Annotated in this window: 36 protein-coding genes; 22 read left to right on the forward strand and 14 right to left on the reverse strand. The window is 40.8% G+C overall.

Going from position 1 to position 44530, the window contains the following annotated elements; all coding sequences use genetic code 11:
* The first annotated feature begins 220 nt into the window (after positions 1–220).
* Complete coding sequence (locus ABJF11_RS00060) at positions 221–607, forward strand: DUF302 domain-containing protein (RefSeq protein ID WP_348117035.1); 387 nt, start codon at positions 221–223, stop codon at positions 605–607.
* A 66-nt stretch (positions 608–673) separates the two neighbouring features.
* Here the strand turns inward: ABJF11_RS00060 and ABJF11_RS00065 are convergent, their stop codons facing one another.
* On the reverse strand, positions 674–1075 hold the full coding sequence (locus tag ABJF11_RS00065) for a DUF6799 domain-containing protein (protein WP_348117036.1): 402 nt from the start codon (positions 1073–1075) through the stop codon (positions 674–676).
* Between the two features lie 197 nt (positions 1076–1272).
* Here ABJF11_RS00065 and ABJF11_RS00070 point away from each other — a divergent pair, with 197 nt between their 5' ends.
* The 5 genes from ABJF11_RS00070 to ABJF11_RS00090 all read left to right on the forward strand — a co-directional run bounded on the left by ABJF11_RS00070 (position 1273) and on the right by ABJF11_RS00090 (position 5268).
* Entirely contained in the window at positions 1273–2445 is a 1173-nt protein-coding gene (locus ABJF11_RS00070; RefSeq protein WP_348117037.1) for a PAS domain-containing sensor histidine kinase, read from the forward strand.
* Between the two features lie 84 nt (positions 2446–2529).
* On the forward strand, positions 2530–2889 hold the full coding sequence (locus ABJF11_RS00075) for a hypothetical protein (RefSeq protein WP_348117038.1): 360 nt from the start codon (positions 2530–2532) through the stop codon (positions 2887–2889).
* A 100-nt stretch (positions 2890–2989) separates the two neighbouring features.
* Entirely contained in the window at positions 2990–3430 is a 441-nt protein-coding gene (locus ABJF11_RS00080; protein WP_348117040.1) for an OsmC family protein, read from the forward strand.
* Complete coding sequence (locus tag ABJF11_RS00085) at positions 3399–4175, forward strand: hypothetical protein (protein ID WP_348117042.1); 777 nt, start codon at positions 3399–3401, stop codon at positions 4173–4175. The genes ABJF11_RS00080 and ABJF11_RS00085 overlap by 32 nt, the downstream gene beginning before the upstream one ends.
* A gap of 43 nt (positions 4176–4218) precedes the next feature.
* Positions 4219–5268 (forward strand): response regulator, encoded by a 1050-nt coding sequence (locus ABJF11_RS00090; protein WP_348117043.1) that lies wholly within the window; start codon positions 4219–4221, stop codon positions 5266–5268.
* 240 nt (positions 5269–5508) lie between these two features.
* Here ABJF11_RS00090 and ABJF11_RS00095 read toward each other — a convergent pair whose 3' ends face one another.
* The 5 genes from ABJF11_RS00095 to ABJF11_RS00115 all read right to left on the reverse strand — a co-directional run bounded on the left by ABJF11_RS00095 (position 5509) and on the right by ABJF11_RS00115 (position 9655).
* On the reverse strand, positions 5509–5712 hold the full coding sequence (locus tag ABJF11_RS00095) for a PLD nuclease N-terminal domain-containing protein (RefSeq protein WP_348117045.1): 204 nt from the start codon (positions 5710–5712) through the stop codon (positions 5509–5511).
* Positions 5713–6045: 333 nt separating this feature from the next.
* Positions 6046–7359: an outer membrane protein transport protein gene (locus ABJF11_RS00100; RefSeq protein WP_348117047.1), complete on the reverse strand. Its 1314-nt coding sequence runs from the start codon at positions 7357–7359 to the stop codon at positions 6046–6048.
* A 163-nt stretch (positions 7360–7522) separates the two neighbouring features.
* Positions 7523–8050, reverse strand: coding sequence for a DsrE/DsrF/DrsH-like family protein (locus ABJF11_RS00105; RefSeq protein ID WP_348117048.1), 528 nt, complete (start codon positions 8048–8050; stop codon positions 7523–7525).
* 26 nt (positions 8051–8076) lie between these two features.
* Entirely contained in the window at positions 8077–8388 is a 312-nt protein-coding gene (locus ABJF11_RS00110) for a TusE/DsrC/DsvC family sulfur relay protein (protein ID WP_348117049.1), read from the reverse strand.
* Between the two features lie 25 nt (positions 8389–8413).
* The gene (locus ABJF11_RS00115; RefSeq protein WP_348117051.1) at positions 8414–9655 is read right to left on the reverse strand and encodes an FAD/NAD(P)-binding oxidoreductase; all 1242 of its coding nucleotides are present in this window, start codon (positions 9653–9655) and stop codon (positions 8414–8416) included.
* Positions 9656–9932: 277 nt separating this feature from the next.
* On the opposite strand from ABJF11_RS00115, the gene ABJF11_RS00120 reads away from it, so the two are divergent.
* The 10 genes from ABJF11_RS00120 to trxA all read left to right on the forward strand — a co-directional run bounded on the left by ABJF11_RS00120 (position 9933) and on the right by trxA (position 17998).
* Positions 9933–11000 carry a response regulator gene (locus ABJF11_RS00120; RefSeq protein ID WP_348117052.1) on the forward strand — a complete coding sequence of 356 codons (1068 nt, stop codon included), beginning with the start codon at positions 9933–9935 and terminating at the stop codon, positions 10998–11000.
* Positions 11001–11323: 323 nt separating this feature from the next.
* Positions 11324–11776, forward strand: coding sequence for a KTSC domain-containing protein (locus ABJF11_RS00125; RefSeq protein ID WP_348117053.1), 453 nt, complete (start codon positions 11324–11326; stop codon positions 11774–11776).
* A 143-nt stretch (positions 11777–11919) separates the two neighbouring features.
* Positions 11920–12504: a hypothetical protein gene (locus ABJF11_RS00130; RefSeq protein ID WP_348117054.1), complete on the forward strand. Its 585-nt coding sequence runs from the start codon at positions 11920–11922 to the stop codon at positions 12502–12504.
* A gap of 11 nt (positions 12505–12515) precedes the next feature.
* A complete protein-coding gene (locus tag ABJF11_RS00135; protein WP_348117055.1) occupies positions 12516–12884 on the forward strand; it encodes a hypothetical protein in 369 nt (122 codons plus the stop codon).
* Positions 12884–13582 (forward strand): glycosyltransferase family 2 protein, encoded by a 699-nt coding sequence (locus tag ABJF11_RS00140; protein ID WP_348117056.1) that lies wholly within the window; start codon positions 12884–12886, stop codon positions 13580–13582. Before ABJF11_RS00135 ends, ABJF11_RS00140 begins: the two co-directional genes overlap by 1 nt.
* Positions 13583–15037: a cellulose synthase family protein gene (locus tag ABJF11_RS00145; RefSeq protein ID WP_348117058.1), complete on the forward strand. Its 1455-nt coding sequence runs from the start codon at positions 13583–13585 to the stop codon at positions 15035–15037.
* Positions 15030–16328, forward strand: coding sequence for a glycosyltransferase 87 family protein (locus tag ABJF11_RS00150; protein ID WP_348117059.1), 1299 nt, complete (start codon positions 15030–15032; stop codon positions 16326–16328). Before ABJF11_RS00145 ends, ABJF11_RS00150 begins: the two co-directional genes overlap by 8 nt.
* Positions 16321–16911 (forward strand): TIGR04282 family arsenosugar biosynthesis glycosyltransferase, encoded by a 591-nt coding sequence (locus tag ABJF11_RS00155; protein WP_348117060.1) that lies wholly within the window; start codon positions 16321–16323, stop codon positions 16909–16911. The genes ABJF11_RS00150 and ABJF11_RS00155 overlap by 8 nt, the downstream gene beginning before the upstream one ends.
* A gap of 40 nt (positions 16912–16951) precedes the next feature.
* Positions 16952–17533 carry a toxin-antitoxin system YwqK family antitoxin gene (locus tag ABJF11_RS00160; RefSeq protein WP_348117061.1) on the forward strand — a complete coding sequence of 194 codons (582 nt, stop codon included), beginning with the start codon at positions 16952–16954 and terminating at the stop codon, positions 17531–17533.
* 141 nt (positions 17534–17674) lie between these two features.
* Positions 17675–17998 (forward strand): thioredoxin, encoded by a 324-nt coding sequence (gene trxA, locus ABJF11_RS00165; RefSeq protein ID WP_348117062.1) that lies wholly within the window; start codon positions 17675–17677, stop codon positions 17996–17998.
* 121 nt (positions 17999–18119) lie between these two features.
* Here the strand turns inward: trxA and ABJF11_RS00170 are convergent, their stop codons facing one another.
* From ABJF11_RS00170 to ABJF11_RS00195, 6 genes are all read right to left on the reverse strand, one after another.
* Entirely contained in the window at positions 18120–18659 is a 540-nt protein-coding gene (locus tag ABJF11_RS00170) for a DUF2911 domain-containing protein (RefSeq protein ID WP_348117064.1), read from the reverse strand.
* A 77-nt stretch (positions 18660–18736) separates the two neighbouring features.
* Positions 18737–21571, reverse strand: coding sequence for a PD-(D/E)XK nuclease family protein (locus ABJF11_RS00175; protein WP_348117065.1), 2835 nt, complete (start codon positions 21569–21571; stop codon positions 18737–18739).
* 49 nt (positions 21572–21620) lie between these two features.
* Positions 21621–23213: a T9SS type A sorting domain-containing protein gene (locus ABJF11_RS00180; RefSeq protein ID WP_348117067.1), complete on the reverse strand. Its 1593-nt coding sequence runs from the start codon at positions 23211–23213 to the stop codon at positions 21621–21623.
* A gap of 2 nt (positions 23214–23215) precedes the next feature.
* Entirely contained in the window at positions 23216–26275 is a 3060-nt protein-coding gene (locus ABJF11_RS00185) for a PKD domain-containing protein (protein ID WP_348117068.1), read from the reverse strand.
* The gene (locus ABJF11_RS00190; protein ID WP_348117069.1) at positions 26272–27378 is read right to left on the reverse strand and encodes a hypothetical protein; all 1107 of its coding nucleotides are present in this window, start codon (positions 27376–27378) and stop codon (positions 26272–26274) included. Before ABJF11_RS00190 ends, ABJF11_RS00185 begins: the two co-directional genes overlap by 4 nt.
* On the reverse strand, positions 27378–30686 hold the full coding sequence (locus tag ABJF11_RS00195; protein WP_348117070.1) for a hypothetical protein: 3309 nt from the start codon (positions 30684–30686) through the stop codon (positions 27378–27380). The genes ABJF11_RS00190 and ABJF11_RS00195 overlap by 1 nt, the downstream gene beginning before the upstream one ends.
* Positions 30687–31860: 1174 nt before the next feature.
* Between ABJF11_RS00195 and ABJF11_RS00200 the strand changes: the two genes are divergently transcribed.
* The 5 genes from ABJF11_RS00200 (at position 31861) to ABJF11_RS00220 (ending at position 39610) form a co-directional block, all read left to right on the forward strand.
* A complete protein-coding gene (locus ABJF11_RS00200; RefSeq protein WP_348117072.1) occupies positions 31861–32394 on the forward strand; it encodes a lipocalin family protein in 534 nt (177 codons plus the stop codon).
* A 36-nt stretch (positions 32395–32430) separates the two neighbouring features.
* On the forward strand, positions 32431–35748 hold the full coding sequence (locus tag ABJF11_RS00205) for a SusC/RagA family TonB-linked outer membrane protein (protein WP_348117073.1): 3318 nt from the start codon (positions 32431–32433) through the stop codon (positions 35746–35748).
* Positions 35749–35878: 130 nt separating this feature from the next.
* Positions 35879–37297 (forward strand): RagB/SusD family nutrient uptake outer membrane protein, encoded by a 1419-nt coding sequence (locus ABJF11_RS00210; protein ID WP_348117074.1) that lies wholly within the window; start codon positions 35879–35881, stop codon positions 37295–37297.
* Position 37298: 1 nt separating this feature from the next.
* Positions 37299–38198, forward strand: coding sequence for a putative zinc-binding metallopeptidase (locus ABJF11_RS00215; RefSeq protein WP_348117076.1), 900 nt, complete (start codon positions 37299–37301; stop codon positions 38196–38198).
* Positions 38195–39610: a DUF4302 domain-containing protein gene (locus ABJF11_RS00220; protein WP_348117077.1), complete on the forward strand. Its 1416-nt coding sequence runs from the start codon at positions 38195–38197 to the stop codon at positions 39608–39610. The genes ABJF11_RS00215 and ABJF11_RS00220 overlap by 4 nt, the downstream gene beginning before the upstream one ends.
* A gap of 30 nt (positions 39611–39640) precedes the next feature.
* Here ABJF11_RS00220 and ABJF11_RS00225 read toward each other — a convergent pair whose 3' ends face one another.
* Entirely contained in the window at positions 39641–41560 is a 1920-nt protein-coding gene (locus ABJF11_RS00225; protein WP_348117078.1) for an ATP-binding protein, read from the reverse strand.
* A gap of 169 nt (positions 41561–41729) precedes the next feature.
* On the opposite strand from ABJF11_RS00225, the gene ABJF11_RS00230 reads away from it, so the two are divergent.
* Positions 41730–43175: an aminotransferase class V-fold PLP-dependent enzyme gene (locus ABJF11_RS00230; RefSeq protein WP_348117079.1), complete on the forward strand. Its 1446-nt coding sequence runs from the start codon at positions 41730–41732 to the stop codon at positions 43173–43175.
* A 142-nt stretch (positions 43176–43317) separates the two neighbouring features.
* Here the strand turns inward: ABJF11_RS00230 and ABJF11_RS00235 are convergent, their stop codons facing one another.
* Positions 43318–44235: a hypothetical protein gene (locus tag ABJF11_RS00235; RefSeq protein ID WP_348117081.1), complete on the reverse strand. Its 918-nt coding sequence runs from the start codon at positions 44233–44235 to the stop codon at positions 43318–43320.
* Positions 44236–44530 lie beyond the last annotated feature (295 nt).

The following is a 44530-nucleotide window of genomic DNA, read 5'->3' on the forward strand; positions in this document are numbered from 1 at the left end:
AATCATAAAGCACTTTGAAATAGACACTTAACATATATTTATTGAATCACCATAGCGGTGCTATGCCTCTTCAATATAAGTGCCTCTTTCTTTGCGCTTTATAGCTTTCATCACGATTCCTAATGCATAATCCAGGTTAAATCATCGTGATAGCTGTCATAAGTCATTTCAAATTGAGCGAAGTGGTCATAGCTTGCCATGCAAACAAACAATATCAGTTATGGCTTATTATATGAATAAAACAATCATTGGTAAATATGATGCTGTCGTCACCAGAACGACCGAGTTACTCAAGGAGGAGGGGTTTGGAGTCCTTACGGAAATAGATGTGCAATCGGTTCTCAAAAACAAAATTGATGTGGATTTCAGGAAGTACAAGATATTGGGTGCATGCAATCCGCATTATGCTCATAAGGCGCTACAATCGGAGGATAAGATTGGCACCATGCTACCATGCAATGTGATCGTTCAGGAAATGGAAGGAGGAGAAGTAGAAGTAGCAGCAGTGGACCCCATCGCATCAATGATGGCAGTAGGAAATCCTGCATTGGAAGCAATGGCCCAAGAAGTAAGAGGAAAGCTCCAGCACGTCATAGAAGCTCTATAAGCAGTAATATAATTTAGTAGTAACCATGGTAGTAGCTACGCATGGATACTACTTCAATCAATCAATTCATCGATTTCTGCGTGACCTTCTTGATTTCCCTTTCGGAAACCCTGGATTTTGCTTATTCATATTCCGCTGGTTCATTCGGGGTTGAGATTTGTTCATCATTTTTTGCTGAGAGCGAAACCTGACCCCATCGTTGTTAATGCATTCTCCATTTCTCAACTTTTTGGTCTTGCCGTTCTTAAGTCGATAAGTTCCATCTGGATTGACAATTGTTCCGTTCTGAAAAGTGTAAGATTCTTGCATTTGCGTGGTTACACCTGCCTTCATTTGCATCATTTTTCCATCTTGATATAGAATATGATCTTGCTGATGAATACGTTTTCTGGCTTGCTGTTGATCTTGTGCTATAAGCGCACCGATCCCCAAGAATAAGCCGATAATTACTAAAACCATCTTTTTCATGATACATCACATTTACTAGTTAATAATACTCAAGCTAGGCAGTTCGCAGTACGCAGTCAATGACAGAAATCAAAGGGAGTAACGATTTGTGTCAGCAGCTAGGCAGGAGGCTCAGTTAATATACCGTTACGTGTGATAATTAGATGGTTAGCTCGATTTTTTGTACTTTTATACAACTAACTTTAATCTATACAGCTATGGACATCATTAAATCCCAGGCAACTCTCGAAAGTGAATCAGTCTTCAATGCTCTTTTTTATTATGCGACTATAGGTATTGTGGCTGTCAACAGAAATGGAGAAATCGAGATGATCAACAAGAATGGCGCCGAGCTATTTGGATATGATCAAGTCGATTTGATTGGAAAAAAAGTGGAAACACTAATTCGAGCGTCTGAGCCTGGCTTTGAAATTCACCCCCATGTCCAACATCTTGACAAACCGGATATTCGCCCTATTGGAGCTGAGCTGGATCTGTGCGCTATCAGAAAGGATGGCTTGGAACTACCTATAGAAATTAGTTTGGGAAACTTCGTGGTTCAAGGTGAGACACTGGCTGTAGCCTTTATTTGTGACATTTCTATACGCAAAGTATTTGAAAAGCAGAAGGAAGAATATCAGGAAGGATTAAAAAAAGCCGAAGAGCATGCAAAGGAGCTGGAAAAGGCATACAAGCATGAACAAGAACTCAACAATTTAAAGTCTGTATTTGTATCACTGGCCTCTCATGAATTTAGGACCCCACTGAGCACCATTATGTCTTCTGCAGACTTGCTCGCCAAGTACGATCGCGAAAAATTTGCTGAACGAAAAGATAAGCACATTGGGAGGATTAAATCATCGGTAAAAAATCTGGTTAACATTTTAGATGACTTTCTGTCCCTCGATCGGCTTGAGCAAGGAAAAATTGAACCCGTTCTAGAAGATTTCAACCTTGTGGAAATAATTAACACGCTGATTGATAATTTTCAACCCATTTTGAAGAAAGGTCAATCCATTCGTATGGGCTCGTGCGAAGACACCATGATTTATTCAGATCAAAAAATGGTGAAAAACATCATTACAAATTTGATCTCTAATGCCAGTAAATATTCTCTTGAAAACGACCCGATAGACATCAATTGTGTTGTGGATAAAGACCAAATCGTAGTAAGTGTAAGAGATCATGGGATTGGTATTCCCGAAGAGGATCAAGTAGGGCTATTTGGTTCATTTTTCAGAGCGTCCAACGTCGGCAACATCCAGGGTACTGGCTTGGGTCTCAATATTATCAAACGATACATTGAATTGCTGGGTGGTAGAATCACTTTTAGCAGCCACCTGGGAGAAGGCACGAAATTTTCGGTTTACTTACCTCGCAAAGCGCAATAAACCTTTTGCCAAAGAATGATAAAAGTTCTGTGGAGGACTAACTGGTGTCATTGTCATAAAAATGCAAAGCATATAATTTGCAGTATGATGAAGCAAAAAGTCCTACTGCTTGAGCCTCATGAGGGACTCAGAGAGAATATCAAAGAATTACTGGAACTGGAAGGTTACATCGTAAAAATTCTTAACACGGATGCTATCAAAGGTGATTTCACAAAAACTGAAACCGCTGCAGTCCTGTTGATAAGCGGACTTTTTTTGAGTGAGAATAATAGAGGACTTGTATTTCCCACTCAAGATATTCCTATCATCGTATTCAGTGCTGATTCTGATGACCTGTCATACGTGCCTTTCGGAAGATGGATGCCGCTACCATTTCAAACTGAAAAACTTCTCGATACGGTACGTACGTCCTTTGATTCGATGCTGATTCTCCACAATAATTGATGCCATGTATTGACTATAATCATATCTGGTCTTGACTAGCCTCATTTGTAGCCTACCAGCATTTCTCTACTATTGGGTAAGAATTTAACCACCGAATAGAATGAACGAGATCAAAACAAAATGGATTGGAAATATGGCCTTTGAGGCTGATGTAGATGGTCACAGAATAGTGATGGACGCGGGGGAAGAAGTGGGTGGACAAAATAAGGGGCCAAAACCAAAACCTTTGCTGCTAGTAGCTCTAGCCGGTTGTACCGGAATGGATGTAATATCCCTGCTCAAAAAAATGAGAGTCGCAGTTGAGGATTTGCAGATCTCTGTAAGTGGCGATACCTCAGAAGAGCATCCCATTTATTATAAGAATATCAAACTGACCTATCTGGTCAAGGGGCAAGGACTTGATAAGGAAAAAATAGAAAAGGCGGTCAAACTTTCACAAGAGAGATATTGCGGTGTCAGCTTTACACTTCAGCAAGTAGCTGAGTTGGATTACGAAATCATATATAGTGATGAAGAGATTTCGACTCCAACGGTCCACTAATCAGAGCGGAAACTCACTGCCTGGCTGTATCATTGTGGTATTAATCATGCTGGTGCTCGGTGGTATAGCTGTCATTCTGACCCTCACCTCCTTTGGACAAAATGGCTCAGATGAGATTCAAATTGCAAAAGTTGGTAAATGGGAAGACAATGGTATTACACTCAACCCATATCAGTCTTGGTACGGATTATTCCAAAATCCAGAAGGTGCATTTTCAGTGAAAGCGACACAAATCAAGATCAAAGAAATATATGATTACTCGGACGATGGTCCAAGAGAGCGGGCACTCATACAAATCACAATTGATTCCAAAAAGGACCCCATATTACTAGTGGGAGGCCTGGGTGGCCTTGAAGAAGGCGACGTAGATGGCATAGGCCATAATAATACGCTGCTCACACCCGATCGTTCTTATGAAATCAATCATCCCTGGGGCCGCTATGAATTGAGGCCGTTTGGTGCTCAGGACTATCTTGTCGAGGAGGACACCGAGCAGCAATATTCCGGTTATGGAATAGTGCTGACGCATGACGGCAGAGAGCAAACAATCCTCGAAGACCATTACTTTTTTGGGAATGGTCCGGGTCTGATTTGGTCAGGCGATTTGGATGGAGATAGAAAATTGGATTTGATTATCGACTGTATCTGTGAGGATACATCGACGAATATGGCACTGTTTCTTTCGTCCAGAGCGGACGGAAGCGAAATGGTGAAGTTGGTGGCTGTATGGCAATCGGAAGAATAGTCACTTTTTGATAATTGAGTAGTGGACATCAGGTAGGACGGTTATGAAAAAGATATTGTTGATAGAAGATAACCCGGAAGTCAGGGAAAACACCAGAGAGATTTTAGAGCTTGAAGGATATACAGTACTTATCGCAGAAGACGGAAAGACGGGCGTAAAACTGGCTCAAAAAAACCTGCCTGATCTCATTGTTTGTGATATTATGATGTCTGGACTAGACGGATACGGGGTTTTACACATATTAAATAAAAACCCTCTTACTTCAGTCATTCCCTTTATTTTTCTAACAGCCAAAGCGGATAGAATCGACATCCGAAAGGGTATGGGGCTGGGAGCCGATGACTATCTCACAAAACCATTCGATAGCAATGAATTGTTGACCGCTATTGAGACACGATTGAATAGGCATAATGAAGCCAGTCAAGAGGAGTTTTATATCAAAGACCTAGATCCATCTGATCAGAATAAAAGAGCAATCGCCAGCTTGAATGCGATTGCCGCAGAAGGACGAATTCAGCACTTCAGAGCTGGAGAAGGTATCTATTGGGAGGGAGACGAGGCAAGTGCACTCATACTTGTAAACTCTGGTAAGATAAAGACCTACAAGACCAACCAGGAAAAAAAGAAGCTGATTACAGGAATTTATTGTTCCGGGAAATACATTGGCTTCAATGCCTTGATTACCAATTCGAATTATTCAGAATCTGCCGTAGCCCTTGAGGACTCTGAGCTTTATTTTATCTCCAGGCACAAATTTTTCAAACTCCTTTATGAAAATCGAGATGTGGCTAACAAGTTTATCCGCATCATTTCTAACAACCTTAAAGAAAAAGAGGAGCAAATGCTGCATTTGGCTTACAACTCTGTAAAGCAAAGAGCTGCAGAAGCCTTGGTATCTCTTCAAAAGAAAAGTAAAAAATGCGGTGAAATATTTATCTCAAGAGAGGACTTAGCAAACATGGTGGGAACGGCTCCTGAATCGGTCATTCGTGCGCTTTCTGACTTTCGAGAAGCTCGTTTGATCAATGTAAGCCCTCATCATATCGACGTGTTCAATTTAAAAGAGTTGAAAAAAATAGCAGCAATTGATTGACCACTTGCGAGAGCAATGTAATTTTCGATCATAGTATATTGGTATGGTTGGTCAGAAGAGTCAGCCACAAATTGGCATTCCACATACTAGCCTGATATTTCCATCGAGACCCTCTGACGGGGAATTGCTCTACTCATCCAGGTAATCGTAAAACACGTGTCTCAGTAGGCATATAACCATACGACTACAAGTACAATGATTACTACGAAGACTAGGACAAATGCTCTTGTGTCTTTAGAATTATTGATCTGACTCATAACTTTGGTTTTTACTTATGCGATTAGTTTTTATCCAGTAGTAAAAGATTGGCCCGGCTAGTGGGATAAGAATTACTACTGCAAACCAGATGACTTTGTACTGATTTTTCATCTGATTTTGTGCAACGTCGACCATGGCCCAAATGGCAAATGTGACGACAATAAGTGCAAAAATCATCTCTAACATAATCTTGATCTTTTGTTTTCAATTTAGAATAAATGCTCTGATTAGCCTATGACTGGAGTTGCCCTCGAACATGATGTAAATCAATCAACCGCTCATTGAGCTTTATGATTGGAATAGATTATCTAATACATATTTCAGGTTAAACTGATACAAATAGTTCATATAAAAAGAGGCTGCCTCAAAAGTGACCTGTCATGGCAAGTGGGGTAAGACTTGGAGTCTGAAGCCATCTTATCCAATTTTATTAAAAAGGCATTAAGATCGCTTTGCTATACTCGCGATGACGAATTTTTCGAGACAGCCTCATCACATCGATTTGTGATCAGTACTGTGTTAAAATGAGAAGCCAAGCTCAAACTCCCATTGATTCATATTGAGCTCAATAGACTGCTGATCAGGGGCTTCGAATCTATTGGACCCAGATATTGTATTTGAGAATCCATGCATCATTGCAAAACTAATTTCCCGATCATTACCCAGAATTTTGGATACACCCAGCGTTGCATGTTTTTCTATTACACCAGGGGCAAGTATGTTGAAGAGCATTTCACTGTCCGGAATAGGCTGCTCGCCATAGGAGAAGCCACCTCTAAACACCCAGGATTCTACCCCGCTGTACATAGTACCCAGTTTGAAAACCGTCACATTGTTCCACCCAAAACCTGAGCCACCATCTTCACCTAAAGCCACCTGATTAGGATTAGGAATAAATCCACCAGAGCCATCCGGAAATGCAGGAGGAAGAGCAGTAGGGTCTATCGGGTTAGCGATAGATTTCACATCTTCGTATAGGATTTGTTGTACATCAAAGGCTACGATCCAGTCATTAAGCACCTCATAAGATACCCCGGCAGTCCAGGTAGCAGGGATATTGAAGCCTCCCTTTTCAGCATACAATCCGGCATAATCATCAAACTCACTCATGATCATCTGAGTTTGATAGGAGGCACCTAGTCTTAGCCCTTCGGCAATTGCCCCCATGTAGCCCACCTTGAAGCCAAGCCCATAAGAGTTGTCGTGTCCGTTGCCGGTAAGTTTGGTAGGATCACTAGAAAATGCACCAAAGGCCTCCAGTCCTGTCGCCTCAAACCTCTGATAAGCAAGTATGGCAGAGACACCGACACTGTGATTTTCACCCAACTTTCTAGAATAAGAAGTGTTTAGAAACATCTGAGAAAGATCTACTCCAGTGGGTTGGGCTCCCCCGAAAATGGCGGCGGGATACGCTGTGTTCATCCCTCCGTTCCCATAAAAGGATACCCCAATAGAGCTCTTATCATTTAGAGACCAGTTGGCACCTATTGATGGGATGAAGAAGACTTTGTTGTCGCTTGTCACCGTACCAGGAGCAAGACCAAAAGTGCCTGGAAAGCCAGACGGATTGCCGATCACGGTAAATTCCCTATTGGGATTGAATACGGCCAGGTTGAAGTCATACCTGGTACCTAGAAATACCAATCCAGCTGGATTGGTCGCTGATCCCAATGCGCTCTGTGATAGCGAGACGCCAGCACCTGCCATGCCCTTGTACCGGATACCATACCCATGACTGTAATAACCATTGGTGGCATAAAGATTTGCTTGAAAAGCAATCAGCAAGGACAATACTGCAAACGCCAATAATGAAATATTGATGTTCCGTTTCATAATTTTATATGTTTTAATGATACACGTAATCTACCAATTGAAATGGTAATCAGTAATGACCTATGTCATTGATAATTAGGTATTTAATCATTAAAATCAGTCATAAAAAAACCGCTAAATGATATAGCGGTTTAGTCATTTTTCTGTTTTAGAAGAAGGGGTATTATACGTATATAATTTGTACGCCATCACCTTCGGCAAGGTCATACATTTGACCCACTGTTATGATGTCTTTTACCTCGTCTACCAAATCCTCTTTTTTAATATGAAACATATCAGCCGCCAGTTTGCAGGCATATATTTCGCCGCCCCCCGCTTCGATCATTTCCAAAAACTCTGTTACAGGAGGAATGTCTAGTTTGTCCATTTCCTGTTTCATCATATGAGAGGCCAGCGCTTCAAAGCCTGGTAACCCACCTACCATGGTTGGGAGGCTTCTCATAAACGCGGGATTTCCGACAGTCGCAGTGTGGAGGTGATCTGCTTTTGCTTTCGTGATTGCATCCAACCCAAAAAAGGTAAAAAACATTTTGGCTTCCTTGCCCTCACTGAGTGCTCCGTTTGCCATGATTAGTGCAGCGTACACATCTTCAAGCGTACCTCTGGCACAGATGACAAGCACCTTTTTTAAGGGTTTCTTTTCTTCTATATTTTTTTTGACATCAGCGGTCATTTCTTTTACATCTTCCATGATTTCTTTTTTTAATAGTTCTCACTTTACACACAGCTTACTGGTTTTGGGATGCCAGCTATTTTGCTGGATACTTTTAGTGGCCCACCGGGAAACAAGGCATAAAATTGCTTGATATCGACAATGCCAGATTTACCTACTTTCCGAATACTTAATGGTACTCCTTCATGGTGTTTGGCTCGTAAAAACTCCAGCACCTCGTAGTGCTTATCCGTAAGGGAAATGCCTTCACGATCGGCGAGTTCTTTTGCTATCTCAGAAGTCCATTGACTGGGGTCTGTAAAATAACCTTCGTCGTTGACGTCTATCATAAATGTGTTTACTTCTAATTGTGCCATTATCTTTTTGCTTTGGTTTGAAATGTTAATTCACTAATTCTTTTCCAGCCATGGACATATGTGTACTTACCGGTAGCGTCTTGCCTGTCAGTAGCATATGCCAATAGATCCACTTAAACATGAGCTTCCCATAATGATTGACCCTTGTGACTTTCAAGAGGCCCATAGGGCCAATGAAAGGAACTGGAAATTTGCCTGGTAGGGGTTCAGTATCGTAGTTGAAATCAATCAAAGTAGCCTTACCAAAACCAGTTTCGATAAAACAGTTGGCATGACCATCGAACTTAGCCGTAAGTGGTTTGCCTTTGATATAACTCAGTATGTTTTCTTCCAGAATTTCTGCTTCGAAATGGGCAACTGCACCAGCTTTGGAAGTTGGTACGTTGGTAGCATCCCCAATCACGAATATGTTGTCATACGCTTTGGATTGAAGGGTTTCTTTGTCGGTGGGAATAAAATTGAGATCATCTTCATCACCCATGTTGCTATTTTCTACCATTTCAGAGCCCATATTGACAGGTATAGATACCAAAAGATCAAAAGGAACCTCTTTAGCATCGTATGAAATAATTTTCTTTTCTTGATTGTCAACTCTTTCTATGTAAAAATCAGGGATGACGGTAATACCTTTTTCCTTTAAAAGGTTGCTAAGCATAGCCGTGGCCTTCGGTTTTGTAAATGCTCCCGCCATAGGAGTGACATAAGAGATGTCGACTTTGTCTCGGATTCCTTTTTCGGTGAAGTAGGCGTCGGCGAGAAAAGCAAACTCTAGTGGCGCCACAGGACATTTGATAATACTCTCGCTGATATTGATCACTAGTTTACCGCCTTCCCAGTTTTTAAGTTTGTGGAAAAGAGCTGTAGAGCCTTCGAAAGTATAAAAATCAAAAATGTCCTTATACCACAGTTCGTCTTTCAAACCTGGCGTTTCTTCGGGGACCGGTACTGTACCTGTTGCTATGATCAGCAAATCGTAGGTAATGACGTCACCATTGGACAGTTTTACTCGATTATGCTCACCATCAATCATTTCTACTTCATCGACGATAAACTTCACATCTGATGGGATAAAGTTTCTTTTAGGCTTCACCACATCTTCTGGAGCATATACTCCAAAAGGTATAAACAGGAAACCAGGTTGATAATAGTGAAGTTCATCCTTGTCAACAATGGTGAATTCCCATTCCTTTCTGCTCATTTTTTTGTAGAGCTTATTCAGCATCATTGTGCCGGCTGTTCCGGCACCTATTATTAGTAGCTTTTTCATAACCTTACTATTTTGATAGGCATAAAATAAGCGTATCGATAGGAGTATTACGATGATCACGGCTAGTCCAAAGTATGATTATTGTCACTCACAGCTGTGAAATTATATAGTGTAAGAGTTCAAAATAAAATGCCTTTATTGGCCATAGGGCTATATTGCTGGTGCAGTTCATTTGGGCGAATGCCAACCAAAGGATCCGCAGTTGTGCCGAATCAATTCTTTATATTTGATGACAGGAATTGAACTTGAATGATCTCTGAATACCAAACCTAACACGATGAAGAAAATTCTAATAATTGAGGATAACACAGAGGTGAGAGAGAATACCTGTGAGATTCTTGAGTTAGCCGGTTACCAGGTGATGACTGTAGTAAATGGCAAAGAAGGAGTAGAAGTGGCTCAGAAGGATCGACCAGATCTGATCATATGTGATATCATGATGCCAGAACTTGATGGATATGGAGTTTTGCATATTCTTAGCAAGAATCCGGATACATCTGATGTACCATTTATATTTTTAACCGCAAAGGCTGAAAAGGCAGATTTTAGAAAGGGCATGAGCCTGGGCGCAGATGATTATCTAACCAAACCTTTTGAAGAAAGTGAGCTGCTGGATGCAATTGACATCAGAATCAAAAAGAGTGAAATCATAAAAAAAGACTACACTCCAGATTTATCTGGGTTGAATCAGTTCATTACTGAGGTGAAGGATCTTGAAGAGCTGCGAAGCCTTTCGGCAGATCGCAAAGTGAAGAAATACAAGAAGAAAAGCATCATCTATTGGGAAAAGGACTACAACAACTATTTGATCTATATCGTGTCAGGTAAGGTTAAGACCTATAAAACTAATCACGACGGTAAACAATTGATCACAGGCATGTATGGGGAAGGTGACTTTATTGGTTATCGGGCGCTCCTGGCCGGCTCTGAATACACCGAATCGGCAATGACGATAGACGATGTTGAAATATGTAAAATACCTAAAGAAGACTTTTTCAACCTACTCTATGCCAACAGACAGGTGGCCAACAAATTTATCCAGATTTTATCTAACAATCTGGCTGAGCGAGAAGAACAACTGTTGCATTTGGCCTATAACAGTGTACGGCAAAAAGTAGCTGAGAAGCTTTTGGAGGTGAATAATCAGTTTAACTCCACAGGCGCACTAAACTGGTTTACCATCCCCAGAGAAGATCTTGCTAGTATGGCTGGTACAGCCCAAGAATCTGTGATCAGAACTTTATCCGATTTCAAAGATGAATCGTTAGTAGAAATTGAATCAGGAAAGATTCGAATTCTCAATATTAATAATTTGGAACGTCTCATAATACAGGGCCATTACTAGATCTGAATTAAGGCATTTCTAATGTAAGCTACAATTCATTTAATTGGTTCTTTTAGAGTTTGAATATCCGAATGCTGCTTTGATCCGTTCTGTTTCTCTACAAAAATTACGAGTTCAGTAAAGCCAACAGGGTATGCTGAGAAGAATGCTTTATGTTTAGCAGACCTGTTATTCAGAAAACTATGTTTTGTTCGACCTGAGGCAATAAACAAGGGGATGTATATTAGAAACACTCATTGAAATTTCTACAACAACATTTTGTATTTACTAGAACAATCAAGTGATTAAAGTTCTAGCTTTGCGTTTTATAAAAAAATAGCCATATGAAGCGAATTAATCAGTACAAAAAGCTTTTCAATGTTGAGACAGATACAGATCTCAAACAACTCAAGAGCACCTATCGAAATTTGGTCAAGGAATGGCATCCGGATAAATTTCAGGACGAGGAAAAAAAATCTATAGCAGAGCTGAAAAGCCAGGAGATCATCGATGGTTATCACTTTCTGATTAGCATAGCTCCTGAAACCATAGAAGCCAACGTTGCTGCATATGAAGAAACCACTACAACCTCTGGCATCGAGGATTTCAAACACAAAGGTCTGCTACTCGAAGTGAGCTTCAAAGATGGTACGACTTATGAATATTTCGGAGTAACCAAAAACATGTATCTAAAGTTGATTAATGCCGAAAAACAGTGGCGTTTTGCTAAGCGAAATATCTTCCATTCGTTCACCTACAGAAAATCAAAAAGAGACGCGCTTGTGGCTACCAGCTAGGAGAATGGTAACTCTTCTACTCATTTACCATATCGCACAACTGGATAGAAAATTTTAAATTACGCTAATGGATACTACCTTTTATTATGAAGAGCACATCTTGTAATACGAATGACCGGGTAGACCAAAAATTCAATAAATATATGGTAATAAGAAAAGCACTAATAGTCATTCTTACCACTCTGATCTCCTTTCAGACTAAGGCTCTAATGCCAGTCGGAAATTATTTTGATAAGGATAGTATTACTCAAGCATTTATCAAAAACGGAGAAAATAAGGTTTATTTAAATAGTCCCCATTTTGATCTCAATCACGAGTGGCTACAAAAAAAACTCAGCGATCATTTTAAATATATCAATTTTAATGAAGCCATCGAGGATGATGTTCAAGGCTTATTGATGGTTGCAATTACTCTTGATGAAAAAGGTTATTTGACAAACTATAAGCTGCTAAACAGTTTGCACTTTGAGATAGATTCAGAGGTTTTTACTTTTTTTATGGGAAAAACCGTAATTGGCGGAAGTCCTCGATTGAAGTTGAAACCAGCCAAACTGGGTAAGGAGAAAGTAAGCATGCAAGTCGTAGTTCCCATTGCTTTTAACATTGAAAGGCCTTACCGAGCAACCAACTATTACTATTATGATTCTCATTTTATACATCAGCAGATTATGTATGATCAGTATATTAGATATATGGATGTCCCCACACCACCTGCAAATTTTTATTAAACACACGAATAATGAATAACGATCCGGAACTAAGCGGTAAATATCTGGGTACGATCACTCAGGATTTTATTAAGATTTCAGACAATCTGAAGGAGGCTTCATATCAGATCAGAAGTAGAGGTTTTTCCAAATACCCTATCTTTCCCATTTCGAAAAAGGAAGTCGGAATCGGTCAGATATTGATCAAACAAAAGGAACTAGATGTAGAGTGGAACTACTCAGCGTCATATCTGGATGAGTTTGTACAACTCGACCTGGTCAAGGAAAAAAATGTAGATATATTCAAAGAAGCCTATAAAGACCCAGATGAATTCTGCTGCCTCTTTGTAGTTGACGAGGAGTTCACCAACTTCATATTTATCCCGTATCCAGAGGATTGATGGCGGTACAACAGATTGTAGATGTCATTATTCCAGTCCTTAATGAACAAAATGCTGTAGGTCTCGTCATCGACGAAATTCCAAGAGAAAGAGTCAGACATATTATTGTGGTGGACAATGGCTCTACAGATGACTCGATGCAAGTCGCAAAGGAAAGGGGAGCAGTCGTGCTGGAAGAAGCCGCCCGAGGCTATGGCAACGCCTGCTTAAAAGGTATGAAGTATATCGCTGAGCAGACTGACCCCAAACCCGATGTAGTGGTATTTTTGGACGGTGATCATTCCGATTTTCCAGAGCACATACACGCCCTTCTCGAGCCGATAAGGTTGGGAAATGCCGAGCTGGTCATCGGCTCGCGAGCACTTGGGCGTAGAGAATCAGGCGCTATGACTCCACAACAGGTTTTCGGCAACTGGCTGGCTACCTATCTCTTGCGAAAACTGTATGGCGTGAGATATACAGATCTTGGCCCATTTCGGGCTGTTGATTACCCGAGCCTGCTACAAATGGATATGCAAGACAAAACCTACGGCTGGACCGTTGAGATGCAGCTCAAAGCTGCAAAGCAGAAAATGCAGATTGCTGAGGTCCCCGTGAACTATCGCAACAGAATCGGTGTATCTAAGATATCTGGAACCGTCAAAGGAACAATTCTGGCCGGATACAAAATCATTCAAACGATATTTAGATATTTGTAAATGGAATGGATCGTAGTTATTGTGTACTGCATGGCTTTATCAGCCATATTTCTGTTCAGTCTGGGACAACTGCACCTGACATGGATCTACACCCGACCCAAATCACAAGAGCCTTCTACTTTCGAAAAAAATTATGAACCGATCATCACCATTCAGCTCCCTGTATATAATGAAAAATACGTAGCGGACCGACTGATAGATGGCATCGTACAACTAGATTATCCTAAATCCAAATTGGAAATTCAGGTGCTGGACGACTCCACAGACGAGACTGTAGAAATCATAGCCGGAAAGATCGCAACGTATCAGGCCGAAGGATTTGACATCAAGCAGATCAGAAGAGCTGATAGAAAAGGATTTAAAGCGGGTGCTTTGGCTTTTGGGATGGATACTTGCAAGGGTGAATTCATTGCCATATTCGACTCAGATTTTTTGCCTACACCGGATTTTCTCAGACGTACCGTAGGATACTTTGCAGATGCTAAAATAGGTATGGTGCAAACTCGCTGGGGGCATGTCAATAGAGACTATTCTATGCTCACAGAAATGCAGGCTTTTGGGCTCGATGCGCATTTTACGGTAGAGCAAGGTGGACGCAATCGCTCAGGCAGCTTCATGAATTTCAACGGTACAGCGGGTATCTGGAGAAAAACTTGTGTGCAAGAAGCCGGTGGCTGGTCGGCAGACACACTCACAGAAGATTTGGATTTGAGCTATAGGGCTCAGCTCAAAGGTTGGAAATTTCAATTTGACGAGAGCGTAGAGTCGCCGGCTGAGTTGCCAGTCATTATGTCTGCTATCAAATCACAGCAGTTTCGATGGAACAAAGGCGCAGCTGAAACAGCCAGAAAAAATCTCTTCAACGTTTTTAGATCCGATCTAAACCTAAAAACGAAAATTCATGCAGCTATGCACCTACTGAATAGTAGTGTTTTTGTATTGCTCCTGACTGCCGCGGTGCTCAGTATCCCTATGTTGTATATCAAGGATGCTAATGCTAGCCTGAAGTGGCTTTTCAACCTGGGCAGCTTTTTTCTACTTGGATTTTTCTCCATTGCTGCTTTCTACTATGTAGGGCTCAAGCAGATTGTAAAAGTCAAGACAAGAAGAATTTTTCTCAAAAAATTCCCACTCTTTCTATCCTTTTCTATGGGGCTGGCCTTGCACAACGCAACGGCTGTAATGGAGGGTTTGCTCGGATTTAAGACACCATTTATCCGAACACCTAAGTTCAATATCACCAAGAAAAGCGAGGGCTGGGTTAGCAATCAGTATGTCAAGCCAAAACTAACCTGGGGAACGATGTTTGAAGGACTGCTCTGCATCTATTTTATTATTGGAATAGTATCAGCCTGGTGGCTCAACGATTTCGGTCTTATCATATTCCATATCATGTTGGCTACAGGTTTTGGAATCATATTTTTCCATTCTCTTAAAAGTGTAAGAAATGCCTAAAGGAGAATTGAGCCTTAGAACCGCACTGCTCTTTTTAGGTCTTTTGCTACCCATTCTGTCCATACACTATGGACTCTCCAGAGACAGTGTCTGGTTGGTACCAGTCTATGCCTTTTCTTTCACGTTTTATTTACTGCTGTATAAATATGTAGAATTGAGCAAAATGCAGCTGGTGGTACTCGCTGTCATTCTACGAGTCAGTTTGTTTTTTGGTATGCCATCCTTGTCAGATGACTACTATCGCTTTGTTTGGGATGGACAGATTTGGATCGAAGGGATCAATCCATATATCTCCACTCCAGAACAGTTGATCACTGACTTGCCAGCCAATTATCAATCATTATACTCAGCATTAAATTCGCCTACTTATCATACCACTTACCCACCATTGAGTCAGTATATTTTTGCACTACCAGCAGCAGTTGGCATTAGAGATATCCATGGAGCCGTGGCTTTGTTGCGTGGGGTGTTACTGATTTTTGAAATCGGTGTATTGTTATTATTGGTTCAGCTCAACTCTGAAAATAAAAAGACAATACTCTATGCATTCAACCCATTGGTTGTGCTCGAGCTTGTAGGCAATATACACCTTGAAGGGATCGTCATACTTTCTCTACTCCTAGCCATTTGGCTTTATAGAAAAAATAAGTGGCTTCATGCTGCAATTGCCCTTGCATTTGGTATTCTCGCTAAGCTGACCCCATTGATGTTTCTACCTATTTTATTCAGAAAAATCAATGGCTTGAAAACCGCAGGGAGCTATCTTTTGATCGGTACAGTGCTGGTGGTCTGCGCTCTGCCTATACTCAATCTGGAAATCATCCAGGGAATGATGAGCGGCCTCGATCTATTCTTTCGAAAGTTCGAATTCAACGCTGGCTTATTTTTTCTAATTCGAGAAATCGGCTTTTTGCTAGTAGGATACGACATTGTTCAGACGGCTGGACCTTTGATGTCCTATACAGCCTTTTTTCTAATTCTGCTGTACAGTTTTTTTTATGTAAATAAGGAGACTAAATGGGCACAGGCCTTCACCGTGATCTTGTTGATACAGCTACTTTTGGCTACTACAGTCCATCCCTGGTACATCATTACTCTAGTTGCTCTTTGTGGGATGACTGGTTATGCTTTTCCTGTATTGTGGTCACTCATGGCCTTCTTTTCTTATCTTGGCTATAGCCAAAATGGATATACTCACCCGGTGGCGATGATAGCACTAGAGTATGTCGCCGTACTCGGAGTGGCCGGATATGAAATAATCAGGCAAAGACCCCTTATGAAATATGTCTAAGCGCGCACTTATAATACTTGTAAAAAATCCTGAACCAGGGAAAGTCAAGACCCGACTGGCTAAGACTGTAGGAGACTTAGAAGCTATGTCTATCTATCAGCAACTGGTAGCTTTGACTCAGCGCGAATCCGAAAAATCTGGGGCGAAATGTGTTGTGTACTATTCCTCGCAGATTGTAGCGGAAGACCTTTGGGGAGGCGCAGAAAAGAAGCTCCAATCAGACGGCGATTTAGGTCAGAAAATATCCTCAGCATTCAAAGCAGAATTCTCAGCTCATGATCAGGTCTGCATCATAGGAACAGATTGTGCCAACCTAACAGCTGACATAATAAATCAGGCCTTTGACGCTTTAGATTGCACTGATTTTGTCATTGGTCCTGCCAACGATGGTGGATATTACCTGCTTGGTATGAATGCTCATCACTCTGAGCTGTTTGATCAGATCGAGTGGAGTACCGATCAGGTAATGGCACAGACGATAAGCAAAATAAATGCAATCGAATCGAGCTACTCTTTACTTCCTGAGTTAATCGATGTGGACACTATAGATGATTGGAATTTGGTAAGTGGAAATTTTAAATAATCATTTTAAATTTGAGTTAGACAATCAAAATTTTAATACTATGAAAAACAGTTTTTCTATTCTATTTGTATCAATCATAATGTTAAGTGCTTGCCAATCAGGCGGTCAGCTTAGCACTGGTGGAGCAGAGAGTCTGGATAAGCTACCAGAATATGCTCAGACAGCCACCTTCGATTATTTACCCGGATTGACCAAAGCCACCACCTTGTTTGGTGAGAAACTGGAGCAGCAAGGGGACTATTTCAACGGATATAGAAACGGCGCCTGGACTACCTATCATCCAAACGAAGTAGTCAAATCGATAACTACGTATATCAATGGATTCAAGCATGGTACTCATCTGGAAATGGATAAGAATGGTAATCTAACTCTAAAGGCCTATTATGTGAATGGGATAGAGGATGGAGAATTTATCTACTATAATGGCGGGAAAATAGCCGAAAGAAAAACTTACTATGAAGGGCAGCTGGAAGGTAAGCGGTCAAAATTCTATGACAATGGAAAAATCATGGAAGAAAGTAATTGGCAAAACGGTAAAATGCATGGCACTGCGAAGTGGTATGACCAGAATGGAAATGTAACCTTGGAATACGAATATGTGAATGGAGAATTGCAAAAGTAAAGAGTAGAGAGGAAGGATTTATTCCAGACTTAAGGCATAAGTTTTCTTTATGTAGTCATCATAAAAATCAATCCATCGACATGAACAATTTCTTTTATATTTGCGTTTTTCGAGCATAACAATATTTAAAATTATAAAGACATGAATAAGGCAGTAGAAATTACAGACAGCAACTTCGATGACGTATTGGCAACAGATCAGCCAGTATTGGTGGATTTTTGGGCAGAATGGTGCGGACCTTGTAAGATGATTGGGCCTGTAGTGGAAGAACTTGCTGGAGACTACGAAGGTAAAGCAGTGGTAGGAAAAGTAGACGTAGACTCAAATCCGGAAGTATCTGCCAAATTTGGTGTGAGAAGTATCCCTACTTTACTAGTATTCAAAAACGGTGAAGTAGTAGACAAGCAAGTAGGTGCAGTTCCGAAAGGAGTGTTGGCCGGAAAACTTGACGCTCAATTGGCTTAATAAATCAGACAGTACTTGAAAAAATAAAACCCATACCGGAAGGTGTGGGTTTTTTTATGCTTTCTGATTTCTTCTGCTATTTTAGTCATTGCCGAAGACATCTAGCCGACCGGTACGATTTTTATTGCGCTACTATCGGAATAGATACTCTTGTCTTATCCCACATCATATGCATCTGTGTAGCTGTAGAGTCATTAGTAAACTGAATCGTAAACTGCTCCATTTCTTCAGCATTTTTGCTAACAGGCACATCGACTTTTAACACATCAAGACTATAATCTGGTTCGAAATAGCCAAACTCACCTAGCTCACTATTCAGTGATACTTGCCAGCTTTTGGCATTAGGCACGGCATATAGGCGATAGCTACCTGCAGCCAGATTTTGTCCTGCAAAAGTGACATCCTGGCTCAGTGTAATCTCCGAAGCCTCATTAGCTCCGAGTCTCCAGTATTTACCATAGGGGACAAGCGCTTCTTCACTTTCTTCGCCAAATATGAGTCTTCCTTTTTTGAACGGTTGACAGTAAACCACGCTGACCGAGAGATCACCGATCGTAGTGGTAGCAGTATCCTGAGGGCTGTGGCTTCGAGTGGTTAGTATCCCATATACAAAGTATATGACTACGCCTAGCACCACACCAATTATTATTTTCTTAATCATAGTATAGTTTGTTTGTTGCTGAAAGCTACTAAATTATTTAATAAGAAAATCATTAATAAGGTTCTCAATAGCCTTTATTATCCCTTTTTACAGATCTGTTTGTAGGTGCAATAGCTGCATTTTTTTTCGTCTTCTGTCTGAGTGAAAGCCACTTCTGAATTGAATAAATCGGTAAGCAGATAAAGAAGTACTTCTTTAAACTCTTCTTCAAAGTCTGCATAGCTTGTTACCTTCTTACTTTTACGATTCTCGGTCTGAGTCAGGACGGTGTCAAATTTACTGTCAAATAGATCTTTGCTATTAAACAGTCCTGGTTGGATAGGATGCTTTAGGTCGGGGTGATTATCCTTGTACAGCATGCAATAGTAAAATAGTTGAAAAACGGCTTTATTGCGTTTTGTCGAACTTCCATCAATCAGCTCAGACATTTGACCAAATTTCCGATCATCCCTACCAGATTTATAGTCGAGAACTCTTACTGTTTCACCGTATTGGTCGATTCTGTCTATGATTCCCTTTAGTCCGACCTTAGCACTGCCACTCAGGGTTTCTATAGGGAAGTCCACAAAATAATCAGTGGCTTCCAGACCAATAATTTGAAAGGGCGCATGATGGTAATCATAGTCGATAATGCGGAGCATGTATTGTTTGATTACCTCAAAGGCTATAAGCTGACGACCGGTTTGATCCACACCACGAGTGATTTTTTGCTCCTGGAAGGATTGGCCTACCGCTTCGTCCAACTGTTCCTTTATGGTTAGGACTTCTTCAGCCTCCCAATGTTCCTTTTCTTTGTACAAATGTTCCATCGCACCATGCAGCAAATTTCCAAATAGGGAAGGATCCATATCCTCCTTCAACTCGTCAGGCTCTTTGATTTTCTCAATATGCTGAAAGTAAAACTTGAGCTTACAGTCAATGTAGGTGTTAAGTGCAGAAGGTGAGAGCCTCTTGGAGGAGTCGTTATCGGATATCAGGTATTCCTTGAGCTTTTGCATGACCGATTCTGACTTTTCTACGACAATTTCGGGTTCATTTTCAGCCACAATTGGGTGAATCAGTACAGATTCTTCGAATTTGAGATTTGATTCGTATTGTAGTTGCCGGATGTAGCGACTAGGCTCACCGTTGTGATTAAATTCTGATATGTTGTTGTAAGACATCCATAATTGCTCTGCGCTGTGCAGTAATCGGTAGAAAAGATAGGACTGCATAGCGTCCTGATGCTCCACCGTAGGCAAGTCGAAAGCCTTTCTGATATTATATGGAATGAATGACGTGTTAGAATTGTCCTTTGGCCAGTGTCCTTCATTCATGCCAATGATCAGTACATTTTCGAAAGACAGGTTTCTGGTTTCCAGGATACCCATCACTTGTATACCCTGTTTAGGGTCACCCGAAAGAGGTAATTTGAGCGTTGTCCCTAGCTTCAGAAACAACTTGTGAAAAGAGTTCAGATTCAGTTGTACATGATGCACATCCAAAGCCGTCGCAATTCTTTTTAGTGTGCTATGAATCAATACAATAGCTGACTGTTCCACCTCTCTTAGCCCTTTTATATCCAGACCCGCGATAAAATGAATGAGCTGATCCAACAATTCATTTACTTGTGTGGTTGATTCTAGCAGCAATTTAAGCTCGGGAAAAGCACGGCGCACGTCCTCGAGTGGATGATAGATTTTGTTGATGGCTATGGCGCCGGCTTCGAAAGCCTGCACGCTTTCTTTTTTTATACCCAATAGGTCATTGAATTCCATAAGACCAAGAACCTCCTTGAGATGAATTCCACTTTTTGGACTGGTCTGATGTAAATCTTTTAAGGCAATAATTTTACTAAGGAAAATGTAAATTCTGGACTGAGATACACCCCATCCCATGGTGACATTGACGTGCTCTACTTCTGCTGGGATCGCATTTAGGAGACTTTGCAATAGCGATTCATCAGTTAGAATGACCAACAATTTAGATTGATCAGCAGTAGTCAGGGCCAGGTCTTTTATTTTTTGAGCGCCAGCCTTGATCTGCCCCATACTGAATGGGGCGGACAGGATATTTACTTTTAGCTCTGCCTTGCTGATCTGGTTTTTAACATCTCTTGTGATTGAGGATTTAAAATGATCATCCGCAGCATATTCTCGAAAGAACGTGCCAGACTCCTGGGCTTCATCTTCATAATAGTAGGTGTCAAGATCCCAGAAGATATCTGATTGCCCTTGATCCATATAGGCCTTGATGATTTTTTCCTCTGCACGAGTTAGCGCATTAAATCCCGCAAACCAAATGGATTCTGTTTCTCTGGTTGGCAGTTCATTTTCAGCGTATGCTCTGAACATCCGACCCTTATAGGTCAGTCCACTCTCGTCCAACAATTGATTGAATTGAGTGTGCAGCTCTGCCAGAATAGACCAAGTAGCGATAAACTCACTTTGTTTTTTGTTGGGCGAGGGGAGGAACCCTTTCCAAAAACCTTGAATGATTTTCTGGTCTTCCTCAGGTAGTTCTCTGAAGGCTTCGTCTAGTTCCTTCTGAGACTTGATCACCCGAAATATATGTTGGACGTCGACCAGATAGTTGTCTATGTCATTGAAGTCCTTCAGTATCATTTCTCCCCAAGGATAAAAAGCGTCAAAATCCTCCGGATGTTTTACAATCTGCTTATATGCTTTGTAGAGTAGGAAGATCATTTGTAAGTCATCAGCAAAATTCTTCGACTGCTGATCTTCAACAAATTCTTCAAAGCTCAAAATGATAGGTGACCACACTGGCTTGTTGTAGAGCTGAGCGAGAGCGTCAGCAAAATAAACACCAGCTCTTTTGTTAGGAAAGATGACAGTCAGTCTATCACATTGATGACCATATTGATCATGGCATTTTTTAGCGAGAGACTGTAGGAAAGGCGCTTCTTTTTCCAATAGATTATTTTCGAAAATTGTGGATGTAAAATAAAAGGAAATTTGAAGATTAGTAAATAATAATTTTTTTGTTAATACTTCCATTTATCTCAACCACATATACTCCATTAGGCATCTCTAAAAGATTAATTTTATGCTCTGTGTTGTTGACATTTTGATCATTGAGAATCATAATCCCACTTTGATTATATATTACAATGGTTTTAATGACCGAATTTCCCACAATCAGGAACTCTCCTTCTGAAGGATTTGGATAAGTCACATAGGTCAATTTTGTCATTTCCGTCTCATGAGATGATAGGTTGATACTTGTTAGAAATATGTCAGATGCACCAAATGAAGTGAAACGCAAATCCTGGGGACCAGTGAAAAACCCTGTAATTAGTGCCCTATCGTTAACAACAAGAACTCGATTTACGTGATCTTGATTGGATCCACCACGGGTTTCGAAGTAGTCCAATTCTCCTTGATCATTGAATCGTGAGAGATATAGATCAGAAAACCCTTGACTAAAATGTATCGAGTCGTTTATTTGAATTTGGTCATTGAAGTTACCTACAACAATGATGTTGCCCTTGCTGTCAGACCCGAGTGATTGTCCAACGTCAATACCTGCTCCACCAAGAGTTTTATTCCATACAAATTCACCGTTGGTATTGAGTTTCTGCAGAAATGCATCCTTACCTCCGAAGGAAGTCCAATTGTCACTATTGGACCGAGCTTGAAAACTCCCGACCATATAGAGGTACTCATTGATCATTTTTATCTGGTTGATTTCATCTGAACCATTGCTCCCCATGGATTTGTAATAATTCAAATTCCCATCTAAGGAATAATTAGCCAGAAAGATGTCAGAATTTCCATTTGACTTTAAACGCTTTCCTTCAAGCGACAATTCATCCGAAAACTCTCCAGCTATATAAATTTGCCTTTCATGCACTTCAAGGACCTTGCCGACTACTTTTGATTTACTGAATGACTGTTTGGCCCATATAAGGTCTCCATTTGGACCGTATTTGTTTAGAAACATGTCGGTGTAGTTGTTTGCATGCAGAAATATTTGACCAAATCTAGCTTTCTTTTGAAATGCACCCGTGAGATAGATATTTTCATCTTCATCTACAGCTAGGTCATACGGGATGTCTTGGCTTTGGCCACCTCCTTTTACCACCCATTCGACTTTGCCTTCAAGGCTATACCTGGCTAAAAATACATCGTCTCCCCCTGCGGATACCAGCTTGATTGGGCCAAACACTCCGACCCTTGAAAAAACACCCGCTAAGTATACCCCTTTTGATGTCACCATCATAGCCGTTGGATATTCTGTAATTGTGTTCTCTCGGGCATAGTTACTTCCTGCTTGCCTTACCCAAATCAATTTGCCTTGAGGGCTATATTTTGCCAGGTAAATATCCGTATCTCCATTGGAGGTCAAAATATGACCGGAAAAGTCACTTTCTCCTTGAAAACTGCCAGCTGAATATATATTACCCAGACTGTCTACAGCTATCGCCGTTCCAGCGTCTGAGCTTGTACCTCCAGCACTAAACGACCAGTCTTCGGAAGATTGTCCTGATACAATATGACAGAGCAATACCTGCCATATGATACAAATCAGAGATATTATTTTTCTATTGTTCATAGTTAGAAGGTTTCGCGAAGATCATCGCAGTCTTTGGGTAAAATATGGACGGTGCTACCATTTTGGAGGTGTGTTCCAGTACGAAGCTGTATGCTGGTGCCTTGCAGGGTAACGCTTGATTGGTCTTTGGCATTAAAATCAATCCCTGCACCACCAGTTCCGGTTTTAAGAATCCCGGTAATTTCATTGCGCACTTCGCCAGCTTCTATATCTTGATCTGTAAGTAAGGTTTCTTCCTCACAAAAAGAGGAGGGACGCCGGATGATGATGATTTCGTCCCAAAAACTTGAGCGGCTTGGCCCAATCCCAATATCCTCCCAAACATATTGTCTCACCACATATTTGCCGGGTACATTATAAATATGATCAACCTTTTCTAATTTCTGCCCATACATGTAAGATGGCCCAGAGTGATCTCCGTTCAGTTCTGGAGGAAGAGAAGGTAGTTCAAACCACCAAGTCCATTCTTCAATTGTTTTGCCTAGAGTAAAAGATTTATCAAGAAATTCAACTTTATCTCCGATGTCAAATTTGTTAAAATAATTATCTGAGTTTGGCCAAACCACGTCAAATTGAGCATAGATGCCGCTGTTTACCAGATTGCGATTCTCTACCTCTACAACCATTGGCGTCATGCAGTCTTTCACTCCGCATCCATCAGTCACACATAGTTCTACAGTTTTGCTGCCGGCTTCACTAAATTCGACCCAAGGGTTTTCGTCCATGCTCGTAGCAGGGCTACCCCCTTCAAATGTCCACTCAAAAACTAAGTCGCTGACGCAGTTGACATTTGCTCTTTCAAAAAACTGTGTAGGCAGTCCATTGTAAATAGTACCTTCATATGCGAAATCGACCACAGGTTTTGCTCCATTGCCTGCTGTGATCGTTTTGACTTCAGACTGATGTGTGTTTTCTAAATCGCTTACTTCTAGGGCGATATTATATTCCCCAGATTTATTTATGCTTATAGTCGCTATTCTCGAGTTTTCGTTACTGCTGATATAGCTAAACCCTGTACTCGGAGTTATCGACCACTGATAGTCCACAATATTTCCAATAGAGCTCCTGGCATCGAGTTGTACATTGAACGGTGCTGTACCCGTATTAGGGGAGATCGAAAATGAGGCTTGCAAGGGTTCTCCTGATACAGATACTATTTGCGTCCTAAAGTCTTGAGCATTTCCCATATTTACCGTGAGCGTCACCAAATAAATTCCATAATTTTCAAACTCATGGAATGGATTCTGATTTGTGGAAGCAGAAGAGCCATCTCCAAAGTCCCACGTCCAGTTGGTGATTTCTCCTTGCGGACTTGACAGATCTGAAAATTGCACATCTCTTGGCTCAGATGGATCAAGCCTATGGTTGAAATCTGCAATCAACGGATTACAATCTCCTGAAAGCACCCTTCCATCTAGAAATCCGTCGCACCCACTGCCCAGGGAAAAGCCATGTCGGACATCCGGTTTGGAGACTAGTGCCTCTGTAGGCCAATTTCCGCTGCTATTTTTAATTGGAAGCTCCTCAGCTGTGAAATAATTATCTAATTGATCAAAACCTGTAATTTGATTTTTAGTCATATCATAGCCATTAATTTCCAACGTATACTCGCCATCATCAGAGCCGTCGTTGAGAAATGTGCCCGGTGGTATAGTAAAGATAAATGTCTTATTATCTGACGAATTAGACAATAGCAAAGGATCGTCCACAGAGGCAATAGAAATGGAGGGTATGTATCCACTTTCCATTGAAAGCGGTTCGCTGGTTGTAAACCAAATTTGTATAAAATCGGTTGGTAAAAATCCAACTTCGCCAAGATTGGAATATATGAGCTGCTCATTGGACCAACTCCAACTACCCTCATAACCAGTAGTATAAGTAATGTCGTCCTCTGAGTACCGCATGGTCACAGACTCAATGTACGGTTTGAAGTTATCTATGACTACCGGTACTCTTTTGTCTTCCAGGCAGTTGTCTCTCAATCCAAAAAAATCTAAATCACATCCACCGATATCTATATCATAGATGCCGTCAGGAAAAGATGATTGGGAATTTACTTTGGCATCTAGAACATCGGCTCTCGCATCACCAGATCTATAGCTTTCTGTTTGTCCTCTTGTCAATCGGGTATTGATAAACTGATCCCTGCTGGCGGCGTTACCTTCATAAGGATCAGCTGTTAGAATATTGATAGACCGATTAGGCGAATGAGAGTCCGGATGAAAACAATATAGACCATTGCCCTTTACTGGCGTCCCATCAAATCTGATTTCCTGATTAAAAACTTCTGACCCTGACTCATTTAATATGTCCAGGGTAATGAGATAGGGGGAAGTATTGCCTCCAGCCCCTTCGCCAGAAGTGTCAGTTTTCTCATCTTTGATATGCGCAGCAATATCAATTTTATCATAGAGCATTAAATATTCTGTATTGTCAATCTGCACTCGATCATTCAACAGAAAGTTGGCCTGATTAGTTGTGGTTTTGATAATTCCATTTCTGTAAAATTCGACCCCATCAAAGGTGTTGAGATATGTGTCATCGAACTCAGGTATATGATTATCGACATATGGGATTAATTCTGAAAGGTAGTTTGTGTTTTTTGTTTGCAGGTGCAAATGAGCCTCAATTCCATCTGTATACATCTCTCCAATATGATCACCTACTGCTATTGCGGCCCCAATTTCAAGTCCGTCAATTGGATAAATGTGATAATAATAAATGTCATCATCCAATAGATCTTGTCCTTCACCTACTCTTATATATGAGGTATATGGCTCAACATTTTCCGTGATAACTCCATTACTATATATGTTATTGATATATATGACTTTCACATTCCCATTTTCTATGGCATGAACTGATTTTTCGGTATTGATCTCATCTAAATCATCCGCCTTTAAATCATTTCCTCTATGAAATCTATGTGCCCCTCTTATCTCACCAATCGTACCAGTTACCCTACCTTGTGTTAACGAATTTGGGAATGGCCATGGTATTTGCGCAAATACGGTTACGGAAGAAAGAACAATAAATGTACTTAACAATATTTTCTTCATCATTTGGCTTTTTTGAATTTCAGAAGCACATTGTCACTTTTCAAAAAAAACTGTTCTCCATCGGTAATTATTCTGGGTACTCCGGATCCGATACTAATTGAATCTGAGTATGCCTTATATCCACTGGACTTATCAAGAAGAATTAATTCCTTGTATAGTTTGTGCTGTTGAATAATTGCTATGTATTTATTGTTCAGAACCATTCGAAAATATTGATTTCTGGAAATTGGATATTTCCACTTTTCTTTTCCTGACTTGATATCAATTGCGTGAACTGCTTTTGATGAAGAATATATTAGTTCTTTGTCATCAGTTAGAATTAATTCATTTCTTAAGACATCTCCAATATTTTCGCTTCGTAGAAGTTCTAAGTCTTTGTTGAATGTCAATAACAATCGAGTTGAAAAGGACGGCCCAGAAAGTAGTATTGATATTATTTCATGTTTGGCTATGATTCTAAGTACAGCAGAAATAGGTATCTCAGTTTCATTTTCACTTATTAATATTCCGTCAAGAGTGAGTTTTGAAAGTTTTATTACTCTGGATAGATCTTCCTTTTTTGACCATATAATTACATTTTCATTTAAAACGATGAAAGAAGAAAATGAAAACTGCTCATATGGATAATATGTATTAATTAATTTTAAGTTTGAAGAGTAAAATTCATAGCTACTTCCCGCTCCATGTGCAATATCTGAAAATAGAAAATTACCCTTCTTACCAATAGTGGATAACTGGCCTTCTTGAGGAAATTCTTTTAGTATAATTTCCTTACCGCTCATTTTTTTTACTACTGTTTGTGTTCGTGTATTATCATCACTCACCACATAGTAGTCAATTCCATTATATGACCCTCTTAATCGGGCATTCTGACGACTACTACTATTAGCCTCTGGAAAAGAGGTAAGCGGTGAATTTTTGTCATCGAAAGTGCGCGTATATTTTGACCTTTTTCTGGCTCCTTCTGTTTTGAGGTCGTTTTCAAAATCTGCCATATTCAAAACTTCCTCCTTAACCAATTTTAGAGGCTGACTGACCCCGTTTGTGAACGAACAGATTACAAGGAAACCGATCAGTCCACCTTTAAACATATATATGTTACTCATCAGTTTTTTGATTTTAATTCTAGTTCTTTGATGCGTTCGTTTTGTTCGATGATGTAGAGGGTGAGTTCCTCGATCTTTTTCAAGAGCATTGCATCCATCTCTCCGAGGTTTATTCCATTGGCGAATACTTCGGCCTCAGAGGGTATTTCTGGCAGATGATGATTGGTCTGTACATATTCATGGACCTCTTCCAATGGCCTGAGATCATAGTCAGATTTGAATACATGATCATTCCAAATATTGAGTGCTACGAGGACTTCTTTGGCTTCTACTTTGCCGTTGCCATAGACTCTAAATACATCACTACCCGAAGAGTTCACAGCTGCAAAAGCTTTGGTGTCGGATTGATTGACCACGCTCTTTATGCCGTATGCATTGCTCAGACTGGTATTAGATTTTACGGTCATCCCTACCTTTATATTAGAGGACACCAATAGTTGGGTATCACTGCTGGTGTTTTCAGCGCCTATGCCCATCAGGCCCTGTCCAAAGTAGATATTGCTACCTGATCTCATCCAGGGACTAAAATCTTCTGCACTCAAAGCTCTTTTATTTATCATTCCATCGATCTCGTTGTAGACGAGAAACTGATCCAGGCTGTGATCTGAAGGGAGACCATGTTCAAAACTCAGATTTCCTCCTATGAGCAGGGAAGTGCCAAGCTCAATGCTTCCGTCATAGCTGATCATGGAGCCGCCAATTTGAAAGGGGCTTTGGTTGATAGAAGACAGATCTTTCAAGTCAAACAAATGTTGATTGTCATTCCATACCATCAGTTTTTCATTGTCATTGTCTGTTCTACCAATCAATGATTCTATAGTTCTTGATTTGATTTGACCATCAGTATGAACCATAGCTATATTTCTAGTACTCCAATCTGTAGGCGCATCATTTATATATAACTGCTCCAGAATAGTATTTCCATCTACATCTAGACTGCCATCGGTACTTATTGAAAGTGTGCCTGGAAGGTTAATACTTCCGGATGCCCCATCTATATTGATTTGTGGGTGATTGCCCGGATCGTTGATGTCGGACGAAAAGGTGGCGAGGCCAGCAGCGGTCAGATTGAAGTTTTCTTTCCAGCTGACGCCATCATCGGGATCTCCAGTGCCGATCCTAAAGGTGCCATCATCTGCACTTTCGTCACCGTCCAGCACGATAAGTAGGTCGCCTGAGCTACTGAGCGTATCGGCTCTAAAATTGGGCATGCTGACCTGGCCGGGAAAGGAAACGCTGTTGTCCGTGCCTGCTTTCATGAAGTGGTCGTCTTCCGGAATAGCACTTGTGTTGGAGTTGGAAAAATAGCTTATGCCATTTTTTTGATGGAAGTTAAGGAAATGGTCTTGCCGTGCGTCGAAATCCCTAAGGACAAAGCCCTTCACTGCACTCGAAGAGCTGACTTCTACAGAATTGTTGATTCTGATCCAGTCATCGGCGACATCGTAGTTGCCGGGTATGGTATCGTTGTCTATATAGGCACCCTCGCCGATTTTGATATTGCCGTTCATGTCATAGAGTCCAAGGTCCGCTATGATTTCAGCGCCACAGCCGCAAGATTCGCCAAGCGTGGTATCGCAGGTCATGACATGCTCTGTCAGACCGTCAGCATTGAGTACTTCTCTGACTACCCATGGGGTCAGTGTTTCGGCCATTCTGAATCCGATGGTGCCATCGGAAGTCATGTTCAGGATTTGGTGGGCCTGTGGGTCTTCATTCACGTGAGTTGTATCCAGTTGTAGCAGACCAGTCATTTTCAGATTGTTTTTTACCAGCACATTCCCATTCTGATCGATTTCCAGGCCGGTGCCTCCATCTGTTTTTAGGATCAGATTTGACTCATGACTGTTGATGATAGAACTGTTTTCGGTTTCTTTGAAAGACAGATAGTCGTCCTCGCCTTTTCTAATGCGTAGCTCGCCGGAACTTGTGCCGATATTACCATCCTGTGTAGTATGCCAGATTTGTATGGATTGAGTGTCTTGATGGGCTTGGTCTGTAGAGGCATTGATTCGGCCCATGACAGAGAGCGAATTAAGAGGGAGGGTAGTGCCTATACCCACTCTTCCTGTCTTGTCTATCCGCATTTGCTCTTCTAGTGAGCCGTCGTGGTTGGTGAAGAACCGAAGCTGTCCGTTGATCCCTGCTCCATTTTCTTTACCTGCACCGATGGTCCCCATGGTAAAGGTGGTGGTGGATTCATTGCTATCATAGATATCGAAGTCCACGAAGGCGTTGAGTGCGGTGCTGCCACTTCTGGCACCCTTTATCGCAATACCGGCATCTTGACTACTGCTCGCGGAGCTTTCAAAATAGCCCAAAATGTCTCGGTCGCCATCTTCGGATGGGTTGCCCCGGACGTGCAATAAATGACCTGGAGCCTCCGTACCCAAACCGACCTTACCGTCCTTATCTATTCTAACATGTTCATTGTTGTTGGTACCAAAAGTCAGAACGTTGTCTGTATAAGTACCAATAACCATATTTCCATTGGAGAAAATAGAATTTCCGTCCAAATACATGCTGGAGGCCGCATCCTGGATGCGAATGCCTGCTCCACCTGGATTAATCGGACTGGTCCATCCACCGATGGTGGCATCTTTGTACACATGCAAGGCTCCATTACTTGGTGCTGTAGTTCCAATACCTACTTTCTTTTCAACTATCAGCGTGCCATCGGACAGATCAGACCAGGTACCATTGGCGTAGTTGCCCACCACAAATCCACCGTTGTAGACCTGGATAGCTCCATCTCGGGCCAATAGACGGTATTTATTGTTTCCTCCTCCCGAGGCGTCATCGTTGTCTTTGAATTCTAATTCTCCTACCTGAAGCAAATCATTACCTCCCATCAAAAGGTTTGATTGCATGGTCAGGGCTCCGGTAACATCGACCGCTCCGTTGAATCTCAATTGACTTGCACTGAAATCTCCCCAGATGAGAGGTGCGGAGGTAGAAGTATTGGAGATGTAAAGTTTGTTGGAGCCTTTTTCATTAAACCCGGCTTTATATCCAAGAAAAATATTGCCCTCTCCATTAAAATTACCGTACCCGCTTTGTGCTCCAAGAAATGTATTTTTAGCTCCTGAGAACATATTATATCCACTTCTTTGGCCATAAATTGAATTATGCTCTCCAATTGCCGAGCCTCCAACTACAAATTGCGAGTAATTATTTCCTGCATCTTGTCCAACAATTGTAGTTGTTTGAAATTCTTGTGAATGAGCTGTAAACGTATTTAGAAACAGTATAAAAAAAATGGAAATATTCGTTAGAATACGCCATGGTCGAAACCAAAAATAGTACATAACTATAGTGAATTAAAAAATGAAAATATTGCTATTCAGCTTAATATTTATTCCGACCAAGAAGTGGGGGCAAAGTTTGGTAGGTGTTAAGAAAATATTCGAAATAATATAAATCCGTAATAAACGTTTATTGATATCCATACAGCGGTTGACCTGGTACTAGGTAAATTGAAAAAAAACATAGCTCAAATGCATCTGATCTAGAGCTCCAAATGTGGGTATGCATATTATGTCTTCATGTGGTAGAAATTTTAGGTCAATTCTCAAAATGCTGGTATACTGAATAGACCAGTAGAAGGCGGATACATTTGATGTTTCCATCTCTATTTCAAATTCTAGCTGTAAATTGAATGCATTATATGTCAAGTAATCGGACAAAGTACACTACCAATCGGAAGGATTTAAAGCCTGCGTCCTTGCTAGGTTCGCGATTTGATGACAATCAAATGCAAAACGAATTAATTTCAAGGATCATGGCCTAATCAAATCAAGAATCACTACTGCTAATTAGAACAGTCATAAGCTTGCCTATAGATTTCTCACTCCGGCCGGGCTCCACTCGAAATAACAAAAGATGTTCGATTGGGCGGCTAATTAATACTCAACTTGAATGCTTAATTAGTGGCGTTTTTTACTTTTCAAATTTTATAGCAGCCTGTATTTTTATTGTTTTTTATCCTTTGGACTCGTTCTCTGTTCTTTCGTCTGCTTTTTGTATATTCGATCCGCCTTTTGTCTTTCCTACCTACCTTTTTGCCATTTCGACCTTAGGAGAAATCTATTCTAGCCTTCAAAGAGTCATAACGATCAATACTTAAATCTCCAGGCATGTTTATGGATTTCTCGCTCTGATGTGCCACCGCTTTGAATGGTAATATGAAGATTCATTCTTAAAACTTAATCGTTAACATACAAATACTCTGCTTGTTTAATAGTTTTTTACATATACCGGAAAAATATACGGGTTCACATTATTTTAAATTGCACATCTGTTGTCAACAAAATTTTATTTTTAAAACAGGGGTCTTTGCATTTTAAGTTGATATATTTAAAAGCTTCTAAACTTCAACCAAAAAAGAATCTAATGAAACGTTTGTCTACTTCATATCTGAATATTTAGAAGCAGATAGGACAGAGTGATCGGCTTCATTTGACCGTACAAAAATTAATATATATGAAACATCTTTTACACACCACGCTCTTTGCATTTTCCCTTATTGTAATCTCATCATGTAGTAGTGACGATCCTGAGCCGGATAAAATAATTGGTACATGGATCATGGACAACGCTACATATTTTGATGCTCCTTCCGGATATTCACTAAGCAATGGAGAGGTAGAAAACTTGTATGGAGAAAATGAGTACAAAATACGATTTTTTGATGACCTCACTTATGAAAGAGACATTGCTGGAAACGGGGGTTCGTTCGAAGACGAAGGCACATGGGTACAGGAGGGAGATGACCTAACCTTGACCTATGACAAGGGAACAACAGGTTTACTACTTGAATTTACCGTCGAGGGAGAAATTACTGACAAGAATTTGGATATTACCTCTTCTACTTCTGTTAGAACGTTTTCTGATGAAATTCTGAACGATCCAGAAACCTTTGATACGATAACAACCCAGTCGAGCATTGATGATATCATTGAGACTTATTCGGAGGTGATCAACCTAAAGGTGACATTGTCCTTTGACAAGGAATAAATAGCGAATCTTACATAATTAAATAATTTGAACTTTATGGCCAAGCTTATAAGGTGGATAGGGGTATGGATATTTGTACTGTCAGCTGGCAGTGCAATGTCCCAATCGCTTGAAGTGTCGGGGAAGATAGTCGATACAAAGGGAGAGCCGATGATTGGAGTTTCTGTAGTCATACAAAACACTACCAATGGTTCAATCTCTGATTTAGACGGAAATTTTAAGCTAAAAGCCGAGGAAGGTGATGTGCTGATTGTAAAGATGCTCGGAATGAAAGAGCAAAGATTGAAGGTCAGCGCAAAAAATCAAACGTTCAATGTGAAAATGGAAGAGGAGTCCGTGGCTCTTCAAGAGGTGGTGGTCAACGGATTTCAAGAAGTTGATCGTAAGCTCTTCACCGGAGCTTCAGAAAATTTAAGAATGGCAGACATTAAAGCTGATGGCATAGTCGACGTCAGTAGAGTGCTGGAGGGTCGTGTTGCTGGAGTAAATGTAGACAACGTATCTGGTACGTTTGGATCATCTCCAAAAATAAGAATCAGAGGCAATGCCTCAATTAATGGTAACAACCAGCCACTATTTGTGGTAGATGGTGTAATTCTTGAAGACTTGGCCAATGTCAATACAGATGACCTCATCTCTGGAAATGCAAATACATTAATAAGCTCCTCCATCGCTAATATCAACCCGGATGACATAGAATCCTTTCAAATTTTGAAGGATGCATCGGCAACGGCAATCTATGGTGCCAGGGCTGCTAATGGAGTGATAGTAGTAACTACCAAACGAGGAAAGAGTGGGGCTCTTAAGGTAAATTATTCAGGGAATTACTCGGTGAAATTACGGCCTACCTACGGACAGTTTAGCTTGCTGAATTCTGCAGAAGAAATGTCTGTCTATCGCGAAATGCAACGTAAGGGGCTAATTGATATTACCACTTCTGTAAGGGCTCAAAACTATGGAGCCTTAGGTAAAATGTATACTAAAATCGCCAATCATGAGATTCCTTGGGGCGCGGGTGGCGGTCTCAATGAAAACTTTCTGAATCAATATGAAAATGCAAATACGGATTGGTTCGATGTACTGTTTAGAGACTTTGGACTTCAACAGCAGCATTCATTGAGTTTTACATCTGGTACCGAAAAATCGAACAGTTATTACTCTATTAGCTATTTGAGCGATCAAGGACAAACAATTGCGGATAAAGTACAGCGATTGACAGCCAGTTCACGAAATACATACTTCCTGTCTGAGAAATTTACATTCGGATTGAAACTCTCCGCCAGTTACAGAGACCAAACAGTCCCCGGTACCAGAAATAGAGAATTTGATCCAATCACGGGTAGATATAGTAGAAGTTTTGATATCAATCCACTAAGTTATGGGCTCAATACCAGCCGATCTATCCGGCCCTATGACTCAAATGGTGATCTTGAATACTTCCGAAGAAACTATGCTGACTTCAATATTCTAGATGAACTCAGATACAATTTCATTGATATCAATGTCACAGATGTATCGACGCAAACGGATTTTGAGTTGAATCCAACCAAAAATATATCCCTGAAAGGAGTTATGCAGTTGAGATATGCTTCTACTCAGCGTGATCATACCGTGCACGAACGATCCAATCAAGCAGAAGCCTACCGAGCCAACGGAACTCAGTTTATTCAAAATGCAAACAACCTGCTTTATAGAGATCCTGATAATCCAGGTTTGAATCCTGTAGTTGTATTACCGATTGGTGGATTCAACTACCTCGATCGAAGCGATATGCTCAATTTTTTTAGTAGAATAAGTGCTGAGTGGTCCAAGACGTTCAACGAAATCCATCAAGTAAATGTCCTGGCCGGTCAGGAGGTAAGGTTCACCAATAGAAGTGAGAAAAGCACTACAGGATTGGGTATAGTCTATGAAAGTGGAGGTATTGCCGTGACTGATCCAAACATTATCGAGTTTTTCAATTCTCAAAACATTGATATTTATTCTCAAAATCTATTGAGAGATAGATTTATTGGAGCATTCTTGAATGGCGGGTATTCTTACAAAGGGAAATACATAGCCAACTTTACCGTTCGGTATGATGGTTCAAACCAGCTGGGCGAAAGCAAGAGTGCCAGATATCTGCCAACATGGAATGTCAGTGGTGCATGGAATGTGCACACCGAAAGTTTTATGTCGAACCTGAGTAAGATAAATCAGTTAAAAATTAGAGCGACCTACGGGATATCAGGTAATCTTCCTCCCGATGCAAGTGCCTTGCTAAACCTACAAGCTGATGTGACAGTTCGTCCTACAGATCAAGAGCCACTGCTCTATATTCAGGATTTGACTAATTCAGAACTGACTTGGGAGAAGCTTAAGGAATTGAACATAGGTACTGATCTGAGTATGATGGACAATCGGGTCAATATTTCTGTGGATTGGTATAGCAGAAAGTCATTTGATCTGATCGGTCAGGTGCTGACCAGTGGAGTTGGAGGACAAAGTATCAAAACAGGAAATTTCGCGGATATGGAATCTCAGGGATTTGAGTTTACCCTAAATACTGTCAATTTTACTCGTGGCGATTTTTCATGGACCACGAATTTCAACATCGGGTATACCAAGGACAAGATTACCAGATTGGATTTTGGACCCCGATTGGTAGATGCGCTTGGACAAAATGGTGCGGCTGTTTTGGGAGGACCGAGAAGAGGACTTTTCTCAACCAAGTTCGCAGGATTAAATTCATCAGGATTTCCGACATTCTTCGATCAAAATGGAGAGACGGTTTTTCAATATGATTTGCAGAGTCGAGATGACCTTAGAGAAACACTCACCTATGAAGGTTCGACTGAGCCTAGAGGTGGTGGAGGCCTGACCAATACTGTTACATGGAAAGGATTGTCCTTTAGTTTTTTACTGTCCTACAAGTTTGACTATAAAATTCGCTTGAATGATGTCGTACAAGCAAGCTACACAGACTTCGATGCCTTGCCTGCAGAGTTAGCTAATCGATGGGTAGTACCTGGTGATGAGGAAATTACAAACGTACCTGCTATTCTGGATAAAAACATTGTAAATGCAGGTGGGGCCGACCTCACTAGCTACTCTCTATATAATCTGAGTGATATAAGAGTGGCCGATGGTGACTACATCCGATTGAAAAACATTAGACTTTCCTATCAGCTGCCTGGACCTATGGTGCAGCGTATTGGGCTGAGTAATGTAAATCTGAGTGTAGAGGGTCAGAATCTTTGGTTGCTTTATTCTGATGACGCACTCAACGGGCAAGACCCAGAATTTTTCAGCTCAGGAGGGGTATCTCTTCCACAGCCAAGATTGGTGACTTTTTCTTTAAATATTGGCATCTGATAATATGAAGCACTTGACTCAAATATTGAAAAATTTCGAAATAGCATTATTCTCAAAATCTTACTTATCAAGACGAGTTGGACAAGGCGGGTTGATTTTTTTATTGGTTCTATCTTCATGTGATTCATTCTTGGAAGAAGTACCTGATGACAGAGTTTCGCTAGATGATTTGGACAAGGCTTCTCAGCTATTGACCAATGCCTATTCTGACGCTAGTTATGCCTTTACCGATTGGATGTCAGATGACTTTACTTACACTGTGGGCACTACTCTGAGGCCTTCACATGAGCAGCTGTACGTGTGGAGTGACCCATTTGATGACCCGAATGAACAAGATACACCGGCATTTTTTTGGTATCAAACCTATACGGCCATTTCTCATGCCAATGAAGTGTTGCAAATCATTGATCAACTGGATGTGGATGACGAGGATAAAGAACGCCGAGATGCCATAAAATCAGAAGCCTTTCTTGCAAGGGCCTATGGGCACTTCATGCTCGTCAATCTATTTAGCGAAGAATACAATCTTGTAAACAGAGGTTCGGGACCGGGTATACCCTATATAGAAGTACCCGAAACAGAGTTTTTGGTAGAGTATGTGCGACCGTCTGTCAGCAAGGTTTACGAAGAAATAGAAGATGATCTCAGATTGGGATTGGAATTGCTTGACGACACTTATTTCGCCAACAGCGGCAAGTACCATTTCAATAGAAATGCTGCTTTGGCTTTCGCATCTAGATTTTATCTCTACAAGGCAGATTTTATTAGAAGTCTACAGTATAGTAATGAGCTGCTAGGAAGTAATCCTGAGGCGTTTGTGAGAGACATGACCTCTGTAGAATTCAAATCTGCTGAGTCCTCTATTACTGGATTTCCACAATTATACGCCTCTCCAGACCTGCCAAGCAATCTTTTGCTGATGAGAAAAGTATCGCTGATGCAGAGGACGGATTTTGCGTTTGGCGTGGATAGAAATGATTATAGTAGTCTTTTTGGTACACATCCCTTTGATGAAGCCACAGACGAAAGAGAGAATCCGGCTTTTGTGAAAGGACAGAATACCTTATTTCCTGTCCGATACGAGAGCTTATTTGAAAGAAGCAGTATCAATTCCAACGTAGGAACACCTTACCACATTGCACAAGCATTTAGAGGGGAAGAAGTGCTGCTCAATAGAGTGGAGGCCAATCTGTACAGCAATAACCTGGATGAGGCAATTGCTGATCTTCAAGTATTAGCTCAGCGGAGATATACTGGAGAGGATATTACCCTTACAATGGCCAGCCTGCGCACATTTTTTGGCGCGGATAGTGATCCTGATTTCTCAGATCAGGATATCATTCTCAATTATTTGCTTTTGGAACGAAGAAAAGAATTTTTAAGCCAAGGCTTGCGTTGGTTTGATATAAAAAGATACGGTATCGCAGTCACTCATGAAGGTCCAGGCGGAGGTGTGATTGCCACCCTGGCAAGAGATGACAAAAGAAAGGTATTACAGATTCCGACTTCGGCCATAGAAGTTGGTGGTTTAGAACCAAATGAAAGATAAGATGAACATTTATTCGAAAATAATAATGGAACTCAAATCCTTGAATAAGGTCAGTTTAATAATGTTCCTTGGCCTGGCTCTGAGCACTACTTCCTGCTTTGAAGAAGACAAGCTGGATATTCCAACTAATGATGAGGATGAACCACAAACCAATCTGGACAAGTATATTGATACAAACTTTACTCAAGAGTATGGGATAGCCATTCGGTACAAATTTGTTGACAACTTTGTAAATCCCGGACAAAGAGTAGCTCCACCGAAGTTGGATGTGGTAAGGCCCATGCTGGATTTGATTGATGAGTTTTGGATAGATGTATATAAGGACGCTCCAAAGGGAGAGACTTATTTTAGAAGATTTGTTCCGGGCGAGCTCGTATTCTTGGGAGGATTGATTTTTAATGGAGATGGTACGGTGACTTTGGGTACCGCAGACGCAGGTGCCAGAATCACATTTACAGATGTCAATTCGATTGATGTTAATGATGAAGAGTGGTTGCTGAGACAACTTCATACCGTCTATCACGAATTTGCACATATCGTTCACCAGAATGATAAACTGCCCACAGCGTACGAAGATATCACGCCCTCAGGATACAGCAGCGCTGGCTCATGGTTTAACGTGACCGACGATGAAGCTTTACAAAGAGGATTTGTCTCTCCATATGCGACCAGCAGCCCCAATGAAGACTTTGCCGAAACCATTGCCTTTTTTATGGCTGAGGAAGACTTCTATGATACCTATATCACTTTGGAAGAAGATTGTACCACCGCTGCTTGCGAGGAGCGCAATGCAGGACGACAGTTTGTACTGGAAAAATTGAATGCAATAAAAGATCACTATCTAAAGGTCACCGGAGTAGATCTGGATGATTTAAGAGCAGCAGTTCAAGAAAGATTATGATGGAAAGATTTAATATCATTTGTATAGGAATTCTCTTCTTTGCCGCCTCATGTAGTAGCGAGCTGGAGAAGCTTACTCCCCCTGCAGAGAGAAGTGCCTCAGCGGTAAGCGATTTGAATAGTGAGCTCACTTCAGCTGCCAATGGTTGGGTACTCAACTATCAGCCTACCAATGCATCGGGCGTATTCTATATGTTGTTAGAGTTTAATGACGATGGAACCGTTCGAATTCAGTCTGATGTGCCTGGAGACAATGATTACTTTTTTGATCAGGTTGTATCGTACCGAATCGATTCCAGACTTGGCTTAGAGCTGATTTTCGAAACCTATGGTGTATTTCATTTCTTGTTCGAACAAAACTCATCGTCTTTTGGAGCAGAGTTCGAATTTGTATATCAAGAGAAAGAAAATGGAAATTTACTATTTGTTAGCAAAACCGATGGTCCCGATGATGAGACTATTATCTCGCTAGAACCTGCGAGCAGCAGTGCATCCAGTGTTTTTAGTAGAGAGCTCTCCGAAAACCTGTTTGCTTATGATACCATAAGCTCACTATTCGCTGGCACTACACAGCAAATAGCTTTGATGGATGAGAATATTTCTATCTTCTGGAGCATCAATTTTGATCAGCGGAGCATCGTTGTACGAGGGGTGGCAGAGGGTCTCACCTCTACTGATATAGTATCCAATGACAAGATTAAATTGCTCGACCATGTCACTGGATTTGGCTTCTTCAATGGAAAACTTGTGTTGGTAGATCCACTAAATTTTAATTTTCAGGGCAGTAGCTATAGCTTTTCTGAATTGACATTAAACAATTATTCTGAAGATGGAGAGGTGTTTTGCGCTAGCGGAACCACTAACTCTCCTGTATATACAGGTACAGCTACCGGTTTGGGTAGTGCTACCTTGTACAAGACTCTCTTCGATCTGAAAGGTGCGGAGTTTGTACCGCAATCGGAGTCGTCTTATAGTGTCAATGTGTTTTTTGTTGCAGATGCTAATGGATTTTCTATGTCTGAGTCTGGCTCAATAAACGAGTATTTTCCTTCTGCTACCGGGTTCGCCTTCAATTATGGATTTGAGGATACAGATGATACAGACCCTCAGCCTATGTATGCAGTAGGGTTGTATGTGGAAGGTGACAATGGAGAGCGACTAACCTTTCTAAGGGAGTTTGATGTCACCACCACAAATGAAAACAGAGTGCAGGTGACCTTCAATGGGAACTACTATCCGTCAGATATATCGACCAACGACAGAGCCAACTTAATCTTGATTACCGATGAAATCTTTGGTGTTGGAGGAGGAGAGGTGCATGCGTTCGATTACCCGATAGAATCACAACCGGATTTGACCATTTTCGCACTTTATAATCCTTGTACAAATTACGAATTCTTACTCGTGAAATAGTTAGTTGTATTTATTCGTTCAGCTTTGCCATTAGGCCAGTGAAAATTCCACCGTGAAATTGGTGCCTATTCCAAGCTCACTTTCGTACCAGATTTTACCATTCATTTGTTCCACGTACTTTTTTACAATGGATAAACCTAATCCTGTAGAAACTTCATTGCCGGTTGGCTTAGCGCTGAGAGTTTGAAATTTTTTGAATATTTTCTCACGATCTTCATCGGTCAATCCAGGGCCCTGATCCTGAATGGATACCTGCACAGTATTCTTGACCATCTGTAGTCCAATTGTAATCGCGGTTTCTGGCTTGGAAAATTTAAGTGCGTTCGAGACTAAATTCTCCAGGACTTGATATAAGTGCACCCTATCTCCTAGAATATACAAGCCTACTTCGTCGTATTTTTTATCTATTTTAATCTGTTTGGTTTTTGCCGTAGTGCTGAAGCTTACCAGTGTATCATCCAACACTTTAGTAATATTTACCTTTTCTGCTTTAGTCGCCTTGGACTCTACATTCAGCGCTTCGACATTGAGAATCTTACTGATCATTGAGAGAATTCTATCTGATTCACTCTTGATTAGATTCAATGTTTGATTTTCTGATTCGGAAAAATCTTCCTTATGATCGATTTGATGAAGCTCTGTCAGTCCTTTGATGTTATTGATAGGAGCCCGAAGGTCATGCGACAAAATTCTAATCAAATTATTCTTTTCACTATTAATGTCTATCAGGTCGTTGTTGTGCTTGTAGGCTTGCTCCTTTTGTTCTTCTATTTTTGCATTGAGTTTCTTGCGCTCATTGCTGGACCAAAAAGCAACCACTGCCACTGTAAGAAATAGCAAACTGGCAATGACCACCAATATGATAATGGCTCTTTGTCTTTTAATTATTACTTCGTTGAGGTGTGTTTGTTCTCGAAGAAAACGTGTTTCGACCTCGGTTTTTTCCAACTGGTATTGCGCATGGAGAGATTCAATTTTACGCGTGTTTTGTTCATTAAATATGGAATCTTTTGCTGCTACGTATTTCTTAAAAAAGGTCAGCGCTTGATTATAGTCTTTGGATTCCTCCAGGATTTCTGACAGCAGCTGCAAGGCCTGAGTTTCATTGTTCTTTAGGCCATGAGTTTCATTGATGACCATACTCTTCTTTACATACTCTTTAGCCTGTGCCAATCTGTTTTTAATCAAATAAGCTCTGGCAATATTGATATAACTATAACTAAGCGTGCTTTTGTGATCCATCAGCTTTACGTTGACTAGATTTTCTTGCAAAAGTTTTAATGCCTTATCAGGTAGATTTTGCTTGATATACAACTCTGCGATATCTACATTAGAAATGACAATACCTTCCAGGTCATTCATTTTGGTCCTAATTTCCTGTGCCTTTCTGTAATTCTCTTCTGCCTTAGCATATTGTTTTAGGCCTGCCATAGACCTGCCAAGGTTGAGATAGCAGTAAGCTATAATGTTTTGATTGTCAATCATCTTGGCGTTCTCTAGTGCCCTCTGGAAGTAATCTATGGCACCTTCGTAGTTGGTTTGAAAGATGTAGATATTGCCAATGTTGATTAGCGTATAACTTATTTCTTCGAGGTCTTTAGAGTATTCCGAAGATTTCAAAGCTTCAAAGAACAGCTCTAGCGCTTTGGAGTAATTGCTCCTGTTTCTAAATGCAATTCCCAAGTAATTGAGACTATGATTTACTCCATTGAGATAACCCAGCTGCCGAGAGAGGTCCAGTGCTCGTTGTGCAAAGTGAATGGAAGAATCAATATTTATGTTTCTGTAGTTCCAGCTGATTTGATTGTAAATATCAGCCAAGGTACTGTCACTAGTATTGCTTACCAGTGACTTCAGGCTATCGATTTGATTCACAGGCCCTTGTGATCGAACTGGATTCGAAAAGATGCTGATCCCTATGAAAAAAGTCAAAAAGAATGTTAGCCTCATTTACAAAAATAGTTAAGTCTAGTAGCTACTAAGGGATATTAAGGTGGGGCAAAGTAAACAAAAATTGTCAAGAAGAAAGCTGCAAATTGTATTCTATTGACTTAGTCCTTGATTTAATTTGTTGATAAATTGAGATGTGTAAATTTGCAACCCAAACAACGTTGATCCAATGAATTTCGATGAGATTAGAAAGAATATCGTTGGCCTAGGCCAATCTTTCGATACACCTTTTGGTAGTTTTGAAATGATATATGCCGATTGGGTTGCCAGTGGAAGGCTCTATAGTCCAATCGAAGAGGCTATTATGAGCAAATTTGGCCCTTGGGTGGCTAACACACATTCTTATTCCAACAAGTCAGGTAGCCTGATGACCGAAGCATATAATCATGCTAAGCAAATCATCAGAAATCATGTAAATGCTAGCGATAATGACATGCTGGTACTTACTGGGTCAGGAATGACGGGTGGAGTTATAAGGTTACAACAGATTTTGGGACTTTGTAGAAGTGGAGCTATTCCGGATCTGGTTGAAGAGGATCGTCCTATTGTCTTTATTACCCATATGGAACATCACTCACATCATGTCTCCTGGATGGAAACCGTGGCAGATGTCGTTATTGTTCCACCGGGAAAAGATCTCACCGTTGATCTAGATTTTCTTCAGGCCGAAATCGACAAGTATTCGAACAGAAAACTGAAAATAGGAGCATTTACAGCCGGATCAAATGTCACAGGAGTGATCACTCCGATCCATGACATGGCAGAGATCATGCACAAAAATGGCGGCTACTGTTTTGTTGATTATGCAGCTACAGCTCCTTATGTAACTATGGATATGCATCCTGAAAATGAATTGAGATCATTGGATGCTATTTACTTCTCACCACATAAATTCCTCGGAGGACCAGGAGCCTGCGGAGTGATGCTGTTCGATAAGAAAATGTACTCAGGCAAGTCGTGTGTGCCAGGTGGAGGAAATGTCACCTGGACTAATCCATGGGGCGAATATGGGTTTACAGCCAACGACGAAGCAAAAGAGGATGGAGGGACCCCTGGGTTTCTTCAGGCCATCAGAGCTGCTTTGGCTATCCAACTCAAGGACAAAATGGGTGTCGCTGAAATTGAGAAAAGAGAAGAATTTTTGTTGAAAAAAACGTTTGATCGCCTCAACAGCATAGAAGGCCTTAAGATCGTTGGGGAACAATATTCCAAGCGAATCGGCGTGGTTTCATTCAATATAGACGACCTGCATTACAACGCATTGGTAAGGATAATGAATGACAGATTTGGTATCCAGATTCGAGGAGGATGGGCCTGTGCGAGTACTTACTGTCACTATCTGTTCGAGTTGAATGCGGCTGATTCTAAGCGACTTACTGACAACATCAATGATCAGAACCTTACAGGAAAACCGGGATGGGCACGCATGTCGATTCATCCGACGATGACCGAGCAGGAGCTCGATTATGCTTTGAATGCGATAGCTTATATCGCACAAAACAAAGCTGAATTAAAGAAGGATTATGTTTACGATGAAAAAACAAATGATTTTACCCTTCAAAAAGATCCAGTGGACGACAACAGCAAGCAAGTAAAAGAAATGTTTGCGCTCTAGCCAAAAATGGGACGCTTGCTTAAGGTGTCCCAGACTATACTAGAAATAATGACTTCAAAGAGTTGTCAACTCTATTTGCTTTGACTTTTCCCTTCATGTCAGAGGGAATTCAGGGAAGTCTTACGCATTGCAAATGTCACTACTATTGAATCTGGATTACCCTTTCTTCTATGTTGCTGATACCTTCGGCCTCGACCACTTTTGTCTCTACAGTATAGGTGGTCCAGCCGGATCCTGCATGAAAACGTGTGGTGGTCCAGATATTATTTGTTAGTGCTGGAAATTCATTTCTTGGTGGCAATTGATTACCAAGCGTTCCCATTTTTTTGAGATACTCGTACGTGGCATCAGTTAGCTGAACAGAGTTTACCTCCTGGACCATTCTGATAATACCATAGCTGGATTCCTCATCTATTTCGTCCAAACTCAATGTCACGTCTGTTTCAAAAGGAGCACCTCCGTAGTTATTCATGAACTGCATTTTCGCCGCTATTTCCTCGTGGAGTGTATACGCACCTCCGTGAAATGTGTAAAATTGCTGTGCGTCTTTTATAGCATTGGATTCAATCGCCTCCTTGGTAGTATATGTGGCCATCATCTGAGCCACAATCTGCTCACCAGTTGGCATGTCTTTAAGCTCCTCTTTGAGGGTTTGGGTTGACTTTTGAACATAATCCCGTACTTCTTCCCAATTGATTACTTCTAGTATTGTACCGTACTCATTGGTCTTGATTAATACAGATAGATTCTCGCTTAGTTTGGTTAGTTTCTGGACGATGGGATTGCTGCTTTCACTGCTATAGTCCCTGTAGAACCATTCTATGGTATAACTATTCGCGGTGGAGTCCTTGATTGTAATATCCACTACATATTTCATGATATCGCGTGCAGAAGTATCTCCGTTTTGAATTCTGTACTTTTCATAAGAGACATCAAAAGATTGTGTATCATCAATGCTCCAATACCCAACGACCTGGGCGGTGGAATCATCCATGTTTATTTGTGCAGATAGATTGAATCCAGCTATCGCAGATAGGAATAGGAGAAGAGTTTTTTTCATGATTTGAATTATGCGCCGTGTAACTTGGGGAGCGGTCTAGAGCAATTAACAATTGATTTGAAAGCTAAAGATAATAAAAGCACCGCAAAAGACTACTTTCATTGTTGATGTTGATTTGGGAAACCAGGATTTCAGATCTGAAACTTACTTTAACCTGAAATATGCATTAGATAATCTATTCCAATCATAAAGCACTTTGAAATAGACACTTAACATATATTTATTGAATCACCATAGCGGTGCTATGCCTCTTCAATATAAGTGCCTCTTTCTTTGCGCTTTATAGCTTTCATCA

The organism is Reichenbachiella sp., from assembly GCF_039941815.1.
Lineage (GTDB): Bacteria > Bacteroidota > Bacteroidia > Cytophagales > Cyclobacteriaceae > Reichenbachiella.

What these genes read in the sequence shown, in the direction of transcription:
- ABJF11_RS00090 (WP_348117043.1), top strand. Translation starts at nt 4,219, where the DNA reads ATGAAAAAGATATTGTTGATAGAAGATAACCCGGAAGTCAGGGAAAAC.
- ABJF11_RS00190 (WP_348117069.1), bottom strand. Translation starts at nt 27,378, where the DNA reads ATGAGTAACATATATATGTTTAAAGGTGGACTGATCGGTTTCCTTGTA.
- ABJF11_RS00065 (WP_348117036.1), bottom strand. Translation starts at nt 1,075, where the DNA reads ATGAAAAAGATGGTTTTAGTAATTATCGGCTTATTCTTGGGGATCGGT.
- ABJF11_RS00150 (WP_348117059.1), top strand. Translation starts at nt 15,030, where the DNA reads ATGCCTAAAGGAGAATTGAGCCTTAGAACCGCACTGCTCTTTTTAGGT.
- ABJF11_RS00155 (WP_348117060.1), top strand. Translation starts at nt 16,321, where the DNA reads ATGTCTAAGCGCGCACTTATAATACTTGTAAAAAATCCTGAACCAGGG.
- ABJF11_RS00115 (WP_348117051.1), bottom strand. Translation starts at nt 9,655, where the DNA reads ATGAAAAAGCTACTAATAATAGGTGCCGGAACAGCCGGCACAATGATG.
- ABJF11_RS00200 (WP_348117072.1), top strand. Translation starts at nt 31,861, where the DNA reads ATGAAACATCTTTTACACACCACGCTCTTTGCATTTTCCCTTATTGTA.
- ABJF11_RS00070 (WP_348117037.1), top strand. Translation starts at nt 1,273, where the DNA reads ATGGACATCATTAAATCCCAGGCAACTCTCGAAAGTGAATCAGTCTTC.
- ABJF11_RS00225 (WP_348117078.1), bottom strand. Translation starts at nt 41,560, where the DNA reads ATGAGGCTAACATTCTTTTTGACTTTTTTCATAGGGATCAGCATCTTT.
- ABJF11_RS00205 (WP_348117073.1), top strand. Translation starts at nt 32,431, where the DNA reads ATGGCCAAGCTTATAAGGTGGATAGGGGTATGGATATTTGTACTGTCA.
- ABJF11_RS00230 (WP_348117079.1), top strand. Translation starts at nt 41,730, where the DNA reads ATGAATTTCGATGAGATTAGAAAGAATATCGTTGGCCTAGGCCAATCT.
- ABJF11_RS00060 (WP_348117035.1), top strand. Translation starts at nt 221, where the DNA reads ATGGCTTATTATATGAATAAAACAATCATTGGTAAATATGATGCTGTC.
- ABJF11_RS00080 (WP_348117040.1), top strand. Translation starts at nt 2,990, where the DNA reads ATGAACGAGATCAAAACAAAATGGATTGGAAATATGGCCTTTGAGGCT.
- ABJF11_RS00195 (WP_348117070.1), bottom strand. Translation starts at nt 30,686, where the DNA reads ATGTACTATTTTTGGTTTCGACCATGGCGTATTCTAACGAATATTTCC.
- ABJF11_RS00135 (WP_348117055.1), top strand. Translation starts at nt 12,516, where the DNA reads ATGAATAACGATCCGGAACTAAGCGGTAAATATCTGGGTACGATCACT.
- ABJF11_RS00125 (WP_348117053.1), top strand. Translation starts at nt 11,324, where the DNA reads ATGAAGCGAATTAATCAGTACAAAAAGCTTTTCAATGTTGAGACAGAT.
- ABJF11_RS00100 (WP_348117047.1), bottom strand. Translation starts at nt 7,359, where the DNA reads ATGAAACGGAACATCAATATTTCATTATTGGCGTTTGCAGTATTGTCC.
- ABJF11_RS00110 (WP_348117049.1), bottom strand. Translation starts at nt 8,388, where the DNA reads ATGGCACAATTAGAAGTAAACACATTTATGATAGACGTCAACGACGAA.
- ABJF11_RS00120 (WP_348117052.1), top strand. Translation starts at nt 9,933, where the DNA reads ATGAAGAAAATTCTAATAATTGAGGATAACACAGAGGTGAGAGAGAAT.
- ABJF11_RS00105 (WP_348117048.1), bottom strand. Translation starts at nt 8,050, where the DNA reads ATGGAAGATGTAAAAGAAATGACCGCTGATGTCAAAAAAAATATAGAA.
- ABJF11_RS00085 (WP_348117042.1), top strand. Translation starts at nt 3,399, where the DNA reads ATGAAGAGATTTCGACTCCAACGGTCCACTAATCAGAGCGGAAACTCA.
- ABJF11_RS00095 (WP_348117045.1), bottom strand. Translation starts at nt 5,712, where the DNA reads ATGTTAGAGATGATTTTTGCACTTATTGTCGTCACATTTGCCATTTGG.
- ABJF11_RS00075 (WP_348117038.1), top strand. Translation starts at nt 2,530, where the DNA reads ATGATGAAGCAAAAAGTCCTACTGCTTGAGCCTCATGAGGGACTCAGA.
- ABJF11_RS00160 (WP_348117061.1), top strand. Translation starts at nt 16,952, where the DNA reads ATGAAAAACAGTTTTTCTATTCTATTTGTATCAATCATAATGTTAAGT.
- ABJF11_RS00235 (WP_348117081.1), bottom strand. Translation starts at nt 44,235, where the DNA reads ATGAAAAAAACTCTTCTCCTATTCCTATCTGCGATAGCTGGATTCAAT.
- ABJF11_RS00145 (WP_348117058.1), top strand. Translation starts at nt 13,583, where the DNA reads ATGGAATGGATCGTAGTTATTGTGTACTGCATGGCTTTATCAGCCATA.
- ABJF11_RS00215 (WP_348117076.1), top strand. Translation starts at nt 37,299, where the DNA reads ATGAACATTTATTCGAAAATAATAATGGAACTCAAATCCTTGAATAAG.
- ABJF11_RS00130 (WP_348117054.1), top strand. Translation starts at nt 11,920, where the DNA reads ATGGTAATAAGAAAAGCACTAATAGTCATTCTTACCACTCTGATCTCC.
- ABJF11_RS00185 (WP_348117068.1), bottom strand. Translation starts at nt 26,275, where the DNA reads ATGATGAAGAAAATATTGTTAAGTACATTTATTGTTCTTTCTTCCGTA.
- ABJF11_RS00170 (WP_348117064.1), bottom strand. Translation starts at nt 18,659, where the DNA reads ATGATTAAGAAAATAATAATTGGTGTGGTGCTAGGCGTAGTCATATAC.
- ABJF11_RS00180 (WP_348117067.1), bottom strand. Translation starts at nt 23,213, where the DNA reads ATGAACAATAGAAAAATAATATCTCTGATTTGTATCATATGGCAGGTA.
- ABJF11_RS00140 (WP_348117056.1), top strand. Translation starts at nt 12,884, where the DNA reads ATGGCGGTACAACAGATTGTAGATGTCATTATTCCAGTCCTTAATGAA.
- trxA (WP_348117062.1), top strand. Translation starts at nt 17,675, where the DNA reads ATGAATAAGGCAGTAGAAATTACAGACAGCAACTTCGATGACGTATTG.
- ABJF11_RS00220 (WP_348117077.1), top strand. Translation starts at nt 38,195, where the DNA reads ATGATGGAAAGATTTAATATCATTTGTATAGGAATTCTCTTCTTTGCC.